We start from the raw sequence: 41,192 nt of genomic DNA, 5'->3' as shown, positions 1-41,192 counted from the left end.
ATTTACGCTGATTTCTTTTTTGTTTGCTGATGCAAAAATGGATTTTAGCGGATTTCATTTGGTTTAAAATTGTGTTTTGTTTTTACTTTTTTTAATGGCACACGGATTTTAAAGGATTAAATGGATTTACGCTGATTTCTTTTTTGTTTGCTGATGCAAAAATGGATTTTAGCGGATTTCATTTGGTTTAAAATTGTGTTTTGTTTTTACTTTTTTTAATGGCACACGGATTTTAAAGGATTAAATGGATTCACGCTGATTTCATTTGTTTGCTAAGCAAAAAAGGATTTTAGCGGATTTCATTTGGTTTAAAATTAGTGGTTTTTATTTATTTTTTTAAATTCGTTTGAATATATTTTTCTTTTTATTTCGGGTGTTTTTCCAAAATTAAGTAACAAGGCTACTTCAATTTTAGTTGCTTTTAAATAGTTTACGACTTGAATTTCATGTTCTTTTATTAAGGTTTCACATGCTTTTAATTCGATAATTATTTCATCGTTTACAATTAAATCAGCAAAATATTCTCCAACAATTTCATTTTCATAAAAAACTGTAATCGGTTTTTGTCTTTTACAATTTAATCCTTTTTTCTTTAGTTCAATTGACAGTGCATTTTCATACACTTTTTCTAAAAATCCATATCCTAAAGTATTGAAAACTTTATAAAATGAATTAATAATTTCTGCTGTCATTTCTTTGTGTTGCAAGGCGTTTAATTTTTAATATTGAAAACTTATTTTAGTATAATCGTAATCTGTTCAAATCCATTTCGACTAAGTCGATAAATTTATCTGTGAAAATCTTCTCTATCCATTACATCCGTGTTCTATTATTATTGACATCTAATATCTTCTCCAATACACTATTCAACTCAATCAAATCGTTTTCGGTGCTTTTAAACGTTTTTCGTTGTCGTTTGATGAGCATAACTGCTTTTTCAATCAGAGCAATATCTTTTCCGGTTTTTTGATGTACTTTCTTGATGAAATCGTCATCTAATTTCTGCGTATCAATTAAATAATCTTGTCGCAACTTTTCAAGGAAAAAAATAATTTTCTTTTCCATAATCGTATCGTGATTTCCTTCTTGAAAATACAAATTTCCAATCGTTTTTGTAAAATCGACGGTTGTATTTTCCAATGGTTTGACAATCGGAATTATCCTTTGTTTACGTTTGGCATTAAAAATCATAAAGATAATCATTCCGATTAAAAACACATACCACGCCCATTTTAGTCCTTCATTACTCAAAATAAATCGCATTGGCGAATCGGAAACAGAACTATTATAGGTTTTATTAGGATACCAATAAATGTTTCCTTTTGGAATATATGATAACACTTTTTCTGCATATTGATAATTTCGGTCTTTCAACAAATAGTAGTTTGTGAAGGCGAAAGGTTGCGTATGAAGATAAAAATTTCCATTGCCATGGTTAACTTTTATAAAATTCGCATAAGTTGAATCTTTAGTTTTGTGATAGCCCAGTACCGTTGTTTTTAAGGTATCAAATGAGGAAAAATGATATCCGGAAACACCCATTTTCATTTGATATTCTTTGTCGTCTACTTTTTTGTTGGCAAAATACGTTTCTATTCGATCGTCGAAATAATGATTTTGTACTTCGATTCCTAACGAGTCAACAAGTTTATTTGAAAAGTCACTCATGCTCAAAAAGGCATTATTTCCGTGTGATACAAAGTACAAAATTTCTTCTGCTGAAGATTCATCAATATTATCGTAATTATCAATAGCTAAAAATGTACCTTTTATGGTGTATGTATTTACGAGAGTATCAAAATCATAATAGGCATCAAAGAATTCATAAGGTGTAACTTTTATCTCCGTGACAGAATCACCTTTAAAGAAATTATTTTTTTCTTCCTGAAAAACTTTTAGTCCAAATGGAATTTTTGATTTAACATCAAAACTCGGCATCCAGTTGATAGGACGAGGACGATTAGCATCAACTACTACAATTAATGCCATCATAGCAACTAAAAATACGATATATATTTTAATTGTTCTACTCATCAGATGGATTTGATAATTTTTTCAAAAGCGGATTTGGCTTTTTCGAAGGTTGATTCGTCTAACTCAAATTCGCCATACCAAATGTAATTGTATAAATAGGAAACGTATTCAAAATCTGATTTGAAGATTGGCTCTTTTAATTCATACAAATAGTCAGAATTTGTTTTTTCTATATCCCATTCAATCATGTTTTTATCGCTCATTTTTTTCAAAAGCCACAAATAATAGTAACGAATGCTCAATCGTTGTTCACCCGATTTGAGAGTTTCTTTGATGAGCTTTTCAAAATCAACTAAGTGAATATTTTTTTCAATATCTTCATAATGAATGACTTTTTTATCCGATGATTTTCCAAAAATCCATTGTCCTTCACCATTCATAATGGATTTTACAATTAAATAAATTACAAAGACAATTAGGATAACTGCAAGCGATTTGATTAAAATATCCACAACTTTACCGGAAACGGTATCGCTGCTAAGATTGAAAAGGTTTTTAAAAAAATCGGCTAACCATTTTTTAAAACGATCCCACCAATTCGATTCTTTTACAGCTTGTTCGTAAATGTATTCGCTGTCTTGGTAGTTGTCTTTAAAGTTTTCTTCAAAGCTTCTAGTTTCAATAGTAGAAGAATCGATTTTGATATCCTTTTCGGTAAAAATGATTTTTTCTTCAGCCACTTCATCATAGGTCAACGTGTCTTGCGAAAAAGAATTTAGGCAACTGAGTAAAAAGATTATGTAGAGGATTTTATTCACTTTCCGTACCTATCAAATCAATATCGTTAATTGTATTTCTATTTTCATTTTGTTCTCTTAGACTGTAGTAGATGATACCGCTATTGACCACCAATAAATTGTTTAAAATATAGCTAAACAACATGGCCAAGCACATAAAAACGACCATCATTATGGATAAGAAAGACAGTGATTCTTCCGGTGAACCTTGGTTTTCAATACTGGTAAAAACAGACGCAATCCCAATTATATAAGGAACCATCGAAAAAATACTGATGACAATTTGAACAATAAAATACATCACGATGGTGGATCCAATAATTGGCCAAAAATTTTGTTTTAACTTGTCAAAGCCTTTTCCCAAAGCATTAAAAATACCAATCTCGGCATTCAGGTATTCGTAGAAACTCAATTGAACAAAAGCTAAAAGTGCTGGACCTAAAATGATTAATAACAAAAATCCAACTAAAATAAACATCAAAGCAACTACTAAACCCAACACGATTAATCCGGCAGTCATTCCCAGCAAAAAGAGAACGAGTAAAAAGATGAGCATTTTACCGAATTTCGACTTTAGTTCGGCGATAATCTCTTTGGATTCAAAATGATTTCCTTTGTGTTTGTCATACAAGTTCATATAAATGATAGGGAACGCATAATTGATTAGGGATATAAACATAATCAACAAAAAGAAAAGCAAGAAAACGCCAATAATCAATCCAATGTTATTATTAAAATAATCTTCCAAAAAATTTGGAGCTGACGAACCAATGTTGGCAAACATCATTTCAAAATATACTTTAAAAACAAAATAAGTGAGTACCATTAACAGAATCAAAAGTGTTCCGTTAATGATAAAATAATTTTTAAAAAAATGTTTTCCTGTTATTCTAAAGAAGGAAAACGTATCACTTATATAGTCGCTAAAATTTCGTTTTTTGAAAAGTTGAAACATAATTTTATGGTTTTAATGGTAAAGCTTTTAATTTTTTATTTACTATAAACGGAAAAATTAAAAAATAAAAGGAAATCAAACTCAAGGTGCCTAAAATGATTATTACATTCAACCAATTTGGCATTTCTAAAGCATATCGCGTCACGAAGCCCTCTAAAAATCCGGCAGCAATTGTAAATGGCATGGTACTCAAGAATATCTTTAATCCGTTTTTAAAACCAATTTTAAATGAGTTTAAGCGAGAATATGTTTTTGGAAAAAGGATAGAGGCACCCAAAATAAATCCCGCGGCCGTTTCAATCACGATGGCAAAAATTTCCATGGAACCGTGAATCCAAATCCCACGCACACTTTCCCAAAAAACACCTTCTTGGTAAAAAAAGTATTGGAATGAACCGAGCATAATGCAGTTTTGAAGCATGATATAAAATGTACCGATACCTAGAAATATTCCCCAAATAAAACATTGAGCTCCCACATAAAGGTTATTCATGGTTATGGCAATAAATCCACCCCAATTGCTTCCACTTTTGTAAACAGCAACCGGATTTCCGTCTTTAATGTTTTCCAGCGTCATATTTACATAACTATCGCCTAGAATAAGTCGGACAAAATCAATATCATACTTAGCTGAGATGACACCAATTCCGGTACACAAAAAGAACAAAACGAAAGCATAAACCAGGTATCTTCTGTATTCATAAACAATCAATGGTACTTCGGTAGAAAAAAAATAAACGATTCTATTTTGCTCTGTTCGCTTGGTTTTATAAATCTTTTGGTAAATTTGCGAAGCAAGATAATTAAGGTACACCACCGTCTTACTTTTAGGGTAATACGTTTGTGCATACGACAAATCATTGACCAAATGGATATACAAACTAGCCATTTCATCAGGATTTTTCTTAGCTTTACCAAAAATAGCTTGCTCAAATTCGAGCCATTTTGCTTTATTTTGCTTTATGAATGCAACTTCTCTCATGGTTTGCTAAAATATAAAATATGTCAGAATTATCCATAACGACAACACAAAATGTTACAATAAATTTTTCAGCAGCGTCTGTTGGACACCGAATGTTAGGCTATTTACTTGATTTACTGGTGAAAGCAGCTTATGTTGTTTTGATTTGGGGTATATTTTTTTACTATTTGGGAATTAATCAACAAATGACCGGATTAGATAATTGGTCTTATTACGCGATTATTATTTTGGTTTATTCGCCGGTAATTTTTTATTCATTGATTTTTGAAAGCATATTAGAAGGACAAACCATTGGCAAACGATTACTTCAAATGAAAGTGGTTAAAATAGATGGTTATCAAGCCTCTTTTGGTGATTATTTAATGCGATGGCTATTTCGAATAATTGATGTGAATTTAAGTAGTGGAGTGATTGGCTTAATTGCTATGATTACCAGTTCAAAAACACAACGTCTTGGAGATATGACTGCCGGAACTGCGGTGATAAGTTTGAAAAATGACATCAATATTAATCACACTATTCTAGAAGAAGTAGATACGGCTTACGTTCCAACTTATCCTTTAGTGATTAAGTTAAGTGATAACGATGCCCGAATTATCAAAGAAACATTTAACGTAGCCGTGACTAAACGTGACTATGCTACGTTGATTAAACTTCGAAACAAAATTGAAGAAGTGACCGGAGTCAAAAACATTTCAGGAAACGATACTGATTTCATAAGAACAATTTTGAAAGATTATAGTTTTTATACGCAGAATATGTAAAAGGGGCAATATCAATAACAATGGCAATAAAAAGGTCAATTTTAATAAGAAAAATAAATGTTTCACCTCCTCGACATCATCGGAACCATGGCTTTTGCAATTTCCGGTGTTTTAACAGCGTTGAATAAAAAACTCGATCCCTTTGGGGTTTTTATCATCGCCTTTGTGACAGCAGTGGGTGGAGGAACATTGCGGGACGTACTCATTGGAAGAACTCCCGTCGGTTGGATGCAGGATTTAACGTATGTTTACATGATTTCACTCGGATTTTTTATAGCTCTTATCTTTAGAAAAAAATTAGACCGTTTGCGAACCTCACTTTTTTTATTTGATACGATTGGTTTGGGCGTTTTTACATTAATTGGTTTAGAAAAAGGAATTGAAACCGGTTTGCATCCCATCATTTGTATTGCTTTAGGAACTATGACAGCTTGTTTTGGTGGCGTAATTCGCGATATTTTGTGCAATGAAATCCCTATTATTTTTAGAAGAGAGATTTATGCAACGATTTGTATTATTGGTGGAATGGTATTCTTCGCCTTAAAACATTTTAATCTGAATAACGATGTGTTGTATTTAGTCACCTCGTTAGTTATCATCACGATTCGTTTAATGGCTGTGAAATTTAGATGGTATTTGCCAACCATTGGAAAAGCTTAACGCGTAATGTAAAGAAAACCCTGTAATGGTTTCGGATAATCCGGATCGTTTAGGAAAAGTAAATAGAAATAAGTTCCATCTACGGAAATGTCATTATTCCACTTTACTTCTTCGGTCACTTCACCTCGCCAATCTTCGGTGTTTTGATTTCCTTTCCAAACTAAATGTCCCCAACGGTTGTAGATTTCAATTTCAAAATTCAAGAAAATATCCCGTAAGCCATCAATAAAGAAAAAATCGTTAAAACTATCTTCGTTGGCTGAAATAAAATTGTAAACAGTGGGCGGACAGTTTTTTGTTATTAATTCTAATGGCGTTATACTAAAACACGATTCATTTTCAATTCGAATGTAAAGAATTGTTCCGGTGTTTGTTTGATAATTATTCAGGTTGATAATCGGATTAAGATTTAATTCTGCATCTGAAAGTGTTAGATGAAAACTAATATTATTTGAAAAATCAACCAACAATGAATTTTCAATTGAAGTTAAATCGAAGGTTCCAACACCAAAACCCTCGTTACAACTGTAAATAGGTTCCAACACATTAAATTCAGGTGAAAATAGAAGCGAAACAGTTTCAACATCTAAATTATTATTTTCGTTAATTTCATTCACAATTCCAGTTCCATCGCCCACATCATCTACTGAAAATGTCAGTTCAAAAGTGTTAGAAATTTCATTTGGAATAGAAAGTGTAATTGTATTAGATTCACTACCATTAACTTCAATAACATCGATTGTAGCGGTGGTTTCAATCAAAACACCGTTGGCATAAATCGCAATAGGCGTATTGGCAGGAAGTGGATTAGTAGATTCTAAATTATATACCGTGTAATCTACCGTAATTTCCCTGGAATCACATTCTAAATAAAAATTATCAATTGAAATGGCAGCATCGGGAAGCTGACTGTTTAATTTGGTCACAACGGCATTAATCATCACAAAATCTTGACCGGAAGTTAACGCAATTTCAGCTGTTTGATCACCGGGTTGGATAAAGTTTTGGATTTCATAAATATCCAAATCCATATTAAATAAGTTGTTACTTCCAGTGATTGAGTTTGTTCCATTAAAAGCATTATTAGCCGGATTTAAAGGAGGATTACTAAGTAAGTTTCCATTGATAAGTAATGTTTCATTAACTGCCAAATTAGAATCTCCCTCCCAAGCAATAAAACCTATATTTGCTCCCTGGTTGTCGATCACGTTAAGACTATCAAGAGAAAAATTTAAAGACAAATTACCTCCTCCAATATAGTCCAAACCATCATAAACATTGAGTTGATTGATTGGTAAATCATTATTTCCATAAATAATAATAATAGCCCATCCTGCAAAATTAGTAGCGTTGTTACAATAACTCGGAATAATTGCAGTAAGATCTAATTCTGATAGGGTATAATCTCCATTTCCTGTATTCAAGACTTGTTCGGTTACGTCTTTAAAAGCACTAAAAAAAATTAAACCGGAGGAAGATTGTGTCAAATTAAATGTTCGATCAGGAACAATATCGATGTCATTTAGCTTTACATTAAAATCTCCGGAGCCTGAGCCTGCCCAATATAGATAAGCTTTTTCCAAGGTGTCATCCGGTTGTAAATCCAATTGAGCAGAGGAGAAAGTATTGATGATACAAGGAGAATTTAAAATTCCCAAATTTTCTTGTGTATTTAAAGTATTTCCAATAAAAGTAAAATCAAAACGACCATTAAATTGCTGATATAATTGTACATCTTGCCCGAAGACCGGGAATAAAAAAAAATGTAGCCACCATAACAGAAAATAATTGTATTTTCGTTTCATATTGAATCGTTGTCTTTATTTGGGATTTAAAGATACTATTTTTATTTATTAAGATTTATATTTTGCAAAAGTTCGTACCAAATTATACTGTCAGGACATACACATCAGCGGATTATTCGGCTTGGAATGACTTTATCGCTCAAGCAAAAAATGCCACTTTTTTGTTTCATCGCGATTTCATGGAATACCATCAAGATCGATTTGAAGATTATTCATTAATTGTTGAACAAGAAAACAATTGGGTTGCAATTTTACCGGCAAATAGAGTAGGTGATGTGGTTTTTTCTCATCAGGGTTTAACATATGGAGGTTTGGTTTTTAAAGAAGATTTGAAGTTAGAAAAAGTAATTTTTATTTTTAAATCACTTATAAAAGAACTTTATAAAAGAAAAGTTAGTAAATTGATTTTGAAAGAAATACCAATTATTTATTGTGATTTTTTTTCTGATGAAACAAAATATATATTATTTTTATTAGAAGCAAAATTGATAAAAAGAGACACCCTTGCTGTTATTGACTTGTTGAAAGAAATACAGATAGCAAAAAACAGAATAGAAGGTGTGAAAAGAGGTTTAAAAAATCAATTGATTGTTAAAGAAGAAAATGATTTTTCATCGTTTTGGGATAGTATCTTGATTCCTAATTTAATAAATAAACATAATGCTAAGCCAGTTCATACACTAGAAGAAATTACTATTTTAAAACAGAAGTTTCCAAAAAATATTAGACAGTTTAACGTTTATAAAGAAAATGAATTAATTGGCGGAACAACAATTTTTGAAAGTAAAAATGTAGCTCATTCGCAATATATTTCTGCTAATTTACTTAAAAATGAATATGGAACATTGGATTATCTTCATCATTATTTGATAACAGAAGTATTTAAAAATAAACAATTTTTTGATTTCGGAATTTCAAATGAAGAGCAAGGGAAAAAATTAAATGGCGGACTTTCGTATTGGAAAGAGAGTTTTGGATCAAAAATTTTAACCCAAGATTTTTATGAAGTTCAAACTAAAAATTATTCCAAATTGGAGAAAGTGATTATATGATAAAATTTTTAGATTTAAAAAAAGTCAACCAACGATATGATAAAGCTTTTCATGAAAAGTTGGAAGAGTTCATGCAACGAGGTTGGTATATTTTGGGAGATGAAGTAAAATTATTTGAAGAAAATTTTTCAAACTATTGTCATTCAAAACATTGTATTGGTGTTGGAAACGGACTTGATGCATTGGTTTTAATTTTTAAAGCCTACATCGAATTAGGAAAATTACAAAAAGGAGATGAAGTGATTGTTCCTGCAAACACCTACATTGCCAGCATTTTATCGATTTTGCAAGCCGATTTAGTTCCTGTTTTTGTTGAGCCAAAATTGGAAACTTACAATTTGAATCCGGTTTTAATTGCTGAAAAAATTACATCCAAAACAAAAGCTATTTTAGTTGTTCATTTATACGGTCAATTAGCAGAGATGGATAAAATTGATGGTATTGCAAAGCAAAATAATCTATTAGTTATTGAAGATGCTGCTCAGTCGCATGGAGCAGAGTTGGGAGTTGGGAGTAAGGAGCTAGGAGTCAGTAATGCGAAAGCTTACAGCTTTTATCCTTCTAAAAACATAGGATGTTTGGGAGATGGTGGAGCAGTAATTACGAACGATGATGAATTAAACAAAATCATTCGAGCCATTCGAAATTATGGTTCCGAGAAGAAATATGTGAATGATTTTATCGGAATCAATTCGCGTTTGGATGAATTGCAAGCCGCTTTTTTAAATGTGAAATTACCTGAATTAGATGCAGATAATCAAAAGCGGAGAGAAATTGCTAATCGTTATTTAGCTGAAATCAAAAACGATAAAATTGTCTTGCCTTTTTATGATGGTTCAAAAAATCATGTGTTTCATTTGTTTGTTATTCGCACAGAAAAGAGAGATGAATTGCAAGAATATTTAAGTGAAAACGGAATCGAAACCATGATTCATTATCCCATTCCGCCACATCAACAAAAAGCTTTGAAAGAATTTGGTTTGTTATCTTTCCCAATTACGGAAAAAATTCATCGTGAGGTGTTGAGTTTGCCGATGAGTCCGGTGTTGACGGAAGAGGAAGTGAGTAGAATTATTAATGTATTAAATCGTTATTAATGAGATTATTCAATAAAATAAAACAATTACTTTTTGTTGAACTCAGAATCTTGAAGTTCAAAATTTTATCTGACTGTAAAAAGACAATTGGAAAATCAAAACTTTATCATCCATTATTATTGAAAGGAAAAGGAACTATTGAATTTGGTGAAAAGGTTCAAATTGGTGTGATTGCTTCGCCGAATTACTATTCTCATTATACTTATTTAGAGGCTAGAAATGAAAATAGTCGAATTGAAATTGGTGATAATGTTTCTATAAATAATTCATTTACAGCTGTAGCTTTTTCAAAAATTGTAATTGGAAATAATGTTTTAATAGGGGTAAATTGTAGCATTATAGATAATGACGCTCATCATTTAGCTATTAATAAACGTGATCAAATAGATAATTCTAAAGAAGTTATTATTAAAGATAATGTTTTTTTAGGATCTAATGTTACCATTCTTAAAGGAGTAATAATTGGTGAGAATACTGTAATTGGAAATGGTTCAGTTGTTACTAAATCAATTCCTGCAAATGTCATAGCAGCAGGCAATCCAGCTCGAGTGATCAAAGAACTATTGTGATACATTATTTAAAAAAAAATATGCTTTTAAAAGTACTTTCGCTGAACTCTCTTTCAGTGATTGTAAATTTTATTTTAGGTATTGTTTCTTTAAAAGTAATATCCGTTTATTTAGGTACACCCGGAATGGCTTTAACCGGTAGTTTTAGGAATTTCACAGCTCTTTTTAAATCGCTTTCAACAAATGGTTTTTCTCAATCGCTCATTAGATTATTCGTTGAAAATAAAGAGGACAAAAAAGAAGTTTCTGCAGTTGTTTCTACTTTCTTTTGGCTTTATATTTTGTTGTCGGTTTTCTTTGGAGTTTTAATTATATTATTTTCCGAAATGCTTAGTTCTTTTGTTCTGCGAGATATTCAGTATAGTTTTTACATTAAAATATTTGGACTTATTTTACCTTTTTTTGCTTTACAAACGTTTATGTCTTCCATATTTAATGGATTATTGTGGTTTAAAAAAATTGTTTTTCTACAAATTATTTCTGCCATTTTAGTTTTTATTACCACCGTTTTATTGATTTATTATCAAAAGATTGAAGGAGCATTGATAGCCATCGTTTTAGCTGATTTTATTCTTTTTTTAATTGTATTGTTTGTTGCTTTTCAAAATAAAGCCTTTCTACAATTCGATATACAAAAGATTATATCCAAAAAGTATTTGAAAGTAATTCGTAATTTCTCGTTGATGGCACTGTTAAGCGGAATCGTTGTGCCTTTAAATTTTATATTAATTAGAAATCTCATAATAGATACTCACTCAATTCAGCAAGCCGGTATATGGGATGCTGTGAATAGAATATCAGGGTTTTACATGTTATTTTTTACAACCGGTTTTTCATTTTATTACATTCCAAAATTATCATCAATCCAAACACAATCAGAATTTAAAGTTGAATTGAAAAATTATTTCAAAACCGTTATTCCAATTTTCGCACTTTTGGTTATTCTCTTCTTTTTCTTCAAAAGTTTAATTATCCAAATTGCTTTGACTCAAGAGTTCCAAGAAGTAAAAACGCTTTTATTTTGGCAGTTAGCAGGTGATTTTTTTAAACTTTTAACATTGGCTTTCGGATATCAAATTTTGGTCAAAACAATGATGAAAAAATATTTTATAGTAGAATTATTTTATAACATTACTTTTTTATTTTTTTCCTTCATTCTAGTGAAAGAGTTATCATCATTAGGAGTTGTTCGAGCATATTTAATTGCTAATTTTTTGAATTTTATACTTATAATACTAATGTTCAGAAAAACATTTTTTGTTTCAGAAAAAAGTTAACTTTTCCAAACCTCCAAATACTTCTCCGCAATCCGCACATAATCATGCTCTTTTTCAATAAAAGCTCTCGCATTTTTTCCAATTTTGATGATTTCCTGTGGGTTTTCAATTAAGAGAGATAGTTCTTTCACCAATTCATTCACATCAGGCAAAGCATTGATGGCAACTCGTTCATTTAATTCATAATAGTCTTCGAATTCTTGTTCAGCTCCGGTGAAAACTACTTTTCCTTTTGCCATCGCTTCTAAGGCATTGTAACCTTGATCGTAGGCATAAACTTGGTCTAATACGATATGTGACTGATCTAAAACTGTTGAATATTCATCATAAGGAAGATTTTCAACTTTAATTATCTTGACCTTATTGGAATACTTTTTTTCAATACTTTCCAATGCTTTTTCAAATAAATCAAGACCTTTTCGTTGATAACTGTGGCGATTGATGCCTAAAAAAATAATAATTTGCTCCTCTATAGTCAGTTCCTTAAAAATAATCTTATTTGTATTAATAGGGTTTGGAATTAAACCTACATATTTAGTATTTCCCTCTAACGGAATAGCATAATCCATATCACTGGCTATAACTCCTTCTATATTTTTGTATAAAAAATGATGTAATTTTAAATGGCTTTTGGATAAGTATTCAAACATGTAATTATAAATATTGCTTCTCTTGTCTGATTCAAAATAGGGTGTAAGGGTTGAATATTTAAATTTTTTTTCTACCATATACTGCATACAAACGGCATCTGTTCCACACGAAAGCAAGAATAATTTTTTGTTTTGCTGTATGATCTTTTTCAGTAAAAAAATTTCAAATCCGGCAGTCGTTTTAACGGATGCTTCGTTAATCAGTTGAACAATATCATAGTTTTTTAATTTACTCACTAAAAAATAAAAACGAATACCTCGTTCTATTTTAGCAAAATCAAATTTTGAGATTTTAAATACAAATCGACGTAAATAAAGAATTGGTTTCGATTTACTTATTTTTGCATCAATAGAATAATCAACCGGATAGTTTTTAAAATCATCACCATCACCCACCAATGTCACTTCATGACCCAAATGGATTAATCCTTCTTTAAGTGAATTATGCAATCTACTGTATTCTCCTATCAATAATATTCGCATGAAAAAATTATATTTGTATTAAAAATAATTTTGTGCAAGATAAGAAAACTAAAGTTTGTTTAATAGGAACAAGTTTCTCAGGCGGTGGAGCAAATAAAAATCACGCTTTAATTTCTAAAATGTTTCATCAACATGGGTTTGAAACACACAACGTTATTGTAGTCAATTCCATTACTTTTGAGTATGAAGGTGAATTGTTCAACATGGGACTTCACCAAAAAAAAGGAATACTTAATAGGTTTCATCGTTTTATTTTACTCCGAAATTATATCAAAAAGCAAAATTTTGATTTTATCATTGATTTTAGAGATAGAAGTAAAATGATACAAGAGTTGTTGGTCAATCGATTTATTTATACTGTTCCTTACATCCCAACCATCAGAAGTTTTTATTTGAATTATTATCTACCTGAAAATAAATTTCTGGCTAGACTTTTATTTCATAATGCTTTCGGAATCGTAACGGTTTCTAAGGGAATTGAACAAAAAGTAAAAAAAGAGTATCATTTTGCGAATGTACAAACAATCCTCAATCCTTTGGATATTGAACAAATCCGAGTATTGTCAGAGGTTTCCATTACAATTGACGAACCATTTATTGTGGCAGCCGGTAGAATGGATAAAGAAGAACATTTAAAACAATTTGATCAATTAATCAAAACGTATGCTACTTCTAAACTACCTCAAAAGCATATTAAATTGGTTTTATTGGGCGATGGTACCGATAGAAAACGATTAGAAGATTTATCAGCAAGTTACAAAATGGAAAAAATGATTCTGTTTGAAGGATTTAAATGTAATCCGTATGCCTATTTTAAAAAAGCCATTTATTTAGTTTTGTCCAGTAAAAACGAAGGCTTCCCAACTGTTTTAAACGAAGCTCTTGCTTGTGGAACACCTGTAGTTTCATTTGATTGTGAATCTGGTCCAAATGAAATCATTGAACACGAAGTTAATGGCTTATTAGTTGATAATCAAAATTTTGAAGCCTTAAAAGACGCTATGGAACGAATGGTAGAAGATACCGCTCTATATCAAAAATGTAAAGACAATGCTCAAAACCGAAAAGATTTTCATTCCTTTGAAGAGATAATGAAAGATTGGAAAGTCTTTTTAAAAATGAATACCTAATGAACATTCAACTCATACACATTCCAAAAATAGAAGATCCGAGAGGAAATTTATCAGTGATTGAACATGAAGTAGTTTCTTTTGATATAAAAAGGGTTTACTATCTGTATGATGTTCCGGCAGGAGCGGAGCGAGGAGGCCATGCCCATATTCAACAACGAGAATGTTTAATTGCTTTGAGTGGCAGTTTTGAAGTTATTCTTAACGATGGAAAAACAGAAAAAACGATTACACTTAATAAACCGTTTGAAGGTTTATTGATCAACGAAGGAATTTGGCGTGAACTTAAAAACTTTTCATCAGGATCGGTATGTTTAGTTATAGCTTCAGAAGTATTTGAAGAAGCAGATTACATTAGAGATTTTAATGAATTCTTAGCTTCAAAAAATTAGCGATAAGCATTGGTTTGAACATTAAAATGTTCCAATTTCTTTTTAAAATAGTATAAAATTTGTAAAAGAAAAGTGGGCAAATTAAACAATAATTTCGTTTTCCAATGCAAATTTTCCTTTGAGATGGCTTTTTTATAAAAGTGAAATGATTGTAAATCCCCAGCCAATTTGTGTTTCAAAGCAAATTCTGAACGATATAAATCCAAGTATTTTTTTAGGGAAGAATTTGTTTTTTCTTCGTTTGAAAACTTATCTAATTTAGAAAATCGTCGTTCAAGCGTTTTGCTCAACGAAATTCGGTTTTCTGTCGCCATGTGATAATAGGCAGTAACTTCATTGTCAAAAGCAACAGGATAGTTTAATGCAATTCGTATCCACATGTCAGTATCTTCGCCTGCTCCTAAAGTAATGTTTTCGTCAAAATGTCCTACTGTTTCAAAAACATCTTTTCTAACCGCCACGGCACTCGTCCAAGACAAACGGAATTTCATACTTGCATTAAAAAAATCAGATACAATCCCACTCCATTTTTCAGTTGGAATGGCATCAAAAACTGGCTGAATTATTTTTTTATCTGAAAAATAAAATTGATAATTGGTGGCTAATAATCCGGCTTCAGGAAAATTTTTATGTAATTGATACAATGATTCTAAATGAGTTGGAAACCAATAATCATCCGCATCCAAAAAAGCAATTAGCTTTCCTTTTGATTCGCTTATCCCTAAATTTCTTGCTTGTGAAACACCTTTGTTTTCGGTAGAAATCAATCTTAAACGTGCATCTGAAAAAGCATTTACTTTTTCTTCACTTTTATCAGTAGAACCATCATTAATCACTACAACTTCAAAATCGGTAAACGACTGATTAAAAACACTTTTTAAGGTGTTTTCAATTGCATTTTCTTTGTTGTAAAGCGGAATAATTATGGAAAAAAAAGGTTGCATTTATTTATTTTTCTGAGCAAATATAACCTAATCGATATAAATCGAAATAAAAAAGATTAGGGTTTTTACTCAAAATGTTCCGTTTTAAAAATTGCTCAGAAATCTTAAAAAGAAATCTTGTAATAAAAATTAATCTATATTTTTTTATTTTTTTATAATGAGCCAATAGTGGATTCAATTTTTCTATATCAACTTTATCCACCAAAAATCGCTTTCTGGAAACTACACTTTGTAATGATTTCTCAAAAAACATGTCGTTACTTTCCAATCCAACATGATAAATAGCATTCTCTATGTGAAGAGGAGTAATTTTCTTTGAAAAAAGTTGATAAGCAAAATAAATGTCCATGCCATAAAACTTTTCATTTTCAGTATAATTTAGTTCTAAAAATAACTGTTTCTGAATCAATATATTACCTGAAAAAACAAATTGAAAAGGTTTTTTAGTTTTAACAGTCACAGGTTTTTCTTCTCTTTCTTTTCCGTATTTATACCGTAATATTTTTGAAGCTTCCGGAAGATTATTTTGGTATTTATAACCCCCAAAAACCACAGTATTTGAGGAGTTTAAAAAAGTAATGTAGTTTTTTATAAAGTCTCCATTTTCAGGAATAACATCGGCATCTAAAAATAAAACCCAGTCAAATTTTGCTCTTTCGGCTAAAATTTGTCGCGTTTTGGTTCGACCAAAGTTTTTCTGATTTACTTCGTAATAACAATTTGTAAGCGAAGAAATTGATTTATTTTGAGAAATATAATTTTCAGAAGAACTATCTTCCAAAACAATAATTTCAAAACCAATTTTTTCCGAAATGCATTGCTTGTGTAAAGTATTTACAAGATTTTCAACAAAATAGTTATATGTCGGAATCAGGATAGAAAGCATCTAAACCGTTCTTTGTACCACTTCAAAAATAGTGCTGTCTTCACATTTCAATGTTTTGGAAGGGAATTTCATAATCAAAGCATAATCATGCGTACACATGATAATCGTTTTGCCGTTTTGATTGATTTTTCTAAGTACTTCCATTACTTCCACACTGGTTTGTGGGTCAAGATTTCCCGTAGGTTCATCGGCTAAGATTAATTCCGGATCGTTTAATAAAGCTCTTGCTATGGCAACGCGTTGTTGTTCACCACCCGAAAGTTGATGAGGCATTTTGTGCAACATCGATTTCATGCCAACTTTTTCCAGCACTTCGTCAATTTTTTGTTTCATTTCTGCTTTTTCTTTCCAACCGGTTGCTTTTAACACAAATTCTAAGTTGTCAAAAACACTTCTGTCGGGTAACAGTTTAAAATCTTGAAAAACAATTCCGATTTTTCTTCGCAAAAACGGAATATCTTTTTCTTTTAATTTAGCTAGATCAAAATCCACTATCGAACCTTCTCCCTCCGTCAAAGGCAAATCGGCATAAAGCGTTTTCATAAAACTACTTTTCCCTGAACCGGTTTTTCCAATTACATAGATAAATTCACCTCGATTGACTTCCAAAGAGATGTTTTTTAAAATCATATTTTGTTCCTGAAAAATATTGACATTCTTTAAGGAGGCAATTGTAGTCGACATAACGTATAATTTAAGTGGTAAAAGTACTAAGTTAACGATGGTTTTCAAAATTTTATTTTATTTCATTCATAAAACTCAACTTTCAAACCAGTAACTCGCAACCCGCAACTTTAAGAATTGTTTAAAACCTTGTTCATAATAAACACCTTCACAACCTCGTTACTACGTAAAGCAAACCCTAAATTTGTAAATCAAACAAAATCGAATCCCATGCAAAAGAAAAATTGGTTTATTTTCCTATTTTGGTTAGCGGTACATTTCGCCGCATTAGCCCAAAAAACAGAAATTTATACGCATGATTTAAAAGAGTACAATCGTGCCATTGAATTATACAAAGAAAAACAGTATCAATCGGCCCAAATTATTTTCAAGAAAGTTAGTGAAGAAAAAGCAAGTGATGAAGTGCAATCGGATTGTGCTTACTACATTGCCAATTGTGCCATTCGACTCAATCAACCGAATGCCGATTTGTTGATGGAAAAATTCGTAGCGGATTATCCGACGAGTTCAAAACACAATCAAGCCTACATCGAGGTGGCTCATTATTATTTTGATGAAGGAAAATTTCCGCAAGCATTGCAATGGTTTGAAAAAGTAGATGAAAGCAATTTAACAGCCGGTGAACGTGAACGATTTAATTTTCAAAAAGGTTATGCGAATTTTTCAGGAGGTAAGAAAAAAGAAGCAACAAGCTATTTCAATAAAGTTGTTAATTCCAAAGAATACGGTTCGCAGGCAAAATATTATTTAGGTTATATGTCGTATGAAAAAGACGATTACAAAGTGGCCAACGAATATTTTGAACAAGTGGAAGGCGAGCAGAAGTACAAAGAAAAAATGTCCTACTACCAAGCGGACATGAACTTTAAACTTGGCAATTTTCAAAAAGCAATTGATTTAGGAACGGCTGCCATGGCTAAAAGCGATGCCATGGAAAAATCGGAGTTAAATAAAATTATTGGCGAAAGTTATTTCAACTTGAAACAATATGACAAAGCTATTCCCTATTTGAAAGATTATAAAGGAAAAAAGGGGAAATGGAGCAATACCGATTATTATCTTTTTGGATATTCGTATTACAAACAAGGTGATTATGAAAATGCGATTAATCAATTCAATAAAATCATCAACGGAAATGATGGGGTTGCCCAAAATGCCTACTATCATTTAGGCGAAAGCTATTTAAAAACAGACAAAAAGCAACAAGCATTGAATGCGTTTAAAAATGCTTCGGAGATGGAATTTGATTTAAAAATTCAAGAAGATGCTTTTTTAAATTATGCTAAATTGAGCTATGAAATTGGAAATTCATACCAAACGATTCCAGGTGTTTTATCTGCTTTTCTAGAAAAATATCCAAATAATCCAAACAAATTAGAAGTCGAAAATTTGTTGATTAATTCATTCATCACTTCAAAGAATTACAAAGGTGCTTTAGAATTAATTGAAAAAAATAAAAACTTTTCCAACAAAGCAGCTTATCAAAAAGTTACTTTTTACAGAGGTTTGGAATTGTATACCGATGGTGATTTTACAGAAGCCATGAAAATGTTTAAAAAATCTATTGCCGAACCTAGAGATGCAAAATTTACCGCTCGTGCCACTTTTTGGAAAGGCGAAACGGAATATGTGTTGGATAACTTTGCCGATGCGATGCTAACATTCAAACAATTTGCCGGTTTTGCTGAAGCTAAATCAACTCCGGAATATAAAAATATCAATTACAACATCGGTTACACGCATTTTAAATTGAAAGAATACGAACAAGCCGCAACCTATTTTCAAAATCATATTGATGCCATAAAAGAGGATAAAGTGCGTTTGAATGATAGTTATTTGCGAATGGGTGACAGTTATTTTGTTTCGGCTAAGTATTGGCCGGCTATGGAAGCTTATAACAAAGCCATTGAGTTAAAAGGGGTTGACGCTGATTATGCTGCTTATCAAAAAGCCTTGAGTTATGGTTTCGTAAACAGAAATGACAAGAAAATAGAAGATTTGAATACGTTCCTGAAAAGTTATCCAAAATCGCAATACCGAGATGATGTTTTGTTCGAATTAGGAAACACATATACGAATAATAACAAATCGGATTTGGCTTTAAAAACCTATGATCAACTAATCAATGAGTACAAAAATGGTTCATTTGCAGCCAAAGCCATTTTGCGTCAGGGATTAATTTATTACAACGATGAAAAACCGCAATTAGCCATTACAAAATTGAAAAAAGTGGCTGCAGAGTATCCGCGAACTCCTGAATCGTTGGAGGCAGTGAACACAGCACGACAAATTTATGTAGACACCGGAAATGTAAATGAATACGCCGATTGGGTAAAAACATTGGATTATGTGGAAGTTTCAGATGCCGATTTAGATAATACTTCGTATGAATCAGCCGAGAAGCAATATTTACAAAACAATCCAAAAGGAGCAATTACCGGATTTAGTAATTATGTCACTCGTTTTCCTAACGGAATTCATTCATTAAAAGCTAATTTCTATTTGGCTCAATTGTATTTTGCAGATGGTTTAGAAAACAATGCGATTCCACATTATGAATTTGTAGTTTCTAAACCGAGAAGTGAATATACCGAACAAAGTTTGGCCCGTTTAACCGAAATTCATCTAAAGAAAAAAGATTATGCCAAAGCCATTCCCGCTTTAAAACGTTTGGAAGCAGAAGCTGATTTTCCTCAAAATATTACGTTTGCACAATCTAATTTAATGAAATCGTATTATGAACAAAAGGATTATACCAACGCTGTTTCGTATGCCGATAAAGTCTTGGCTAATCAAAAAGTAGATGACAGAATTAAAAGTGATGCTCAGATTATCATCGCTCGTTCTGCCATCAAAACCAATGATGAAGTAAAAGCAAAAGCGGCTTATGCCAAGTTACAAGCGATTGCAAAAGGTGAATTGGCTGCCGAAGCCTTATATTATGATGCCTACTTTAAAAACAAAGAAGGAAAATATGAACCGTCGAATGCTGTGGCTCAAAAATTAGCACAAGATTATTCCGGTTATAAATATTTTAGTGCAAAAGGATTAGTGTTAATGGCAAAAAATAATTACGCTTTAAACGATAGTTTCCAAGCAACCTATATTTTAGAAAGTGTAATCAAAAATTTTGAAGAGTTTACAGACGTTGTCGAAGAAGCTCAAAAAGAATTAGATGCCATAAAAGCCGAAGAATCTAAACGCAATTCATCCATCCAAAACTAATTTATTATACAAAAATGAAAGACATGAAGATTTCAACTCTAAATAAATCCATCGCAGTAATTCTTTTTTTGATAAGCCAAGTTGGTTTTTCGCAAAAGAAAGATGAAAACATCGGAACCGAAGTTGTGAATGTGGTGAAACCTTATTCTGCTACCATTTCGGATGCTTTTAAAGTGAAAGAAACACCCTCTTTAGATGATGATGATAATTCTAAAAAAGAAGAAATAAAATACAACATTTTTTCTTTTCCGGTTGCTTCTACATTTACACCTGCAAAGGGAAAAGCGGCTGGTGTTGATAAGCCTAAGAAAGAAAAATTATTCAGTAATTATGCTACCTTAGGTTTTGGAAATTATGCCCGAATTGTAGGCGAATTATTCATCACTGAACAATTGAGTCGTTCGGATTATGTGGGCGGAATGTTGCGTCACCACTCCTCACAAGGTGGAATTGAAGAGTTGATTTTAGATGATAAATTCTACAACACTTCATTGGATGTAACGTATGGAAGTCAGCAACGCAATTTCAATTGGAATGCCGATTTAGGATATCAACATCAAGTGTATAATTGGTATGGAATTGAACAAAATTACTTTAATCGAGATGAAGTTTTTTATAATCAAATTGATCCATCGCATACGTATCACAACTTCAATTTAGGGGGAAAAATCGGTTATGAAGAAAGTTTTTTCACCGGAGCCAGTGTAAAGTTTAATCGTTTTTGGGATAATTACGGCTCTGCTGAAAACCGATTTTTAGTTAAGCCGTCGTTTGAATTTGATATCATGGAAGCTGCCGTAAAAACCAATGTCATTGTAGATTATGTTTCCGGAAGTTTTGAACGCAATTATTTTGATTTGAATGAAATTAAATACGGTTTTACTAATTTCGGATTAAATCCATCCATATCATTAACGGAGGATGATTGGGCTTTTGATATTGGTGTTTCACTTTTTTACAGTGCTGATTTAGAAAATAGCGACAGTAAGTTTTTTATCTACCCGAACATTACCGCATCCTATAAATTAGTTGGCGATTTGATGATTTTTTATGCTGGTGCCGATGGAAATTTACAACAAAATACGTATCGTGAGTTCACCAACGAAAATCCATTTTTGTCACCCACATTATTAATTGCACCTACCAGCAGACCATATGATATTTTTGCAGGTTTAAAAGGAAAATTAGCCGGAAATGTAAGTTATAATGTGCGTGGTTCATTCATGCAGGAAAACGATAAAGCTTTATTTAGAAACAATGCGTTTCCGTTGTCTTTAGATCCGGCTTTACCAAATGATGTTGAACCGTATGCTTTTGGAAATTCGTTTGAAGTTGTGTATGATGATTTAAAAACATTGAGTTTCTTTGGTGAGTTGAAAGCAGATTTGTCTAAGAATATTTCTGCCGGAATCAATGGAACTTTCAGAAGTTTATCGGCAAAAAACCAAGAAGAAGTGTGGAATTTACCATCCATCACTTTTGGAGCTAATGTTGAGGCCAATATTACCGAAAAATGGTATGCCGGATTGAATTTATTCTTTGTAGGAGAACGAAAAGACCAAGTTATAGCACCGGATATTTTGAATGACCCTGCTTTTTATGCTTTTACAACTAAAACCTTAGACAGTTATTTTGATGTGAATGCTCATGTGGGTTATAAATACAACGAACGTTTGACTTTGTTTTTAAAAGGAAACAACTTATTTAACCAATCCAATGAACGATGGTTAAATTTCCCGGCTCAGCAAATTCAAGTGGTATTGGGAGCGAATTATAAATTTGATTTTTAATTTTTTTCTTAACCACGTAGCACACAAAGATTTTCACAAAGTCCGCAAAGTTCATTAACCTTGCGGACTTTTTACCTTAGTTCCTCAGAACCTTAGAGCCTTAGCAACTTCATAAAATGAAACAAAAAATAATCCAACACTATTCCAATTTCCTCCAATCCAAAATCGATTCACTTCGTCAAATGATTGCTGATTTAACCGAAGATGCCAAAAACGATGCCAAAGGTTCTGCCGGTGATAAACACGAAACGGCTCTATCAATGATGCATTTGGAACAGGAAAAACTCAATCAAAAACTGAAAGAAGTTATAGAAACAAAATCCATTTTTGATTCTATTGATTTTGAAAAAAAGCATGCTAAAGTAACAACTGGAAGTTTGGTTTTAGCTAACGATATTTATTTTCTGATTTCCGTTAGTTTACCAAAAGTTGAATTAGAAGGAAAGACCATTTTTGCCGTTTCTACTCAAGCTCCGTTAGCTCAAATGTTGATGGTATGCGTTTCAGGCGACCAAATTTCGCTCAATAATGTAGCATACAAAATTCAATCCATTTCATAAAATTTAAAGATTGTAATTGAAAATAGCAGAATTTGAATTTTTAAGTTTCATTTTTACAGTAAAATAATTTATATAGTTTTAATTTATAACTAAAATAGTTGTTTGTGTTTAAATAAATAAACATAATATTGATTTTTGCTTCATCAAATAAAGTATAATTAGAAAAGCAAAACTATATGTGTGGAATATTAGCCATAATCGGAAAAGGAAAAGATGAATCATTGGTTCAAGAATTGTCTAAACGAATGTCGCACCGCGGTCCGGATGAAAGTGATTTGCATGTAACAGAAAATGGGCACATTTTATCTCATGAACGTTTGTCAATTGTTGATTTGCATACAGGAAAACAACCTATTCAAGGAACATCCTCGGCTTGGATGATTCACAATGGCGAAATTTACAATCACCAAAAATTAAGAGACGGAATTTTAAAAGACCATACATTCAGAACCACATCGGATTCCGAAGTAATCGTGCATTTGTATGAAAAGTTTGGTTACGATTTTTGTGACATGCTCGATGGAATGTTTGCTTTTGTGGTGGTAGACGGTGATGATTTTATTGCCGGACGCGATCCACTTGGAATTAAACCGCTCTATTATGGTTTAGATGAAAGAGGCAGAATGTATTTTGCTTCCGAAATGAAAGCGATAGCCGACCAGTGTAAAACATTTTCCACTTTTCCTCCGGGACATTATTACACACAAGAAACCGGTTTTGTAAAATACTATCAGCCCAAATGGGAAGATGAGACCTTGGCAGTGGAAGAATTGGATTTAAAAGCCATTCGTGAAACATTATCAGAAAGTGTTCGCAAGCGTTTAATGAGCGATGTGCCAATCGGAGTCTTACTTTCCGGCGGATTGGATTCTTCGTTAACATCTTCTATTGCTTCTCGTTATATGAAAGATATGCGTAAAACGTTGCATTCTTTTTCAATTGGTTTAGATGCCGAAGCTCCTGATGCCAAAGCAGCCCGAAAAGTAGCGGAGTTTTTAGGAACACAACACCATGAAATTCATTTTACGATTGAACAAGGAATTGAAATTTTAGATAAATTGATTTGGCATTTGGAAACGTATGATGTCACCTCCGTTCGTGCGAGTACACCCATGTACTTTTTGTCAAAAGCGATTACCGATATGGGAATCAAAGTAGTACTTTCCGGAGAAGGAGCCGATGAGGTTTTTGGTGGTTATTTATACTTTAGAAATGCACCAAGCGTAGAAGACTTTCAAAAAGAAACCATCGAACGTGTTCAAAAGCTATTTACAGCCGATTTACTGCGTGCAGACAAGTCGACGATGGCTCATGGACTGGAGGCAAGAGTTCCGTTTTTAGACAAAGCCTTTTTGGAATTAGCAATTAAAGTGAAACCGGAAGAAAAAATGCCGTCAACGTATGATGGAATTGAAAAATACATTCTTCGTAAAGCATTTGACACACCGGAACAACCGTATTTACCGGAAGAAGTTTTATGGCGTCAAAAAGAACAATTTTCAGATGGAGTAGGGTACAATTGGATTGATACGTTAATCGACTATTGTTCGAGTCAAGTGACTGACGAGCAATTTGAAAAAGCGGCTGAACTATTTCCATACAACACGCCGGTTACAAAAGAAGCATTCTTTTACAGAAGTATTTTCCATAAACATTTCCCTCAAGTGGCAGCCGCTCAAACGGTGAGAAAATGGATTCCGAAATGGCAAGAAAACCAAGATCCAAGTGGAAGAGCCAATGCGGCTCACGTTAAGGCGGACACAACCATAGCAAAAATTAAAATCGATATACCGGTTTAAAAGAGTTCAAGATTGAAGTTTAGTTTGTTTGTTAAAGGCGTTCTCGTTGTGGGGAACGCTTTTTTTTGGTTTTATAAGTTTAATTTTTAATCAAAATCTTTATTTTGAATACTTCATAAAACACGGATAAAAAATCAACAATTTGTTAATAACTTATTTTCTTTGTGGATTTGGTTGGGTCAAAAATCCCTCACAAATTTGTATATTTGCGTGTTTGACAAAAAATACATTTAGCATTAAATTTATATGAGCGAAGAAATCAAAAAGAATAGTTATTCAGCAGATAGTATTCAGGCCTTAGAAGGAATGGAGCACGTGAGAATGCGACCTTCCATGTACATTGGTGATACAGGTGTGAGAGGATTACATCACTTGGTTTATGAGGTTGTGGACAACTCAATTGATGAGGCGTTGGCCGGACATTGTGATACCATTACTGTTTTTATAAATGAAGATAATTCCATCACCGTTGAAGATAACGGACGTGGAATTCCGGTTGATATACATAAAAAAGAAGGTGTTTCTGCTCTTGAGGTGGTTATGACCAAAATTGGAGCAGGAGGGAAGTTTGACAAAGACTCGTACAAAGTATCCGGTGGCCTTCACGGGGTTGGGGTGTCGTGTGTGAACGCACTTTCGGACCATTTACGTGCTACGGTTTACCGTGACGGGAAAATATACGAGCAAGAATATGAACGAGGAAAAGCGTTGTATCCGGTGAAGCAAATTGGGGAAACTACCAAACGAGGAACCATGGTAACCTTCAAACCTGATACGACCATATTTACTCAAACTGTAGAATATTCATATGATACGTTAGCAGCTCGTATGCGTGAGCTTTCCTTTTTGAATAAAGGTATCACGATTACGATGTGTGACAAAAGACATTTGGATGACAAAGGCGAATTAGTTACTGAAACGTTCCATTCCAAAGAAGGTTTGAAAGAATTCGTTAAGTTTTTAGATGGAAACCGTGAGCCAATCATTTCGCATGTGATTAGTATGGATAATGAAAAAGGCGAAATTCCTGTAGAAGTGGCGTTGGTTTATAATACGAGTTATTCGGAGAATATTTTTTCGTATGTAAACAATATCAACACGCACGAAGGTGGAACGCACTTGCAAGGTTTCCGTATGGGATTAACGCGTACATTAAAAAAATATGCTGATAGTTCAGGTTTATTGGATAAATTAAAGTTTGAGATTTCCGGAGATGATTTCCGTGAGGGATTAACTGCAATTATTTCTGTTAAAGTAGCTGAACCACAATTTGAAGGACAAACCAAAACTAAACTCGGAAATAGAGAAGTTGTTTCTCCGGTAAGTCAGTCGGTAGCGGAAATGCTAGAGAATTATTTGGAAGAAAATCCGAATGATGCTAAAATCATTGTTCAAAAAGTTATTTTAGCTGCACAAGCTCGCCACGCAGCGAAAAAAGCTCGTGAGATGGTTCAACGCAAAACCGTTTTAGGCGGTGGTGGATTGCCCGGAAAATTATCTGATTGTTCTGAGCAAGATCCACAAAAGTGTGAAATTTTCCTAGTAGAGGGAGATTCGGCGGGTGGAACGGCAAAACAAGGTCGTGACAGAGCATTTCAAGCGATTTTACCGCTTCGTGGTAAGATTTTGAATGTGGAGAAAGCAATGCATCATAAAGTCTTTGAAAACGAAGAGATTAGAAATATATTCACAGCTCTAGGTGTAACCATCGGAACGGCTGAAGATTCAAAGGCATTAAATTTAGAAAAGTTAAGATACCACAAAGTAGTCATCATGTGTGATGCCGACGTGGATGGTAGCCACATTTCTACCTTAATTTTAACGTTTTTCTTCCGATTTATGAAGGAGTTGATTGAAAACGGACACGTTTACATCGCTACACCACCATTATATTTGGTGAAAAAAGGAAATAAAAAAGAATATGCTTGGAATGATGATCAACGTGATATGATAAATCAACGTATGGGAGGTTCTGCTGCTATTCAGCGTTATAAAGGTTTGGGAGAAATGAATGCCGAACAACTTTGGGAAACTACCTTAAACCCGGATTTCAGAACATTGCGTCAGGTTACCATTGACAGTTTGGCTGAAGCCGATAGAATTTTCTCCATGTTAATGGGAGACGAAGTTCCGCCAAGAAGAGAGTTTATTGAGAAAAATGCTGTTTATGCTAAGATTGATGCATAAACCAATTAGATAATTATAAAAAATTTACAAAATGAAAGTTACCATTGTAGGAGCAGGAAATGTTGGTGCAACATGTGCCGACGCAATTGCTTACAGAAGAATTGCCAGCGAAATTGTATTGTTAGATATCCGTGAAGGTTTTGCTGAAGGCAAAGCATTAGATATCATGCAAACACAAACCACATTAGGTTTTAATACTAAAGTTTCGGGAAGCACAAATGATTATTCTAAAACAGCCGGTAGTGATGTAGTAGTAATTACATCCGGTATTCCAAGAAAACCGGGTATGACACGTGAAGAGTTAATCGGAATTAATGCCGGAATCGTAAAATCGGTAGCGGAAAGTTTATTGCAACATTCGCCAAATGCTATTGTTGTGGTGGTTTCAAATCCAATGGATACGATGACGTATTTAACATTAAAAGCAACCGGTTTACCAAAAAATAGAATCATTGGAATGGGTGGGGCTTTAGATAGCTCACGCTTCAAAACCTATTTATCACAAGCTTTAGACAAACCTGCTAATGATATTCACGGAATGGTAATTGGTGGTCATGGTGATACAACCATGATTCCATTGACTCGCTTGGCAGCTTATAATGGTGTTCCGGTATCTGAATTTTTATCTGCTGAACGATTAGAGAAAGTAGCTGCTGATACCATGGTGGGAGGTGCAACATTAACAGCTTTATTAGGTACATCTGCTTGGTATGCACCGGGAGCATCGGTAGCGTATTTAGTCGATAGCATTTTAAACGACCAAAAGAAAATGATTCCATGTTCTGTCTTGTTAGAAGGAGAATACGGACAAAGTGATATTTGTATCGGAGTGCCATGTATTATTGGTAAAAACGGGATAGAAAAAATTGTTGATATTGACTTAAACGAAGAAGAAAAAGCTAAATTTGTCAAGAGTGCTGATGCAGTTCGAGCAATGAATGCAGACTTGAAATCGGTTTTAGCTTAATATTTTTCACATTATATCAAAGAGACTGCAATTTTGCAGTCTTTTTTTTGAGATTAATCCATAAATAAATTGGTTAATCCTATTCATAATTATATATTTGCACGTTTTATAAAATCGAGAAGAAGGACTTATTTTCTTTTTGCTTATAAATCAAAACCTTAACCAACAAAAATTAATTAATTCGAGTAATAATGCAGAGTAAAGGACTTATTAAATTTTTCGCAATTTTATTTGCATTGGTATGTATTTACCAACTTTCATTCACCTTTGTGGCCAATAAAGTCAAATCAGATGCCAAAGCTTTTGCCGGAGATGATGTAGCTAAAGAAGCAAAGTATTTAGATTCAATCGGTAAAGAAAAAGTATTCAGTCTAGGATTTACTGATTACACCTATGACGAGGTTAAAGAGAAGCAAATCAATAAAGGGCTTGACCTTGAAGGAGGTATAAATGTTATTCTTCAAATATCAGTTAAAGATATCTTAGTTGGATTATCAAATGATTCTCAAGATCCGGTTTTCAATAAAGCCTTAGCTGATGCAACTAAAAATATTAAAGGAAATCAAACCTATTTGGATGCTTTTTTTGAAGCGTTTGATACTGAATCAAAAGGTAGAGTGAAATTAGCTTCACCGGATGTTTTCTTTAACAAAAATTTAGACGGTGAGATTGATCTTAAGATGAACGATGATCAAGTGAAAGCCGTTATCAAAAGAAAAGTAAATGAGTCAGTTTTAAGTGCTTTTGAAGTACTAAGAAAACGTATCGATAAATTTGGTGTAACACAACCAAACATTCAACAATTAGGAGAAACAGGAAGAATTTTAGTAGAATTACCGGGTGCTAAAGATGTTGACCGTATTAAAAAATTATTACAAAGTACGGCTCAATTAGAATTTTGGGAAACACATAAATTTGAAGAAGTTGCTCCATTTTTAGGTCAACTTAATGAGGCTTTAAAAGCAACAGAAGTGAAAGTTGATACAAAGGAAACAACTTCCACAGGAATTGATTCTTTGTTGACAGATGCTTCAAAAGATTCATTAGCGAATGCTAAAGGGAACAACCCATTGTTCGATAAAATGTTATCGTATGGTGGCGGTCCGGTATTAGGTTATTTTTCTCCAAAAGATACTGCTGCTGTTAATAGTTATTTGAACAGAGACAGTAGCAAAGCGTTGTTGTCTCCTGAATTGCGTTTTGCACGTTTTGTATGGGGAAAACCCACAACCATTGATAACGATAAAAAAGAAAAAGTTGAAGCAGTAGAGTTATATGCATTAAAATCAGACGGTCGTTCAGGAAAACCTGCCATCAGTGGTGGAGTAGTAGTAGATGCCAGAGATACATTTGACCAATTTGGAAAACCAGCCGTTTCTATGCAAATGAATGGTAAAGGTGCAAAAGATTGGGAAGAATTAACAGGTAAAGCATTTACACAAAAAAGTAGTATTGCAATTGTTTTAGATAATGTTGTTTATTCTGCACCAGGCGTTTCTTCCGGACCAATTTCGGGAGGTAACTCTGAAATTTCAGGAACTTTTACGATTGATGAAACTAAAGATTTAGCGAATGTATTGAGAGCAGGAAAATTACCTGCGAAAGCGGATATCGTTCAATCGGATGTTGTTGGACCTTCATTAGGCCAAGAAGCGATTGATAACGGTATGTTATCTTTCCTTATTGGTATGGCGTTGGTTGTATTATGGATGATTTTATATTATGGTAAAGCTGGGGTTTATGCCAATGTTTCTTTATTAGTTAACATTCTATTCATCTTTGGGATTTTAGCAAGTTTAGGTGCTGTCTTAACATTGCCTGGTATTGCCGGTATCGTTTTGACGATTGGTATGGCAGTAGATGCGAATGTAATCATTTATGAAAGGGCTAAAGAAGAACTTGATGCAGGAAAAACACTCGATGAGGCTGTAAATTATTCTTTCACTTGGAAGGGGGCAATGTCTTCTATTTTTGACGCGAACATCACAACTGCTTTAACAGCTTTAATTTTGTTAGTTTTCGGGACAGGACCAATTAAAGGTTTTGCAACTACTTTATTGATTGGTATTGGTACCTCTTTATTTACCGCAATTTTTGTAACACGTTTGCTGTTAGATTGGAGTTTGAGAAAAAATCAAAATCTTTCTTTTTCCACACCAATGACACACAATTGGTTTAAAAATATGAATGTTGATTTTTTAGCGAAAAAGAAAATTGCTTACGCCATTTCTAGTGTATTAGTAATCGCTTCTTTAGTTTCCTTGTTCTTTATAAACGGTCTAAATCAAGGGGTTGACTTTGTGGGTGGACGTACTTTCCAAATTCGATTTAACAAAGAAGTTGTGGCAAGTGAAATAAGTTCTACTCTTACGAAAGCTTTTGGAACAAATGTTGAAGCCAAAACATTTGGTAGTGGAAATCAATTGAAAATTACAACTAAATATAAAGTTGATGAAGAGAGTGAAGGTGTTGACGCTGAAGTAAACGAAAAGCTTTACTCGGCATTAAAGTCATATTTTCCAGAAATGAGTTACCCGGATTTTGTTACAAACAAAGAAGGTAAAGAATTCGGTATACTTCAAGCATCAAAAGTTGGACCTACAATTGCAGAAGATATTAAAACAAACGCATATTGGGCAGTATTAGGATCTTTATTAGTAGTTTTCCTTTACTTATTAATCAGTTTTAGAAAATGGCAATTCTCATTAGGAGCTGTTGGTGCTGTATTGCATGACGTAATTATTGTGTTAGGAGTTTATTCGATATTTTGGAAGTTCTTACCATTCAACATGGAAATTGATCAAGCCTTTATCGCTGCAATATTAACTGTTATTGGGTATTCATTAAATGATACTGTAATCGTTTTTGACCGTGTACGAGAGTTTTTAGGAACACATGAGGAAGGTACTTTTAATCAAGTGGTTAATAAGGCTTTAAATACTACACTAAGTAGAACAATCAATACTTCGTTAACAACATTAATCGTTTTGTTTGCCATCTTTATTTTAGGTGGTGAAACCATTCGTGGATTTGTTTTCGCTATTTTGGTTGGTATTTTAGTGGGTACCTATTCATCTTTATTTATCGCAACACCAATTATGGCGGATACTGTAAACAAACAAGAAGAAAGAAAAAGAGCTTTAAAGAAAGAAGAATAGTAAATTGATTTACTTTTAAATATAAACCCGGCTTAGGTCGGGTTTTTTTGTGGCTTTTATTTTTAATTATATTAAGAATTAATCAAGCTTTTTTACTAATCATTTTTGATTGAATTGTAAAAAATTGAAAAAGTGACAATAACTTTTTTCGGTTTACACCTGACAGGTTTTGTAAACCTATCAGGTGTAATAGCTAAACCGAAAACGTGAATGTTTTCTTCTATTTTAAATTTAATTATGAGTCCATTATTTTCACTACAAGCAATAAAAAACCGACTCAAAAAAGTCGGTTGATATAAAAAAAGCGATAAAAAATTATGCTTTCTTCGGTCTAAAAATGTAATATAATCCAATTAATACAAATGGAATACTTAGCCATTGTCCGGTTGTTAATGCATTAAAAATAGAATATTTTTCAAATCCACCTTGACTTGCTTTTACAAATTCAACAATAAAACGAACCGACCAAAGGAGAACCATAAACATTCCGAAAAGTAAGCCTTCTTTTTTTCTGGCTTCAGTTTTCCAATACATTAAGAACAAAATCAGAAAGACGAATACATAACCAAATGCTTCATATAACTGTGAAGGGTGTAAAGCGGGAACTTTATCTAATAAAAAAGCATACTCCGGATTTTCAGAAATCGCTTTATATGCCTCTTTTGGATTGGCTATTTTTGTATTTAAAACAGCATCTTTTTTACTGTAAAAATCTTGAACAAACTTAATTCCAAAAGCAGAATCCGTTTCATGACCTACAATTTCCGAATTGAAAAAATTTCCAAGACGAACAAATATTGCTCCGCTCGCGACTGGGATTACCACACGGTCTAAAACCCAAAGCAAAGATTGTTTCATGATTTTTTTACTAAAATAGATCATGAACAAAATAATTGCAATTGCTGCTCCATGACTTGCTAAACCAGAGAATCCTGTAAATTCAAATTCAGGTTTTGTACGAATAGGTAAAAGTATACTTAACGGATCTTCGCGAAATAACTCTGATTGGTAAAAAATTACATGTCCTAATCGTGCACCAATCAAAGTGGCAACAACGGTATAAATAAATAAACTGTCTAATTTTTCTAATGGCTCATTTTCTCTAATAAAAATGTATTTCATGATATACCAACCCAACGCAAAAGCTACTACAAACATCAAACTGTAAAAGCGAATTGTGAGCGGACCAATTTCAAATCCTTCGGACGGATTCCAGACAAATGCTAAAAAAGATGTAACCATAGAATTGTTATTTGACGTAAATGTAAACGAAATTCAAACAACTTGCAATTTCGAACATTTAATTAATTCTTAAAAAAAGAAATCAAGGAACCGGATCATAACCACTTTTTCCCCACGGATGGCATTTAGAAATCCGTTTTACAGCAAGCCAAATTCCCTTAAGAACACCATGTTTTTGTATGGCCTCTGCTGAATAATGTGAGCAAGTAGGTTCAAATCGACAAGTGGCGGGAGTTAATGGTGAAATCACCGTTTGATAAAACCGAATCAGAAAAATAAATGGAAACTGAATTATTTTTTTTAGCATTGAATGTGTTTTTTTGAATTCCAACTCAATTGCACACCGATTTTTTAGATTGAATTGATTTCCGTAGATTTTTATAGATAACTATAATGGATTTACTTGGATTCAAACCTACCAATTTAGCATAAATTTTCAACATCTCGTCTCCCGCTCCTTTGGAGGGGGTCGGGGGGAGGTGTACTAGTGAATCACAACTTTGCAAAAACCCGCAACTCGCAACCCGCAACTCGTAACCTTCTAACTAACACTAAAACTCGTCCCATCCTTCCCATCTTTCAACTGAATACCAACAGCCAAAAGTTGATCACGAATTTGGTCAGAAAGAGCAAAATCTTTATTCGCACGAGCTTCGTTTCGCATTTGAATCATCAAATTCACCACACCTTCTAATTTTTCAGAATTATCATTTGCAATTTGTTCATTTGTTATTCCCAAAACATCAAAAATAAATCCGTTCAGCGTTGCTTTCAATTCATTCAAATCATTCTCAGTAATCGTTTCTTTACCGTCATTAATCAGATTCACAAAACGAATTCCTTCAAATAACTGAGCAATTAAAATAGGCGTATTAAAATCGTCATTCATCGCCTCATAACAACTTTTTTTCCAAGCCGAAATCCCTAAAGTAGAGGAAGAACTTGTTTTTAATTTATCCAACAACTCCATTCCTTCCATTAAGCGATTAAATCCTTTTTCTGAGCCAACAATCGCATCGTTTGAAAAATCCAATACACTTCGGTAATGGGCTTGAAGCATAAAAAAACGTGTCACATTTGGTGAAAAAGCTTTACTTAAGATTTCATTTCCACCACTAAAAATTTCATTGGGTAAAATATAATTTCCGGTAGACTTAGCCATTTTTTTACCGTTCAAAATCAACATATTGGCGTGCATCCAAAAGTTCACAGGACTGTGTCCGGTACACGCTTCATTTTGAGCAATTTCACATTCATGGTGTGGAAATTTCAAATCCATTCCACCTCCGTGAATATCAAACGTTTCGCCTAAATATTTGGTACTCATTGCTGTACATTCTAAGTGCCAACCAGGAAAACCAATTCCCCAAGGCGAAGACCAACGCATGATGTGTTGTGGTTCGGCTCTTTTCCATAAGGCAAAATCTTGCGGATTTTTTTTATCAGAAACACCGTCTAAGTCACGAGTGTTGGCAATCATATCTTCAATATTTCTGCCACTTAATTTTCCATAATGATTCGTTTCATTGAACTTTACTACATCAAAATAGACCGAGCCATTCGATTCATAGGCAAAACCATTGTCGATTATTTTTTTAATAATCTCTTGTTGTTCAATAATATGGCCGGTAGCAGTAGGTTCAATACTCGGTGGAAGAAAGTTTAATTTATGTAAAATGGTATGAAAATCAACGGTGTAGCGTTGCACAATTTCCATTGGTTCCAATTGTTCGATGCGGGCTTTTTTAGCAATGCGGTCTTCACCTTCTTCGGCGTCATTTTCTAAGTGGCCGGCATCGGTAATATTTCGAACATAGCGAACTTTGTAACCCAAATGAAGAAAATAGCGAAAAATCACATCAAAACTCATAAACGTTCGAACATTACCAAGGTGCACATTGCTGTAAACCGTTGGACCGCAAACATACATCCCAACGTTTCCCTCATGAATGGGTTTAAAAACTTCTTTTTCACCCGAAAGTGAATTGTATATTTTTAAGGTCTGATTTTCGTATAATTTCATTACTATTTCTAAATTTTAACTCCAAACTACTTTCTATCAACTTCCTACTCCCTAAAACTTTGTATCCAACTTAATATAATCCAAAAATTCTCTTCTAACTTTTTCATCTTTAAATTTTCCGCCAAATTCAGAGGTCACGGTACTGCTTTCAATATCTCTAATTCCTCTTGAATTCACGCACAAATGTTTGGCATCAATCACACAAGCCACATCTTCGGTATTTAATGCTTTTTGTAATTCTTTTACAATTTGCATTGTCAATCGTTCTTGTACCTGCGGTCGTTTGGCATAATAATCTACAATGCGGTTCATTTTAGATAACCCAATCACTTTTCCACTGGAAATATAAGCCACGTGAGCTCTTCCTACAATTGGCAATAAATGATGTTCGCAAGTAGAGTAAAGCGTGATGTTTTTTTCCACCAACATTTCACCATATTTATAACCATTCTCAAACGTTGAAGAACTAGGCTTTTTTATAGGATTTAATCCACCAAAAATCTCTTTTACAAACATTTTGGCAACACGATTAGGAGTACCTTTCATGCTGTCGTCGGATAAATCCATTCCTAATGTGATTAAGATGTTGGCTACATCTTTTTTTATTAACTCAATTTTTTGTTCATCGGTTAATTCAAAAGCATCTTTTCGCAACGGATTGTCTACAGATGTTCCAATATGGTTATCACCAATATCATCGGAAAAAGTATCGTTATTATTCATTAAATAGTGTATAAATAAGTAAACTTACAAAGTCTGCAAAGATAAACAAAACATAGAAATTTTTTGACATAAATAAATGAATTGTAAAAAATAGAAATTTTAAGATAATTATAAGTTAAAATTATGTAAATTTCGGGCTTTAAAAATTCAAAGCTATGAATCTAAGAATACTATCCTGTTTGTTTAGTTATTTTGTAATCAGTATCTTAAGTGCTCAAAATTTAATTCCAAATGGAAATTTTGAGCAAGGAAACGGAATTGGTTTTCAATCTGATTACAATTTCATAAACCCGGGAACAGGTCAGGCAAATAGTGTTCCAAGACAGTATGCCATTATAAACAATCCGTCTCTGTTAAATACTAATAATTTTATCAATTCCGGTGATTATTCCACTGGAACCGGTTTGATGATGGTTTGTGATGGAGCATCAGGTCAGTCTGAAGTATTTTGGAAAACCAATGGTGATATTTTATTAGAAGCCGGCCAAACTTATCGTTTTAGATTTTTTATTCGTTCAGTCAACAACACCAATCCACAACCTGAAATTGGTTTCAGAGTTATGGCTGCTGCAGCTACATATTTTACAGGTTCTTATACCGTTACTAATCCTTCAACAGGTTGGCAAGAAGTTAGTTTTGAATATACTGTTTCTGAACCGGGGGCACCAAATAGACGTTTTGAGTTATACAATATCAATCAAAGTGCCGTAGGAAATGATTTTGCTATCGATGAAATTATTTTAGAGCGGTTAGAACCTTTAGTTGTTAATTATTCAGCAATTGATATTTCTTGTTTTGGAGAGAATGATGGTTCTATTGTGATTTATGGTCAAGGAGGTACACCACCTTACACATCCTTTTCGATAACAGGTCCAATTAATCAAACCATTCCAACAGGTGTTTTTGTTGGACTTCCTGCAGGAACATACACTGCCTCAGTAACAGATTCAGATTCAAATACAGCTACAGTGAGCGGAATAGTTATCACTGAACCAAATGATATAACGATATCACCGGATAGAACAATCTGTTTGGATGAATCTGCAACGTTAACAGCTTCAGGAGCTGATGATTATTTTTGGACAGCAGTTCCGGCTGATCCATCTATTGCTGATCCAACGAGTGCTTCCATTGTAGTTACACCGGATGTAACAACCACTTATACAGTAAATACCACTGCAGTTACACCTAGAAATTTCATTTTTAATGGTGACTTTTCGTTGGGCAATACTGGTTTTACAACAGATTATCAATACCTAGACCCTGTTAATCCCGTTGGAGTACAAGGTGCTTATGCAGTAGTAACCAATTCACAAACATGGTTTGCCGGTTTTTCTAATTGTACTGATAATACAACCGGAACAGGTAATATGATGGTCCTTGACGGTTCAATAGCGAATTCAGGGAATGATAGAGTTTGGTGTCAAACAATGCCGGTAACTCCTGGCCAAGATTACACTTTTTCGTATTGGGTTCAAACCGTTGCAACGCCAAATCCTGCGAACTTAGATGTATTGATTAATGGTGTTTCGATAGGTTCAAATCTAGCTCCATCTACTACTTGTGGTTGGGTACAAAGATCCTACACATGGAATTCCGGTGCAGCGACCATTGCAGAAATTTGTATCTATGATAGAGTTGTCACTTCAGCCGGAAACGATTTCGCTATCGATGATATTGAATTTGTAACGGATATTACTTGTAACCTTACTGCGTCAGTAACTGTAACGGTGCAGTCTATATCTGCAACCGCTGCATTTACAAGCGGAGATGTGACAGGATGTCCCGGTCCTACAGTATTAACATTCAGTGGAACACCCAACACGAATATAACTGTATCGTCTAGTTCAGGAGCATTTTATAACATACCTATCAATGCAGCAGGTACAGCGTCTTTTACAACCCCGTTTTTAACCACTACCACCACATTTACTTTAATAAGTATTTTTCAAAATCCTCCTGGATGTACAGCACCTCTGACAGGAAGTGTGACAATCACAATAAATCTGAATGGTTGTGCAACAGTAGTTGCGGGCGGTGTAGATTTAGGAGATGCTTCCTCAGCTCAAATATGTGAAGTGGGAGAGTGTGTTGATTTGACAGCTTCTTATGTTGATTTAGGATCCACAACTTCTTATACAATAAGTTCTATTGATTATTGCCCTCAGGCTGCCTACAATGACACAACTTATAACCCAATTAATTTAGCGACAGATGATGTTTGGTCTGGTACAATTAATTTACCTTTTGACTTTTGTTTTTTTGGGAATATATATTCATCTTGTCATGTTGGTTCAAATGGTACAATTTCATTTGACCCCGGAATTGCACCAAATGGAGGTAGTCCATGGAATTTACTTGGTTTAACGGTTCCAAATCCAGGTTTTCCAATCAGAAATGCAATTTATGGGGTTTATCAAGATACAAATCCAGCTATTGGGCCTTCACCTGCTGACCGATTTGCCGGTTGGAAATTAGTAGGTAATTATCCTTGTAGAAAACTTATTGTAAACTTTTATAGATTTGGTCAGTTTCAGTGTGGTCAAAATGTTGGTTTACAAACTTATCAAATGGTTCTTTATGAAGTTTCAAATATTATTGAAGTCTATATTGAAAGTCGCACTCCTTGTAATACTTGGAATAATCCACTTGGTGGAGGAGTTGTTGGTATTATGAATCAAGCAGGTACCTTGGGTTATGTTCCTCCTGGTAGAAATACAAATGTACAATGGTCTGCTACAAATGAAGCTTGGCGTTTTACACCATCTGGACCATCGGCAACAACTTTCGAATGGTTAGAAAACGGATTGCCATATAGTACAGATTTGACAATTAATGTTTGTCCTACAGCGACCTCAACATACACTGCAGTTGCAACATATGATCAATGCGGACAAATAACTCAAGTTGAAAGAGATTTCTTGGTTGAAGTATTTCCTGATAATGGTTCAGATCCAGATGATTTGTTTGAATGTGAAAACTTGTTTGATTTAACAGAAAATGATGCAGTGATGATTGGAAGTGGTGATCCTTTCGACTTTAGTATTAGTTATTTTACCACCGAAGCAGATGCTGAATTATTATTAAATCAAATCACTGATTCTACTGCTTATGTTGCAATTAGTAATCCTCAAACAATTTACGCTAGCGTATTAGATTTTAATACCGGTTGTAATCGAATTAAAGCTTTTGAAATAGAATGGGATTCATGTATCTTAAATCCAGATGCACTTGATTTGGTTTTATGTGATGAAGTGACACCCGGTAATAATTTTGAAGTTTTTGATTTAACACAAAATGATGATGATGCATTGAATGGTTTAGATCCTACTCTGTATACTGTTACTTATCATACCAATCAGGCAGATGCCGATGTTGGAGTAGCTGAAATTGTTCCGGCAAATGCCTATAATGGTACTACAGAAACAATTTATGTTCGTGTTGAAGAAAATGCCAATCCTACGGTATTTGGAACAACTTCGTTTAGTTTAACAGTTAACCCAAGCCCTTCAATTGCTGATACTTCAGTTGATATTTGTTCCGGAGATTCTTTCAGTGTTATTCCTGTTTCTAGTGGTGCAAATGTTGTTCCAACAGGAACTACTTACACTTGGACAGTTTTATCTTCTGCGGGTATTACAGGTGCATCAGATCAAGCTACACCGCAAACATCCATCAGTCAAACTTTGATTAATACAACTGATGTTGCTTCGCTTGTCACTTATAATGTAACAGCTTCTGTTGGGACTGCACCTAATATTTGTGCTGATACTTTTGAAATAAATGTAATTGTTTATCCAAAACCAAGTATAGCAGATGTTACTAATTCAATTTGTTCATTGCAAACGTTTACAGTAACACCGGCAACTAATGGAACTGATTTAGTTCCCGGAGGCACTACTTATACGTGGACAGTTGTTGCTCCTGCAGGAATTTCGGGAGCCTCTAACCAAGCAATTTCACAAGCCTCGATTAGCCAAACTTTAACCAATTCAACTGAAACAGAATTGGATGTAGTTTATACTGTAACAGCTTCATCTGGTACAGCACCTAATATTTGCACAGATATTTTTACAATAACGGTAACAGTAAATCCCTTACCGGTTATCAATGATAAAGTATTATCAATTTGTTCTGGGGATTCATTTAGTGTTACACCTACCACTGCGTCACCGGAGATAGTTCCCACGGGCACGACCTACACCTGGACAGTTGTAACACCGGTGGGTATCACAGGAGCATCGGATGAGGCTACAGCACAAACGAGTATAAGTCAGACTTTAACCAATACAACCAATTCCCCAATAGATGTAGTTTACACAGTAACAGCCTCAGTAGGTACGTCACCGAATATTTGTACAGATACATTTACAATTACTGTCACGGTAAATCCCAATTCAACAGTTACCGTAAATAGTCCATCGGTATGTGATGGCACATCAGCCACCGTTACTGCCACACCGGGAGTTGCAGGAAGTTACGATTACGCATGGAGTGTTCCTTCTGGATCAAATCCGGGCAATGTGGCGAGTTTTACCACGACAGTAGCCGGTGTTTATAGTGTGATTATCACCGATACGGTAACCGGTTGTTTTTCAACTAGTGCATCGGGCACGGTAACCATTAATCCAAACCCAACCGTTACGGTTAATAGCCCAAGTGTTTGTGATGGAGTAGCGGCTACAGTAACGGCAACTCCGGGAGTAGCGGGTAGTTATGATTATGTTTGGACAGTACCTTCGGGACCAAATCCGGGCAATGTGGCGAGTTTTACCACGACAGTAGCCGGTGTTTATAGTGTGATTATCACCGATACGGTTACAGGATGTTTTTCCACGAGTGCATCGGGTACAGTAACCATTAATACAAATCCAACAGTAACGGTCAATAGTCCAACAGAGTGTGAAGATACGCCAGCTACAGTTACTGCCACACCGGGAGTAGCAGGGACTTACGATTATGCATGGAGTGTTCCTTCAGGACCAAATCCGGGCAATGTAGCGAGTTTTACCACCTCAGTAGCCGGTGTTTATAGTGTAATTATTACCGACACGGTAACAGGTTGTTTTTCAACCAGTGCATCGGGCACAGTGACCATCAATCCCAATCCAACAGTTACCGTAAATAGTCCATCGGTATGTGTTGGCACATCAGCCACTGTAACGGCCACTCCGGGAGTTGCAGGAAGTTACGATTACGCATGGAGTGTTCCTTCGGGACCAAATCCGGGTAATGTGGCGAGTTTTACCACCACAGTAGCCGGTGTTTATAGTGTGATTATTACCGATACGGTGACAGGTTGTTTTTCAACTAGTGCATCGGGCACGGTAACGATTAATCCGAACCCAACCGTTACGGTTAATAGCCCAAGTGTTTGTGATGGAGTAGCAGCTACAGTAACGGCGACTCCGGGAGTAGCGGGCAGTTATGATTATGTTTGGACAGTACCTTCGGGAGCAAATCCGGGTAATGTAGCGAGTTTTACCACCACAACACCGGGTGTTTATAGTGTAGTGATTACCGATACAGTAACCGGATGTTTTTCTACGAGTGCATCGGGTACAGTAACCATTAATACAAATCCAACAGTAACGGTCAATAGTCCAACAGAGTGTGAAGATACGCCAGCTACAGTTACTGCCACACCGGGAGTAGCAGGGACTTACGATTATGCATGGAGTGTTCCTTCAGGACCAAATCCGGGCAATGTAGCGAGTTTTACCACCTCAGTAGCCGGTGTTTATAGTGTAATTATTACCGACACGGTAACAGGTTGTTTTTCAACCAGTGCATCGGGCACAGTGACCATCAATCCCAATCCAACAGTTACCGTAAATAGTCCATCGGTATGTGTTGGCACATCAGCCACTGTAACGGCCACTCCGGGAGTTGCAGGAAGTTACGATTACGCATGGAGTGTTCCTTCGGGACCAAATCCGGGTAATGTGGCGAGTTTTACCACCACAGTAGCCGGTGTTTATAGTGTGATTATTACCGATACGGTGACAGGTTGTTTTTCAACTAGTGCATCTGGCACGGTAACGATTAATCCAAACCCAACCGTTACGGTTAATAGCCCAAGTGTTTGTGATGGAGTAGCAGCTACAGTAACGGCGACTCCGGGAGTAGCGGGGACTTACAATTATGCATGGAGTGTTCCTTCGGGACCAAATCCGGGTAATGTGGCGAGTTTTACCACCACAACACCGGGTGTTTATAGTGTAGTAATTACCGATACAGTAACCGGATGTTTTTCCACGAGTGCATCGGGTACAGTAACCATTAATCCTAATCCAATAGTAACAGTTAATTCTCCAACGGTTTGTTCGGGAGATTTAGCTACACTAATTGCTACACCAACTACGGCTGGTACTTATGATTATGCATGGACAGTGCCCTCGACGGTATCCAATCCGG

General features: G+C 34.2%; 30 protein-coding genes. 16 read left to right on the top strand and 14 right to left on the bottom strand.

The genetic code is table 11. The annotated features are described in order from the left end of the window. Nucleotides 1-314: 314 nt before the first annotated feature. The 5 genes from ACIQ0M_RS09540 to ACIQ0M_RS09520 form a co-directional block, all read right to left on the bottom strand. Nucleotides 315-707, bottom strand: coding sequence for a GxxExxY protein (locus ACIQ0M_RS09540; protein WP_396151621.1), 393 nt, complete (start codon nucleotides 705-707; stop codon nucleotides 315-317). 106 nt (nucleotides 708-813) lie between these two features. Next, complete coding sequence (locus tag ACIQ0M_RS09535; protein ID WP_396151619.1) at nucleotides 814-2,034, bottom strand: DUF4350 domain-containing protein; 1,221 nt, start codon at nucleotides 2,032-2,034, stop codon at nucleotides 814-816. Then, complete coding sequence (locus tag ACIQ0M_RS09530; protein ID WP_396151618.1) at nucleotides 2,034-2,792, bottom strand: DUF4129 domain-containing protein; 759 nt, start codon at nucleotides 2,790-2,792, stop codon at nucleotides 2,034-2,036. The genes ACIQ0M_RS09535 and ACIQ0M_RS09530 overlap by 1 nt, the downstream gene beginning before the upstream one ends. After that, nucleotides 2,785-3,726 (bottom strand): hypothetical protein, encoded by a 942-nt coding sequence (locus ACIQ0M_RS09525; protein ID WP_396151617.1) that lies wholly within the window; start codon nucleotides 3,724-3,726, stop codon nucleotides 2,785-2,787. The genes ACIQ0M_RS09530 and ACIQ0M_RS09525 overlap by 8 nt, the downstream gene beginning before the upstream one ends. 4 nt (nucleotides 3,727-3,730) lie before the next feature. Further along, nucleotides 3,731-4,708 (bottom strand): stage II sporulation protein M, encoded by a 978-nt coding sequence (locus ACIQ0M_RS09520; RefSeq protein WP_396151616.1) that lies wholly within the window; start codon nucleotides 4,706-4,708, stop codon nucleotides 3,731-3,733. A gap of 20 nt (nucleotides 4,709-4,728) precedes the next feature. Between ACIQ0M_RS09520 and ACIQ0M_RS09515 the strand changes: the two genes are divergently transcribed. Both ACIQ0M_RS09515 and ACIQ0M_RS09510 read left to right on the top strand, forming a co-directional pair. Continuing rightward, entirely contained in the window at nucleotides 4,729-5,472 is a 744-nt protein-coding gene (locus ACIQ0M_RS09515) for an RDD family protein (protein WP_396151615.1), read from the top strand. 57 nt (nucleotides 5,473-5,529) lie between these two features. Then, nucleotides 5,530-6,132, top strand: a complete 603-nt coding sequence (locus ACIQ0M_RS09510; protein WP_396151614.1) for a trimeric intracellular cation channel family protein — start codon at nucleotides 5,530-5,532, stop codon at nucleotides 6,130-6,132. On the opposite strand, the gene ACIQ0M_RS09505 is transcribed toward ACIQ0M_RS09510, so the two are convergent. Further along, the gene (locus ACIQ0M_RS09505; RefSeq protein WP_396151613.1) at nucleotides 6,129-7,937 is read right to left on the bottom strand and encodes a gliding motility-associated C-terminal domain-containing protein; all 1,809 of its coding nucleotides are present in this window, start codon (nucleotides 7,935-7,937) and stop codon (nucleotides 6,129-6,131) included. The two genes, ACIQ0M_RS09510 and ACIQ0M_RS09505, sit on opposite strands and share 4 nt — an antisense overlap. A 62-nt stretch (nucleotides 7,938-7,999) precedes the next feature. Between ACIQ0M_RS09505 and ACIQ0M_RS09500 the strand changes: the two genes are divergently transcribed. The 4 genes from ACIQ0M_RS09500 to ACIQ0M_RS09485 are packed head-to-tail and all read left to right on the top strand — an operon-like array spanning nucleotide 8,000 to nucleotide 11,932. After that, nucleotides 8,000-8,989, top strand: coding sequence for a GNAT family N-acetyltransferase (locus ACIQ0M_RS09500; RefSeq protein WP_396151612.1), 990 nt, complete (start codon nucleotides 8,000-8,002; stop codon nucleotides 8,987-8,989). Then, a complete protein-coding gene (locus ACIQ0M_RS09495; RefSeq protein WP_396151611.1) occupies nucleotides 8,986-10,086 on the top strand; it encodes a DegT/DnrJ/EryC1/StrS family aminotransferase in 1,101 nt (366 codons plus the stop codon). Before ACIQ0M_RS09500 ends, ACIQ0M_RS09495 begins: the two co-directional genes overlap by 4 nt. Continuing rightward, on the top strand, nucleotides 10,086-10,655 hold the full coding sequence (locus ACIQ0M_RS09490) for an acyltransferase (protein ID WP_396151610.1): 570 nt from the start codon (nucleotides 10,086-10,088) through the stop codon (nucleotides 10,653-10,655). The genes ACIQ0M_RS09495 and ACIQ0M_RS09490 overlap by 1 nt, the downstream gene beginning before the upstream one ends. A gap of 20 nt (nucleotides 10,656-10,675) precedes the next feature. Beyond that, nucleotides 10,676-11,932, top strand: coding sequence for an O-antigen translocase (locus ACIQ0M_RS09485; RefSeq protein ID WP_396151609.1), 1,257 nt, complete (start codon nucleotides 10,676-10,678; stop codon nucleotides 11,930-11,932). Here the strand turns inward: ACIQ0M_RS09485 and ACIQ0M_RS09480 are convergent. After that, complete coding sequence (locus ACIQ0M_RS09480) at nucleotides 11,929-13,065, bottom strand: glycosyltransferase (protein WP_396151608.1); 1,137 nt, start codon at nucleotides 13,063-13,065, stop codon at nucleotides 11,929-11,931. The genes ACIQ0M_RS09485 and ACIQ0M_RS09480 overlap by 4 nt on opposite strands. 32 nt (nucleotides 13,066-13,097) lie before the next feature. Here ACIQ0M_RS09480 and ACIQ0M_RS09475 point away from each other — a divergent pair, with 32 nt between their 5' ends. Together ACIQ0M_RS09475 and ACIQ0M_RS09470 are read left to right on the top strand one after the other, a co-directional pair. After that, nucleotides 13,098-14,195: a glycosyltransferase gene (locus tag ACIQ0M_RS09475; RefSeq protein WP_396151607.1), complete on the top strand. Its 1,098-nt coding sequence runs from the start codon at nucleotides 13,098-13,100 to the stop codon at nucleotides 14,193-14,195. Continuing rightward, on the top strand, nucleotides 14,195-14,587 hold the full coding sequence (locus tag ACIQ0M_RS09470; protein WP_396151606.1) for a sugar 3,4-ketoisomerase: 393 nt from the start codon (nucleotides 14,195-14,197) through the stop codon (nucleotides 14,585-14,587). Before ACIQ0M_RS09475 ends, ACIQ0M_RS09470 begins: the two co-directional genes overlap by 1 nt. On the opposite strand, the gene ACIQ0M_RS09465 is transcribed toward ACIQ0M_RS09470, so the two are convergent. The 3 genes from ACIQ0M_RS09465 to ACIQ0M_RS09455 are packed head-to-tail and all read right to left on the bottom strand — an operon-like array spanning nucleotide 14,584 to nucleotide 17,101. Continuing rightward, complete coding sequence (locus ACIQ0M_RS09465; RefSeq protein ID WP_396151605.1) at nucleotides 14,584-15,531, bottom strand: glycosyltransferase family 2 protein; 948 nt, start codon at nucleotides 15,529-15,531, stop codon at nucleotides 14,584-14,586. The two genes, ACIQ0M_RS09470 and ACIQ0M_RS09465, sit on opposite strands and share 4 nt — an antisense overlap. A gap of 4 nt (nucleotides 15,532-15,535) precedes the next feature. Beyond that, entirely contained in the window at nucleotides 15,536-16,417 is an 882-nt protein-coding gene (locus tag ACIQ0M_RS09460) for a glycosyltransferase family 2 protein (protein WP_396151604.1), read from the bottom strand. Next, complete coding sequence (locus tag ACIQ0M_RS09455) at nucleotides 16,418-17,101, bottom strand: cell division ATP-binding protein FtsE (RefSeq protein WP_396151603.1); 684 nt, start codon at nucleotides 17,099-17,101, stop codon at nucleotides 16,418-16,420. A 210-nt stretch (nucleotides 17,102-17,311) separates the two neighbouring features. On the opposite strand from ACIQ0M_RS09455, the gene ACIQ0M_RS09450 reads away from it, so the two are divergent. The 7 genes from ACIQ0M_RS09450 (at nucleotide 17,312) to secDF (ending at nucleotide 30,787) form a co-directional block, all read left to right on the top strand. Beyond that, nucleotides 17,312-20,326 carry a tetratricopeptide repeat protein gene (locus tag ACIQ0M_RS09450; RefSeq protein WP_396151602.1) on the top strand — a complete coding sequence of 1,005 codons (3,015 nt, stop codon included), beginning with the start codon at nucleotides 17,312-17,314 and terminating at the stop codon, nucleotides 20,324-20,326. A gap of 23 nt (nucleotides 20,327-20,349) precedes the next feature. Next, nucleotides 20,350-22,116, top strand: coding sequence for a TonB-dependent receptor (locus ACIQ0M_RS09445; RefSeq protein ID WP_396151601.1), 1,767 nt, complete (start codon nucleotides 20,350-20,352; stop codon nucleotides 22,114-22,116). Nucleotides 22,117-22,232: 116 nt separating this feature from the next. Continuing rightward, complete coding sequence (locus ACIQ0M_RS09440; protein WP_396151600.1) at nucleotides 22,233-22,676, top strand: hypothetical protein; 444 nt, start codon at nucleotides 22,233-22,235, stop codon at nucleotides 22,674-22,676. Between the two features lie 176 nt (nucleotides 22,677-22,852). Next, nucleotides 22,853-24,475 carry an asparagine synthase B gene (gene asnB, locus ACIQ0M_RS09435; RefSeq protein ID WP_396151599.1) on the top strand — a complete coding sequence of 541 codons (1,623 nt, stop codon included), beginning with the start codon at nucleotides 22,853-22,855 and terminating at the stop codon, nucleotides 24,473-24,475. A gap of 246 nt (nucleotides 24,476-24,721) precedes the next feature. Then, nucleotides 24,722-26,662 (top strand): DNA topoisomerase (ATP-hydrolyzing) subunit B, encoded by a 1,941-nt coding sequence (gene gyrB, locus ACIQ0M_RS09430; RefSeq protein ID WP_396151598.1) that lies wholly within the window; start codon nucleotides 24,722-24,724, stop codon nucleotides 26,660-26,662. Nucleotides 26,663-26,693: 31 nt separating this feature from the next. Next, the gene (mdh, locus tag ACIQ0M_RS09425) at nucleotides 26,694-27,629 is read left to right on the top strand and encodes a malate dehydrogenase (protein WP_396151597.1); all 936 of its coding nucleotides are present in this window, start codon (nucleotides 26,694-26,696) and stop codon (nucleotides 27,627-27,629) included. Nucleotides 27,630-27,820: 191 nt separating this feature from the next. Further along, the gene (gene secDF, locus ACIQ0M_RS09420) at nucleotides 27,821-30,787 is read left to right on the top strand and encodes a protein translocase subunit SecDF (protein ID WP_396151596.1); all 2,967 of its coding nucleotides are present in this window, start codon (nucleotides 27,821-27,823) and stop codon (nucleotides 30,785-30,787) included. A 315-nt stretch (nucleotides 30,788-31,102) separates the two neighbouring features. On the opposite strand, the gene lgt is transcribed toward secDF, so the two are convergent. The 4 genes from lgt to folE all read right to left on the bottom strand — a co-directional run bounded on the left by lgt (nucleotide 31,103) and on the right by folE (nucleotide 34,775). Further along, nucleotides 31,103-32,029, bottom strand: a complete 927-nt coding sequence (gene lgt / locus ACIQ0M_RS09415; protein WP_396151595.1) for a prolipoprotein diacylglyceryl transferase — start codon at nucleotides 32,027-32,029, stop codon at nucleotides 31,103-31,105. A gap of 82 nt (nucleotides 32,030-32,111) precedes the next feature. Beyond that, on the bottom strand, nucleotides 32,112-32,336 hold the full coding sequence (yidD, locus tag ACIQ0M_RS09410) for a membrane protein insertion efficiency factor YidD (protein ID WP_396151594.1): 225 nt from the start codon (nucleotides 32,334-32,336) through the stop codon (nucleotides 32,112-32,114). A 234-nt stretch (nucleotides 32,337-32,570) separates the two neighbouring features. Beyond that, on the bottom strand, nucleotides 32,571-34,052 hold the full coding sequence (gene cysS, locus ACIQ0M_RS09405) for a cysteine--tRNA ligase (protein ID WP_396151593.1): 1,482 nt from the start codon (nucleotides 34,050-34,052) through the stop codon (nucleotides 32,571-32,573). A 51-nt stretch (nucleotides 34,053-34,103) separates the two neighbouring features. Next, nucleotides 34,104-34,775 (bottom strand): GTP cyclohydrolase I FolE, encoded by a 672-nt coding sequence (gene folE, locus ACIQ0M_RS09400; protein WP_396151592.1) that lies wholly within the window; start codon nucleotides 34,773-34,775, stop codon nucleotides 34,104-34,106. Between the two features lie 155 nt (nucleotides 34,776-34,930). On the opposite strand from folE, the gene ACIQ0M_RS09395 reads away from it, so the two are divergent. Beyond that, a partial coding sequence (locus tag ACIQ0M_RS09395) for a PKD-like domain-containing protein (protein ID WP_396151591.1) occupies nucleotides 34,931-41,192 on the top strand: 6,262 nt, incomplete at its 3' end.

Source organism: Flavobacterium sp. (assembly GCF_044339515.1).
Classification (GTDB): Bacteria; Bacteroidota; Bacteroidia; order Flavobacteriales; family Flavobacteriaceae; genus Flavobacterium.
Note: the sequence above shows the minus strand (reverse complement) of the source record. Positions and strands in the feature narration are given on the sequence as shown.

Bases quoted from the DNA above. Each gene is read 5' to 3' on its own strand.
- cysS (WP_396151593.1), bottom strand. From the start codon at position 34,052: ATGAAATTATACGAAAATCAGACCTTAAAAATATACAATTCACTTTCG.
- secDF (WP_396151596.1), top strand. From the start codon at position 27,821: ATGCAGAGTAAAGGACTTATTAAATTTTTCGCAATTTTATTTGCATTG.
- ACIQ0M_RS09510 (WP_396151614.1), top strand. From the start codon at position 5,530: ATGTTTCACCTCCTCGACATCATCGGAACCATGGCTTTTGCAATTTCC.
- ACIQ0M_RS09460 (WP_396151604.1), bottom strand. From the start codon at position 16,417: ATGCTTTCTATCCTGATTCCGACATATAACTATTTTGTTGAAAATCTT.
- ACIQ0M_RS09440 (WP_396151600.1), top strand. From the start codon at position 22,233: ATGAAACAAAAAATAATCCAACACTATTCCAATTTCCTCCAATCCAAA.
- ACIQ0M_RS09535 (WP_396151619.1), bottom strand. From the start codon at position 2,034: ATGAGTAGAACAATTAAAATATATATCGTATTTTTAGTTGCTATGATG.
- ACIQ0M_RS09525 (WP_396151617.1), bottom strand. From the start codon at position 3,726: ATGTTTCAACTTTTCAAAAAACGAAATTTTAGCGACTATATAAGTGAT.
- ACIQ0M_RS09470 (WP_396151606.1), top strand. From the start codon at position 14,195: ATGAACATTCAACTCATACACATTCCAAAAATAGAAGATCCGAGAGGA.
- ACIQ0M_RS09465 (WP_396151605.1), bottom strand. From the start codon at position 15,531: ATGCAACCTTTTTTTTCCATAATTATTCCGCTTTACAACAAAGAAAAT.
- lgt (WP_396151595.1), bottom strand. From the start codon at position 32,029: ATGGTTACATCTTTTTTAGCATTTGTCTGGAATCCGTCCGAAGGATTT.
- ACIQ0M_RS09480 (WP_396151608.1), bottom strand. From the start codon at position 13,065: ATGCGAATATTATTGATAGGAGAATACAGTAGATTGCATAATTCACTT.
- ACIQ0M_RS09515 (WP_396151615.1), top strand. From the start codon at position 4,729: ATGTCAGAATTATCCATAACGACAACACAAAATGTTACAATAAATTTT.
- folE (WP_396151592.1), bottom strand. From the start codon at position 34,775: ATGAATAATAACGATACTTTTTCCGATGATATTGGTGATAACCATATT.
- ACIQ0M_RS09490 (WP_396151610.1), top strand. From the start codon at position 10,086: ATGAGATTATTCAATAAAATAAAACAATTACTTTTTGTTGAACTCAGA.
- ACIQ0M_RS09495 (WP_396151611.1), top strand. From the start codon at position 8,986: ATGATAAAATTTTTAGATTTAAAAAAAGTCAACCAACGATATGATAAA.
- yidD (WP_396151594.1), bottom strand. From the start codon at position 32,336: ATGCTAAAAAAAATAATTCAGTTTCCATTTATTTTTCTGATTCGGTTT.
- ACIQ0M_RS09520 (WP_396151616.1), bottom strand. From the start codon at position 4,708: ATGAGAGAAGTTGCATTCATAAAGCAAAATAAAGCAAAATGGCTCGAA.
- ACIQ0M_RS09485 (WP_396151609.1), top strand. From the start codon at position 10,676: ATGCTTTTAAAAGTACTTTCGCTGAACTCTCTTTCAGTGATTGTAAAT.
- ACIQ0M_RS09450 (WP_396151602.1), top strand. From the start codon at position 17,312: ATGCAAAAGAAAAATTGGTTTATTTTCCTATTTTGGTTAGCGGTACAT.
- gyrB (WP_396151598.1), top strand. From the start codon at position 24,722: ATGAGCGAAGAAATCAAAAAGAATAGTTATTCAGCAGATAGTATTCAG.
- ACIQ0M_RS09455 (WP_396151603.1), bottom strand. From the start codon at position 17,101: ATGTCGACTACAATTGCCTCCTTAAAGAATGTCAATATTTTTCAGGAA.
- mdh (WP_396151597.1), top strand. From the start codon at position 26,694: ATGAAAGTTACCATTGTAGGAGCAGGAAATGTTGGTGCAACATGTGCC.
- ACIQ0M_RS09445 (WP_396151601.1), top strand. From the start codon at position 20,350: ATGAAGATTTCAACTCTAAATAAATCCATCGCAGTAATTCTTTTTTTG.
- ACIQ0M_RS09505 (WP_396151613.1), bottom strand. From the start codon at position 7,937: ATGAAACGAAAATACAATTATTTTCTGTTATGGTGGCTACATTTTTTT.
- asnB (WP_396151599.1), top strand. From the start codon at position 22,853: ATGTGTGGAATATTAGCCATAATCGGAAAAGGAAAAGATGAATCATTG.